The 56,590-nt window shown below is 70.8% G+C and carries 52 protein-coding genes and 1 riboswitch (1 of these 53 cut by a window edge); of the genes, 17 read left to right on the forward strand and 35 right to left on the reverse strand.

Going from position 1 to position 56,590, the window contains the following annotated elements; all coding sequences use genetic code 11:
- A partial coding sequence (locus ACWEOW_RS20290) for an MFS transporter (RefSeq protein WP_452271056.1) occupies positions 1-1,291 on the reverse strand: 1,291 nt, incomplete at its 3' end.
- A 100-nt stretch (positions 1,292-1,391) separates the two neighbouring features.
- Here ACWEOW_RS20290 and ACWEOW_RS20295 point away from each other — a divergent pair.
- On the forward strand, positions 1,392-1,922 hold the full coding sequence (locus tag ACWEOW_RS20295) for a type II toxin-antitoxin system PemK/MazF family toxin (protein ID WP_452271057.1): 531 nt from the start codon (positions 1,392-1,394) through the stop codon (positions 1,920-1,922).
- A 143-nt stretch (positions 1,923-2,065) separates the two neighbouring features.
- Here the strand turns inward: ACWEOW_RS20295 and rpsT are convergent, their stop codons facing one another.
- From rpsT to ACWEOW_RS20310, 3 genes are all read right to left on the reverse strand, one after another.
- Complete coding sequence (rpsT, locus tag ACWEOW_RS20300; protein WP_452271058.1) at positions 2,066-2,326, reverse strand: 30S ribosomal protein S20; 261 nt, start codon at positions 2,324-2,326, stop codon at positions 2,066-2,068.
- 174 nt (positions 2,327-2,500) lie between these two features.
- A complete protein-coding gene (gene holA / locus ACWEOW_RS20305) occupies positions 2,501-3,454 on the reverse strand; it encodes a DNA polymerase III subunit delta (protein WP_452271059.1) in 954 nt (317 codons plus the stop codon).
- Between the two features lie 380 nt (positions 3,455-3,834).
- A complete protein-coding gene (locus tag ACWEOW_RS20310; RefSeq protein ID WP_452271060.1) occupies positions 3,835-6,075 on the reverse strand; it encodes an ATP-dependent DNA helicase in 2,241 nt (746 codons plus the stop codon).
- A gap of 271 nt (positions 6,076-6,346) precedes the next feature.
- Here ACWEOW_RS20310 and ACWEOW_RS20315 point away from each other — a divergent pair, with 271 nt between their 5' ends.
- Complete coding sequence (locus ACWEOW_RS20315; RefSeq protein WP_452271061.1) at positions 6,347-8,050, forward strand: formate--tetrahydrofolate ligase; 1,704 nt, start codon at positions 6,347-6,349, stop codon at positions 8,048-8,050.
- 44 nt (positions 8,051-8,094) lie between these two features.
- On the opposite strand, the gene ACWEOW_RS20320 is transcribed toward ACWEOW_RS20315, so the two are convergent.
- The 3 genes from ACWEOW_RS20320 to hflX all read right to left on the reverse strand — a co-directional run bounded on the left by ACWEOW_RS20320 (position 8,095) and on the right by hflX (position 10,893).
- On the reverse strand, positions 8,095-9,171 hold the full coding sequence (locus ACWEOW_RS20320; RefSeq protein ID WP_452271062.1) for a GNAT family N-acetyltransferase: 1,077 nt from the start codon (positions 9,169-9,171) through the stop codon (positions 8,095-8,097).
- The gene (locus ACWEOW_RS20325) at positions 9,168-9,323 is read right to left on the reverse strand and encodes a hypothetical protein (RefSeq protein WP_452271063.1); all 156 of its coding nucleotides are present in this window, start codon (positions 9,321-9,323) and stop codon (positions 9,168-9,170) included. Before ACWEOW_RS20325 ends, ACWEOW_RS20320 begins: the two co-directional genes overlap by 4 nt.
- Positions 9,324-9,408: 85 nt before the next feature.
- A complete protein-coding gene (hflX, locus tag ACWEOW_RS20330) occupies positions 9,409-10,893 on the reverse strand; it encodes a GTPase HflX (RefSeq protein WP_452271064.1) in 1,485 nt (494 codons plus the stop codon).
- A gap of 332 nt (positions 10,894-11,225) precedes the next feature.
- On the opposite strand from hflX, the gene ACWEOW_RS20335 reads away from it, so the two are divergent.
- Positions 11,226-11,837 carry a class I SAM-dependent methyltransferase gene (locus tag ACWEOW_RS20335; protein WP_452271065.1) on the forward strand — a complete coding sequence of 204 codons (612 nt, stop codon included), beginning with the start codon at positions 11,226-11,228 and terminating at the stop codon, positions 11,835-11,837.
- A gap of 40 nt (positions 11,838-11,877) precedes the next feature.
- Here the strand turns inward: ACWEOW_RS20335 and dapF are convergent, their stop codons facing one another.
- From dapF to miaB, 4 genes are all read right to left on the reverse strand, one after another.
- The gene (gene dapF, locus ACWEOW_RS20340) at positions 11,878-12,729 is read right to left on the reverse strand and encodes a diaminopimelate epimerase (RefSeq protein WP_452271066.1); all 852 of its coding nucleotides are present in this window, start codon (positions 12,727-12,729) and stop codon (positions 11,878-11,880) included.
- Between the two features lies 1 nt (position 12,730).
- Positions 12,731-13,681: a tRNA (adenosine(37)-N6)-dimethylallyltransferase MiaA gene (miaA, locus tag ACWEOW_RS20345; protein ID WP_452271067.1), complete on the reverse strand. Its 951-nt coding sequence runs from the start codon at positions 13,679-13,681 to the stop codon at positions 12,731-12,733.
- Entirely contained in the window at positions 13,678-14,283 is a 606-nt protein-coding gene (def, locus tag ACWEOW_RS20350; protein WP_452271068.1) for a peptide deformylase, read from the reverse strand. Before def ends, miaA begins: the two co-directional genes overlap by 4 nt.
- Positions 14,284-14,346: 63 nt before the next feature.
- On the reverse strand, positions 14,347-15,900 hold the full coding sequence (gene miaB, locus ACWEOW_RS20355; protein ID WP_452271069.1) for a tRNA (N6-isopentenyl adenosine(37)-C2)-methylthiotransferase MiaB: 1,554 nt from the start codon (positions 15,898-15,900) through the stop codon (positions 14,347-14,349).
- A 289-nt stretch (positions 15,901-16,189) separates the two neighbouring features.
- On the opposite strand from miaB, the gene ACWEOW_RS20360 reads away from it, so the two are divergent.
- Positions 16,190-16,789, forward strand: coding sequence for a YceI family protein (locus tag ACWEOW_RS20360; protein ID WP_452271070.1), 600 nt, complete (start codon positions 16,190-16,192; stop codon positions 16,787-16,789).
- A 176-nt stretch (positions 16,790-16,965) separates the two neighbouring features.
- Here the strand turns inward: ACWEOW_RS20360 and ACWEOW_RS20365 are convergent, their stop codons facing one another.
- From ACWEOW_RS20365 to ACWEOW_RS20380, 4 genes are all read right to left on the reverse strand, one after another.
- Positions 16,966-17,649 carry a regulatory protein RecX gene (locus ACWEOW_RS20365; protein ID WP_452271071.1) on the reverse strand — a complete coding sequence of 228 codons (684 nt, stop codon included), beginning with the start codon at positions 17,647-17,649 and terminating at the stop codon, positions 16,966-16,968.
- A 2-nt stretch (positions 17,650-17,651) separates the two neighbouring features.
- Positions 17,652-18,695 (reverse strand): recombinase RecA, encoded by a 1,044-nt coding sequence (recA, locus tag ACWEOW_RS20370; protein ID WP_452271072.1) that lies wholly within the window; start codon positions 18,693-18,695, stop codon positions 17,652-17,654.
- Between the two features lie 215 nt (positions 18,696-18,910).
- A complete protein-coding gene (locus tag ACWEOW_RS20375; RefSeq protein ID WP_452271073.1) occupies positions 18,911-19,162 on the reverse strand; it encodes a DUF3046 domain-containing protein in 252 nt (83 codons plus the stop codon).
- Between the two features lie 419 nt (positions 19,163-19,581).
- Positions 19,582-19,980: a VanZ family protein gene (locus ACWEOW_RS20380; protein ID WP_452271074.1), complete on the reverse strand. Its 399-nt coding sequence runs from the start codon at positions 19,978-19,980 to the stop codon at positions 19,582-19,584.
- 466 nt (positions 19,981-20,446) lie between these two features.
- On the opposite strand from ACWEOW_RS20380, the gene ACWEOW_RS20385 reads away from it, so the two are divergent.
- Together ACWEOW_RS20385 and ACWEOW_RS20390 are read left to right on the forward strand one after the other, a co-directional pair.
- Entirely contained in the window at positions 20,447-20,719 is a 273-nt protein-coding gene (locus ACWEOW_RS20385) for a hypothetical protein (RefSeq protein WP_452271075.1), read from the forward strand.
- 343 nt (positions 20,720-21,062) lie between these two features.
- Positions 21,063-22,844 (forward strand): DUF3352 domain-containing protein, encoded by a 1,782-nt coding sequence (locus ACWEOW_RS20390; protein WP_452271076.1) that lies wholly within the window; start codon positions 21,063-21,065, stop codon positions 22,842-22,844.
- A 109-nt stretch (positions 22,845-22,953) separates the two neighbouring features.
- On the opposite strand, the gene ACWEOW_RS20395 is transcribed toward ACWEOW_RS20390, so the two are convergent.
- Genes ACWEOW_RS20395 through rimO form a run of 6 tightly spaced genes read right to left on the reverse strand, consistent with a single transcriptional unit; the run spans position 22,954 to position 28,154 of the window.
- Positions 22,954-24,060 carry a mandelate racemase/muconate lactonizing enzyme family protein gene (locus tag ACWEOW_RS20395; protein WP_452271077.1) on the reverse strand — a complete coding sequence of 369 codons (1,107 nt, stop codon included), beginning with the start codon at positions 24,058-24,060 and terminating at the stop codon, positions 22,954-22,956.
- Positions 24,057-24,947: a serine hydrolase gene (locus ACWEOW_RS20400; protein WP_452271078.1), complete on the reverse strand. Its 891-nt coding sequence runs from the start codon at positions 24,945-24,947 to the stop codon at positions 24,057-24,059. The genes ACWEOW_RS20395 and ACWEOW_RS20400 overlap by 4 nt, the downstream gene beginning before the upstream one ends.
- Before the next feature lie 17 nt (positions 24,948-24,964).
- Positions 24,965-25,267: a helix-turn-helix domain-containing protein gene (locus ACWEOW_RS20405; RefSeq protein ID WP_452271079.1), complete on the reverse strand. Its 303-nt coding sequence runs from the start codon at positions 25,265-25,267 to the stop codon at positions 24,965-24,967.
- Between the two features lie 12 nt (positions 25,268-25,279).
- Complete coding sequence (locus tag ACWEOW_RS20410) at positions 25,280-25,858, reverse strand: CinA family protein (RefSeq protein ID WP_452271080.1); 579 nt, start codon at positions 25,856-25,858, stop codon at positions 25,280-25,282.
- Between the two features lie 2 nt (positions 25,859-25,860).
- On the reverse strand, positions 25,861-26,685 hold the full coding sequence (pgsA, locus tag ACWEOW_RS20415) for a CDP-diacylglycerol--glycerol-3-phosphate 3-phosphatidyltransferase (RefSeq protein WP_452271081.1): 825 nt from the start codon (positions 26,683-26,685) through the stop codon (positions 25,861-25,863).
- Positions 26,682-28,154, reverse strand: coding sequence for a 30S ribosomal protein S12 methylthiotransferase RimO (rimO, locus tag ACWEOW_RS20420; protein ID WP_452271082.1), 1,473 nt, complete (start codon positions 28,152-28,154; stop codon positions 26,682-26,684). Before rimO ends, pgsA begins: the two co-directional genes overlap by 4 nt.
- 37 nt (positions 28,155-28,191) lie before the next feature.
- Between rimO and ACWEOW_RS20425 the strand changes: the two genes are divergently transcribed.
- On the forward strand, positions 28,192-29,397 hold the full coding sequence (locus ACWEOW_RS20425) for a dipeptidase (RefSeq protein ID WP_452271083.1): 1,206 nt from the start codon (positions 28,192-28,194) through the stop codon (positions 29,395-29,397).
- Between the two features lie 79 nt (positions 29,398-29,476).
- On the opposite strand, the gene ACWEOW_RS20430 is transcribed toward ACWEOW_RS20425, so the two are convergent.
- Positions 29,477-30,223, reverse strand: a complete 747-nt coding sequence (locus ACWEOW_RS20430; RefSeq protein ID WP_452271084.1) for an ion channel — start codon at positions 30,221-30,223, stop codon at positions 29,477-29,479.
- A gap of 90 nt (positions 30,224-30,313) precedes the next feature.
- Between ACWEOW_RS20430 and ACWEOW_RS20435 the strand changes: the two genes are divergently transcribed.
- Genes ACWEOW_RS20435 through ACWEOW_RS20445 form a run of 3 tightly spaced genes read left to right on the forward strand, consistent with a single transcriptional unit; the run spans position 30,314 to position 34,159 of the window.
- A complete protein-coding gene (locus tag ACWEOW_RS20435) occupies positions 30,314-32,956 on the forward strand; it encodes a DUF4118 domain-containing protein (RefSeq protein ID WP_452271085.1) in 2,643 nt (880 codons plus the stop codon).
- Entirely contained in the window at positions 32,953-33,630 is a 678-nt protein-coding gene (locus ACWEOW_RS20440; RefSeq protein WP_452271086.1) for a response regulator, read from the forward strand. The genes ACWEOW_RS20435 and ACWEOW_RS20440 overlap by 4 nt, the downstream gene beginning before the upstream one ends.
- 52 nt (positions 33,631-33,682) lie before the next feature.
- A complete protein-coding gene (locus ACWEOW_RS20445; protein ID WP_452271087.1) occupies positions 33,683-34,159 on the forward strand; it encodes a PPOX class F420-dependent oxidoreductase in 477 nt (158 codons plus the stop codon).
- Positions 34,160-34,162: 3 nt separating this feature from the next.
- On the opposite strand, the gene ACWEOW_RS20450 is transcribed toward ACWEOW_RS20445, so the two are convergent.
- Positions 34,163-37,138, reverse strand: a complete 2,976-nt coding sequence (locus ACWEOW_RS20450; RefSeq protein ID WP_452271088.1) for a DNA translocase FtsK 4TM domain-containing protein — start codon at positions 37,136-37,138, stop codon at positions 34,163-34,165.
- Between the two features lie 272 nt (positions 37,139-37,410).
- Here ACWEOW_RS20450 and ACWEOW_RS20455 point away from each other — a divergent pair, with 272 nt between their 5' ends.
- Complete coding sequence (locus ACWEOW_RS20455; RefSeq protein WP_452271089.1) at positions 37,411-39,879, forward strand: ATP-binding cassette domain-containing protein; 2,469 nt, start codon at positions 37,411-37,413, stop codon at positions 39,877-39,879.
- Positions 39,880-40,048: 169 nt separating this feature from the next.
- Positions 40,049-40,177: riboswitch (SAM riboswitch) on the forward strand.
- Between the two features lie 37 nt (positions 40,178-40,214).
- Positions 40,215-41,600: an aminotransferase class V-fold PLP-dependent enzyme gene (locus ACWEOW_RS20460; protein WP_452271090.1), complete on the forward strand. Its 1,386-nt coding sequence runs from the start codon at positions 40,215-40,217 to the stop codon at positions 41,598-41,600.
- 75 nt (positions 41,601-41,675) lie between these two features.
- Here ACWEOW_RS20460 and ACWEOW_RS20465 read toward each other — a convergent pair whose 3' ends face one another.
- From ACWEOW_RS20465 to ACWEOW_RS20485, 5 genes are all read right to left on the reverse strand, one after another.
- Complete coding sequence (locus ACWEOW_RS20465; protein WP_452271091.1) at positions 41,676-42,722, reverse strand: endonuclease/exonuclease/phosphatase family protein; 1,047 nt, start codon at positions 42,720-42,722, stop codon at positions 41,676-41,678.
- 1 nt (position 42,723) lies between these two features.
- Entirely contained in the window at positions 42,724-44,409 is a 1,686-nt protein-coding gene (locus tag ACWEOW_RS20470; RefSeq protein WP_452271092.1) for a ribonuclease J, read from the reverse strand.
- 46 nt (positions 44,410-44,455) lie between these two features.
- The gene (gene dapA, locus ACWEOW_RS20475; RefSeq protein WP_452271093.1) at positions 44,456-45,343 is read right to left on the reverse strand and encodes a 4-hydroxy-tetrahydrodipicolinate synthase; all 888 of its coding nucleotides are present in this window, start codon (positions 45,341-45,343) and stop codon (positions 44,456-44,458) included.
- Positions 45,344-45,522: 179 nt separating this feature from the next.
- Positions 45,523-45,987: a dihydrofolate reductase gene (locus tag ACWEOW_RS20480; RefSeq protein WP_452271094.1), complete on the reverse strand. Its 465-nt coding sequence runs from the start codon at positions 45,985-45,987 to the stop codon at positions 45,523-45,525.
- A 60-nt stretch (positions 45,988-46,047) separates the two neighbouring features.
- Positions 46,048-46,860, reverse strand: coding sequence for a thymidylate synthase (locus tag ACWEOW_RS20485; RefSeq protein WP_452271095.1), 813 nt, complete (start codon positions 46,858-46,860; stop codon positions 46,048-46,050).
- Between the two features lie 206 nt (positions 46,861-47,066).
- Between ACWEOW_RS20485 and ACWEOW_RS20490 the strand changes: the two genes are divergently transcribed.
- The gene (locus ACWEOW_RS20490) at positions 47,067-47,915 is read left to right on the forward strand and encodes a type IV toxin-antitoxin system AbiEi family antitoxin domain-containing protein (RefSeq protein WP_452271145.1); all 849 of its coding nucleotides are present in this window, start codon (positions 47,067-47,069) and stop codon (positions 47,913-47,915) included.
- A 157-nt stretch (positions 47,916-48,072) separates the two neighbouring features.
- Here the strand turns inward: ACWEOW_RS20490 and ACWEOW_RS20495 are convergent, their stop codons facing one another.
- The 6 genes from ACWEOW_RS20495 to paaA are packed head-to-tail and all read right to left on the reverse strand — an operon-like array spanning position 48,073 to position 52,995.
- Complete coding sequence (locus tag ACWEOW_RS20495; RefSeq protein ID WP_452271096.1) at positions 48,073-49,158, reverse strand: FAD-dependent oxidoreductase; 1,086 nt, start codon at positions 49,156-49,158, stop codon at positions 48,073-48,075.
- 51 nt (positions 49,159-49,209) lie between these two features.
- Positions 49,210-50,331, reverse strand: a complete 1,122-nt coding sequence (paaE, locus tag ACWEOW_RS20500) for a 1,2-phenylacetyl-CoA epoxidase subunit PaaE (RefSeq protein WP_452271097.1) — start codon at positions 50,329-50,331, stop codon at positions 49,210-49,212.
- Positions 50,332-50,856 carry a 1,2-phenylacetyl-CoA epoxidase subunit PaaD gene (gene paaD / locus ACWEOW_RS20505; protein ID WP_452271098.1) on the reverse strand — a complete coding sequence of 175 codons (525 nt, stop codon included), beginning with the start codon at positions 50,854-50,856 and terminating at the stop codon, positions 50,332-50,334.
- A gap of 5 nt (positions 50,857-50,861) precedes the next feature.
- Positions 50,862-51,632, reverse strand: coding sequence for a 1,2-phenylacetyl-CoA epoxidase subunit PaaC (gene paaC / locus ACWEOW_RS20510; RefSeq protein WP_452271099.1), 771 nt, complete (start codon positions 51,630-51,632; stop codon positions 50,862-50,864).
- Positions 51,629-51,955 (reverse strand): 1,2-phenylacetyl-CoA epoxidase subunit PaaB, encoded by a 327-nt coding sequence (paaB, locus tag ACWEOW_RS20515; protein ID WP_452271100.1) that lies wholly within the window; start codon positions 51,953-51,955, stop codon positions 51,629-51,631. Before paaB ends, paaC begins: the two co-directional genes overlap by 4 nt.
- Positions 51,952-52,995, reverse strand: coding sequence for a 1,2-phenylacetyl-CoA epoxidase subunit PaaA (gene paaA / locus ACWEOW_RS20520; protein WP_452271101.1), 1,044 nt, complete (start codon positions 52,993-52,995; stop codon positions 51,952-51,954). Before paaA ends, paaB begins: the two co-directional genes overlap by 4 nt.
- Positions 52,996-53,075: 80 nt before the next feature.
- Between paaA and ACWEOW_RS20525 the strand changes: the two genes are divergently transcribed.
- Genes ACWEOW_RS20525 through ACWEOW_RS20535 form a run of 3 tightly spaced genes read left to right on the forward strand, consistent with a single transcriptional unit; the run spans position 53,076 to position 54,768 of the window.
- Entirely contained in the window at positions 53,076-53,738 is a 663-nt protein-coding gene (locus ACWEOW_RS20525) for an N-acetyltransferase family protein (protein ID WP_452271102.1), read from the forward strand.
- Positions 53,735-54,457, forward strand: coding sequence for an AzlC family ABC transporter permease (locus ACWEOW_RS20530; RefSeq protein ID WP_452271103.1), 723 nt, complete (start codon positions 53,735-53,737; stop codon positions 54,455-54,457). Before ACWEOW_RS20525 ends, ACWEOW_RS20530 begins: the two co-directional genes overlap by 4 nt.
- The gene (locus ACWEOW_RS20535; RefSeq protein WP_452271104.1) at positions 54,454-54,768 is read left to right on the forward strand and encodes an AzlD domain-containing protein; all 315 of its coding nucleotides are present in this window, start codon (positions 54,454-54,456) and stop codon (positions 54,766-54,768) included. Before ACWEOW_RS20530 ends, ACWEOW_RS20535 begins: the two co-directional genes overlap by 4 nt.
- Positions 54,769-54,853: 85 nt before the next feature.
- Here the strand turns inward: ACWEOW_RS20535 and dapB are convergent, their stop codons facing one another.
- Complete coding sequence (dapB, locus tag ACWEOW_RS20540) at positions 54,854-55,642, reverse strand: 4-hydroxy-tetrahydrodipicolinate reductase (protein WP_452271105.1); 789 nt, start codon at positions 55,640-55,642, stop codon at positions 54,854-54,856.
- A 131-nt stretch (positions 55,643-55,773) separates the two neighbouring features.
- On the opposite strand from dapB, the gene ACWEOW_RS20545 reads away from it, so the two are divergent.
- Positions 55,774-56,590, forward strand: the 5' portion of a protein-coding gene (locus tag ACWEOW_RS20545) for an FG-GAP-like repeat-containing protein (protein ID WP_452271106.1). It continues 797 nt past the right edge of the window; the window shows 817 of its 1,614 coding nt (coding positions 1-817); its start codon is at positions 55,774-55,776; the stop codon falls past the right edge of the window.

Below are 56,590 nucleotides of genomic sequence, written 5' to 3' on the forward strand. Positions count from 1 at the left end.
GGGGGGGGGGGGGGGGGGGGGGGGGGGGGGGGGGGGGGGGGGGGGGGGGGGGGGGCGGGGGGGGGGGGGGGGGGGGGGGGGGGGGGGGGCGGCGCGCCCCGGCGCGCGCCCCCCCCCCCCCCCGGGCCCGCCGCTCGAGTAAGGCGGAGGTGAGCGCGACCCCCACGCCGAGCACGGCCAGCACCGCGCCGACCATGCTCGGCGCGCCGTAGCCCCATCCGGCGGCCAGCACGATCGAGCCGAGCCAGGCCCCGAGGGCGTTGGCGGTGTTCAGCGTCGAGTGGTTCAGCGCCGCGGCGAGGGACTGCCCCTCGTGGGCGACATCCATCAGCCGGGTCTGCAGGAGCGGCACGACGATCGAGGGAAGCAGGCCCAGCAGGAAGACGAGGAGCACGGCGAGCCACAGCACGTGCGCGGCGACGCCGAAGACCCCGAGGAGCACGGCGATGGCGGACAGCGACACGATGATCCCCCGCAGCACGCCGAAGCGCGCCCCGACCCGGCCGCTCAGCACCATGCCGGTCACCATGCCGACGCCGTATGCCGCCAGCACCCATGGGATGTAGCTCTCGTCCAGACCGGCGAGCTCGGTCATCGTCGGCGTGATGAAGGAGTACATCGCGAACATCCCACCGAACCCGACGACACCGATGAGAAGGGCCAGCCAGACCTGGGGCCGGCGCAGCGCGGTCATCTCCGAGCCCATCGACTCCTCCCCGCTCGGGGGCTGATGAGGCAGGAAGAGACCGATGGCGAGGACCGTGAACGCCGCCACCAGCCCCACCGCGAAGTACGGGGCGTGCCACGAAAGCCGTTGCCCGGCAAGGGTGGCCAGCGGCACTCCGACGATGTTCGCCACCCCGAGTCCACCCAGGATCATCGCGACCGCTGCTGTCCGGCGCTCGTGCGGCACGAGCGAGGCAGCGACAACGGACCCGATGCCGAAGAACGCGCCGTGCGGCAGCCCCGCGAGGAAGCGCGCCGCGAGCACCGTCGGGTAGCTGTCGGCCAGCACGATCGCGAGGTGAGCGAGGGCGAAGAACGCCATCAGGCTCATGAGCAGGCCCTTGCGGGGCACCCTGGCCGCGAAGACCGCGATCAGTGGTGCGCCGACGACGACCCCCAGGGCGTAGGCGGACACATAGTGGCCCGATGTCGGGATGTCGACGCCGGTGCCCGCGGCGATCTGTGGCAGGAGCCCCATCGTCACGAACTCGGTCGTGCCGATGGCGAACCCGCCGACGGCGAGCGCGAGGATCGCAAGGGTGGTGCGGCGCGCGGGTGTGCTCAAGATCGGGACTCCGTGGTCAGGCGTTCGGCTGGTGGCGGATCGCCGTCGACCCGGGGTTGATGCCCGTCATGCTAACGAGAGGCTCGCTACGGTGATTCCCATGTCCACTGCCTTCGACCGCCTCATCGGCGGACTGCGCAGGCTGTGGCGCGGCTCCCCTACCGCGCCGCGTCGCGCCCCAGCCCCCTCGCCCGGAACCGTCACCGCGCCGGCCGGCCAGCCGGCATACCCGGGCGACGCCACGCGCGTACCGGACACGACGTACTCGCCTCGGCCCGACGGTCGGCCCGACCCCGGTGAGATCGTGTGGACGTGGGTGCCCTACGAGGAGGACCACACCCAGGGCAAGGACCGGCCGGTCCTCATCATCGGCCGCGAGGGCAGCTGGCTCATCGCTTTGCCGCTGACGAGCAAGGATCATGACCGCGACCAGCGACAGGAGCACCGGGCCGGACGTGACTGGGTCGACATCGGCTCTGGACCCTGGGACCGGCGAGGACGCCCGAGCGAGGTGCGGGTCAACCGGCTGGTCCGCGTCGACCCGCAGTCGGTGCGGCGCGAAGGCGCGGTGCTGCCCCGCAACCGGTACGACGACGTCATCGCCGGCGTGCGGTCGCACCCGCGCCGCTGAGCCGAGCTGAGGCCAGCTGAGCCAGCCCCGCACGGGCGAGCGAGTATGCCGCGCCGCGGGTCTCGCACCCGCCGTTGCGCCACCGGACGCAGAACGGGCCCGTCACCACGAGGTGACGGGCCCGAACGAGCGGACGGCGAGCGTCAGAGCGCTGCGGCCTTCTTCGCCATCGCCGACTTGCGGTTGGCGGCCTGGTTCTTGTGGATGACGCCCTTGCTGACAGCCTTGTCGAGCTTCCTCGAGGCGACCTTCAGCGCGTCGCTGGCGGCGTCCTTGTCACCGGAGGCGGCAGCCTCACGGAACTTGCGGACCCAGGTGCGAAGCTCGCTCTTGACGGCCTTGTTGCGCTCGGTGCGCTTCTCGTTCGTCTTGATGCGCTTGAGCTGCGACTTGATGTTTGCCACGTTTGATGATTCTTTCGTTTGGTCGGATGGTTGCCGTTAGAGGGCGGCAAAGCAGCTCGGGACCGGGCGTGGGGCACCCTTGCGTGAGCCGCTTCGGTGGTGCATGCATGCGCGCACGACCTGAGCGCGCACGCAAGGCACAAAGTTACCAGCGCGCGGGCATGCCGACCAAACTCAGTGCGTGCCCCGAGCCCTCGTCACGATGAGGATGGCCCGCTCCACTGCATAGACGGGGTCACGGCCGCCGCCTTTGACCTCGAAGTCGGCCGCGGCGACCGCCTGCACCGCCACGGCCAGGCCCTCGGCGCTCCAGTGGTTGACCGCGCGCCGGGCCTTGTCGACCTGCCAGGGTGCCATGCCGAGGTTCTTCGCGACCTGGGCCGAGCTCCCCCGGCCGGCCGCGCCGACGCGCACCAGCTGGCGCAGCTGCGAGGCGAGGACGGCGACGATCGGGACCGGATCGACCCCGCTGGCGATCGCGTGGCGCAGGAGCCGCAGCGCCTCGCCCGACTGTCCGGCGATGGTCGCGTCGGCGACCCGGAAGCCGGTCGCCTCGACCTTGCCGCCGTAGTAGGTGTCGACGACGGCATCGTCGACAGCGCCCTCGGTGTCCGAGATGAGCTGGGCACACGCGGCGGCCAGCTCGCGCACGTCCTTGCCCACTGCCTCGACGAGCGCACGGACCCCGTCGCCGGTGATCTTGCGGCGCGCCGCCGAGAACTCCTTCATGACGAAGTCGCTCTTGTCGCGGTCGGACTTGACGGCGGGACAGTCCAGGACCCTTGCACCCGACTGCTTCATCGTGTCGAGCACCTTCTTGCCGCGCGCTCCGCCGCCATGCGTCACGACGAGACGGACATCCGGGTCGGGCGCGCCGAGCAGGCGGAGCAGGTCGAGCTGCAGATCGTCGGGTGCCTCGTGCAGGTCTCGCACGACAAGGCACTTCGTGCCGCCGAAGAGCGACGGGCTCGCGTGCACCTGGATGGTGCCCGCCTCGTAGGTCACGGGGTCGATGCGGATCACCTCGCCTCCCCCGGCCCGAGTCGGCTCGACAGCCGCGGCAACGGCCCGCTCGACGAGGACCTCCTCGGGACCGGTCACGAGCACGAGGGTCGCTGCTTCGGGCATGGCCCTAGCCTGCCACGGCACCCCGACACCGCGCCGCGTCGCCGGCGTTGCCTGGACGCAGCGCAGCGAGCTGGGTCCCACGCTCTGCGTGGGAGGGACGAGCGAGCGCAGCGGAGGAAGGCAACGCCCATCAGGCGCCGCGGCACGCGCCGCAGCGAAGCGAGGCGCCAAAAGCACGCCGCGTCGCCGGCGTTGCCTGGACGCAGCGCAGCGAGCTGGGTCCCACGCTCTGCGTGGGAGGGACGAGCGAGCGGAGCGGAGGAAGGCAATGCCCATCAGGCGACGTGGCACGCGCCGCAGCGAAGCGAGGCGCCAAGCGCACGCCCCGACCAGCACCGCGGCGAAGAGAGGCGCCAAGAACTCAGCGAGGCGCCAGAAGCTCAGTCGAACAGCTGGCCGGAGGCCAGGGTGAGCCCGAGCTGCCCCACCCGCGCCGAGATCGTCTCCGGGGGGAGCTCGAAGTGCTCGACGAGCTCGTCGAGCTGCATACCGGCGTCCGCCGCGTCGCGCAGCTCCTCGTCCTGCTCCTGGGTCCAGGCGTGGCCCGAGGTCACGGCGCTGCGCGACGAGGCCGCGACCGGGGGTGGGCCGGCAACGGGGCGAGGGTGTTCCGTGCCGTCTGCGTCGGTGCGAGCGCCCGACAGGGTCCGGAGCGCCGGCTCCTGCACCGGCAGCGGGTCGGGGGCCGTCGCGTCCAGCCGTGCGAGCGCGGCGAGGACGAGCTGCTTGTCGGTCGTGGGGTAGAACGGCGGGAGGGACCGCTGGAGGAACCCGGCATAGCGTGCCGTCATCATCCGCGAGTCGAGGAAGGCCACGACGCCACGGTCGTCGGAGCGCCGCACGAGGCGGCCCGCACCCTGGGCGAGGCGGAGGGCGGCGTGCGTCGCCGACACCGCCATGAAGCCGTTGCCGCCCATCCTCGCGATCGCCTGCGACCGCGCCGACGCGAGCGGGTCGTCGGGTCGCGGGAAGGGAATCCGGTCGATGATGACGAGCTGGCAGGCCGAGCCGGGCACGTCGACGCCCTGCCACAGTGTCAACGTTCCGAAGAGGCAGGTCCGCGGGTCGCGGGCGAACTCACGGACGAGGGTCGTGATCTGGTCCTCACCCTGGCAGAGCACCGGGATGTCAGGGCCGAACCGCGCCCTCATGATCTCGGCGGCGGTCTGGGCCGCGCGCGTCGACGAGAAGAGGCCGAGGGTCCGGCCGCCGGCCGCTCGGACCAGCTCCTCGATCTCGTCGAGGCTGTCGTCGCTGGCGCCGTCGCGGCCGGGTGCGGGCAGGTGCGCGGCGACGTAGGCGATGGCCTGCTTCGGGTAGTCGAACGGGCTGCCGACGTCGAGACCGCGCCAGCCGGGCGCCCCCTCACCCCGAAGGCCGATGGTGCCGGCGACGGAGTCGAACGTGCCACCGAGCTCGAGGGTCGCCGACGTCATCACGACGGTGCGGTCGGCGAAGATGCGGTCGCGGACCAGCATCGCGACGCTCATCGGCGCGACGTGCAGCACCGGGCCGCGCCGCTGGTCGCGCGACACCCAGACCACATCGAGCTCGCGATCCTCGAGGATCCGTTCGGCGTTCTCCTGGACCTCGTCGACGGCCGCACGCGCGACCTGCCGTGCGCCGTCGGTGTCCTCGCCGGGCGCCGGTTTGAGGTCGCTCTGGACGGCGCGTGCGGTGTCGCGCACTCGGGCGAGCGCGAGCCCGAGCGAGTCAGGGACGCCGAGCAGGCGCCCCTCCTCGGCGGGCTCGAGGGCGGCTGCGAGCAGCTCGCCGGCCTCCTCGAGGGCCGCGGTGTTCTCCGACAGCCGGCCTGCCCGTTTGGCGGCGGTCGCCACCATCGAGCCGGTCAGCTCGTCGGTGATCGTCGCGGTCACGCGGTCGACGAGCTCGTGGGCCTCGTCGACGACGAGGAGGTCGTGCTCGGGGAGCATCTGGCGCCCCTCGAAGGAGTCGATCGCCATGAACGAGTGGTTCGTCACGACGACGTCGACGTCGCGAGCGGCCTCCCGGGCCCGCTCGACGAAGCACTCGCTGACCAGCGGGCACTTGCCGCCGAGACACTCGTGGGCGGACACCGAGACCTGCCGCCAGGCGCGCTCGGACACCCCCGGCACCAGCTCGTCGCGGTCTCCGGACTCGGTCGTCGACGCCCACTCGCGCAGGCGCACGACCTCCTGGCCGAGCCGCCCGACCGAGGTGTCGACCTGCCCGACCGACATGAGCGCGTCCTCCTCGTCGGGGAAGCCTCCGTCGAGCTTGTTGACACAGACGTAGTTGCGCCGCCCCTTGACGAGGGCGTAGGTCGGCCGGCGGCCGAGCAGGGACCCGAGCGCGTCGGCGACCCTCGGCATGTCGCGGTCGACGATCTGGGCCTGCAGCGCGAGCGTCGCCGTGGACACAACGGCCGGGTGGCCCTTGTCGAACGCGTGCGCGACGGCAGGCACGAGGTAGGCCAGCGACTTGCCCGTGCCGGTGCCGGCCTGCACGAGGAGGTGCTCGTCGGTCTCGATGGCCCCAGCCACCGCGCGCGCCATCTCGACCTGGCCCGGCCGCTCCACACCGCCCACCCCGGACACCGCGGCGTGCAGGAGGACGTCGAGTGGTGGTCGCTGGGCCATTGGCTCAGGGTATGCCGCAAGGCCGACCTCGCGTCGCCGCCATCCCCCGGCGTCGGCGGAGTCCGTCGAGCCGCCTCCCGTCGCTGGACGGCCAGGTGCTGAGCGGCCCGCGCCTGGACCCCAGCGGGCCCTCCCGCCTCACGAGTCGAAGCCCGCCCCGCGGGTCACTCGCGTTCGACACGCCCCGGTTTGTCCGGCATACCGCCGCCGACGCCGACAATCCTTCGGCGTCCGAGTTGATCCGCCGGATTCCGAGGCGTTGTATCGGAGTATGAGCACACCCCTGCCCTCGGACCTCGCGATCGCGAGCGCGGCGACCCTGCGCCCCATCGCCGAGGTCGGCGCCCAGCTCGGCATCGCGTCCGAGCATCTCGAGCCCTACGGCCGCGACGTCGCGAAGATCGACCTTGCCGTCCTCGACGGGCCTGCCCCGCAGACCCGGGCCAGGTACATCGTGGTGACCGCGGTGACCCCCACGCCCTTCGGTGAAGGCAAGACGACCACCTCGGTCGGCCTCGCCCAAGCGCTCGAACAGCTCGGGTCGCGCGCGGTGGTCACGTTGAGGCAGCCGTCGATGGGGCCGACCTTCGGGGTCAAGGGTGGTGCGGCTGGCGGAGGCTACAGCCAGGTGGTGCCGATGGAGCGTCTCAACCTGCACCTGACCGGTGACTTCCACGCCGTGACAGCCGCTCACAACCTGCTCGCAGCGATGATCGACAACCACCTGCACCACGGCAACGAGCTCGGTATCGACAGCCGCAACATCACGTGGAGACGGGTGCTCGACGTCAACGACCGCTCGTTGCGATCGATCGTCGTCGGGCTCGGCGCCCGGCAGGACGGCCTGACGCGGCAGACCGGCTTCGACATCACTGCCGCGAGCGAGGTCATGGTGATCCTGTCGCTGGCCACCTCGCTCGTCGACCTGCGTGAGCGGCTCGGGCGGATCGTCATCGGCTACACGCACGAGGGCAAGGGAGTGACCGCGGACGACCTCAGGGCCGCGGGCGCGATGGCCGCCCTCCTGCGCGACGCGCTCAAGCCGAACCTCCTGCAGACGCTCGAAGGCGGTCCGGCCATCGTCCACTGCGGGCCTTTCGGCAACATCGCCACCGGCGCGTCGTCCGTCACCGCGGACCTCATCGGGATGCGCGGCGGCGACGTGGTCATCACCGAGGCGGGTTTCGGCGCGGACATGGGCGCGGAGCGCTTCTTCGACGTCAAGTGCCGCGTGGGCGGGCTCCATCCCGACGCCGCCGTCATCGTCGCTACCGTTCGGGCGCTCAAGGCCCACTCGGGGCGCTGGAAGATCCGGGCGGGCCGGGACCTCCCGGACGGCATACTCGACGAGAGCCCGGGTGACGTCGAGGCCGGGCTGGCGAACCTGCGAGCCCACATCGGCATCGTCGAACGCTTCGGCGTCACCCCCGTGGTCGCGATCAACGCCTTCCCCGGCGACCACGACTCCGAGCACGACGTGATCCGGCAGCTGTGCAACGAGCTCGGCGTGCGCTGCGCGGTGACTCGGCATGTCGCCGAGGGAGGTCGGGGTGCGACCGAGCTGGCCAGGCTGGTGCTCGAGGCCGCCGAGGCGCCGAGCACGTTCGAGTTCCTCTACCCGCTCGACCTGCCGCTGGTGGACAAGATCGACCGGGTCGCCCGTGAGATCTATGGTGCCGACGGGATCGACCTGTCCTCCGCCGCCGCGCGCGGCTTGCGGGACTACGAGCGGCTCGGCTTCGGCGAGCTGCCGGTCGTGATCGCCAAGACCCACCTGTCGATCTCGTCCGACCCGACCCTGCTCGGGGCCCCGACGGGGTGGCGCATGCCGGTGCGCGAGGTGCGCGCCGCCGTGGGCGCCGGCTACGTCTACGCGATCTGCGGTGACATGCGGACCATGCCGGGGCTGCCGACCTCACCCAACGCCGAGCGCATCGACATCGCCGAGGACGGCTCTGTCACGGGCCTGTCCTGACCGACGAGCAAGGCCCAACAGACAAGAGTCGGGAAGGAGTCGGGTCAGCGGAGCGGGCCGCCGTCGACGCGGCGGGCCATCGCCACGTCGTCGCGATAGTCGGTCTCGCTGAGCTTCAGGCCGCGCGGGACGCGACCGACCTCGGTCCAGCCTGCAGCGCCGTAGAAGTCACCGAGCCCGAGCCCGTCGCGGTACTCCAGACGGAGCAGCTCCACCCAGGGCAGCTCACGCCGAGCGATGCCGACCATGCCGACGAGCAGGATGCGCCCGAGGTTGCGCCCCTGCTGCTGCGGGTCGACCATCAGTCGCTTGAGGCCGGCGAGATGGGCATACGGGAAGCCCCGCGAGTGCTCCCAGAACCCGAGACCGTGCAGCGACCCGTCCGGGTCGCGCAGGGCACAGAGCATCGCTGTCCGCGCGCGAAGGTCACGCGCGTGCACCTCGAGCGCCGCGCGGACGGCCTCCCGCGGCGCCCCTGGAAGGAAGCCGACGGAGCCGCCGGAGTCGTTGACCCGGACCCACAGGTCGACCACCTCGTCCACCAGTGCCTCGTCCAGCCGGTCCGCAGCAACGACGCTCACGGTCGGTGCCTCGAACAGGATCATGGGCTTGGCGTTCGGCGGGTCGTCGCGGCTCACCCGCGTGCCGACCTCGACCAGCCCAGCGGACCGGGCCGTGGCCAACGATGCAGCGTTGACGTCGTCGACCATCGCGGTGACCGCGACGTCCGGCCGGTTCTCGACCGCCCAGGCGACCAGAGCCCGTGAGATCTCCCGACCGAGGCCGGCGCCCAGCTGCTCGTGGGCCAGCCGGTAGTACAGGTTGAAGAACTCCTCGTCGGAGTCCTTGTGGCGCAAGCCAGCCCACCCGACAAGGGCACCGGACTCGCGGTCGACCACAGCGGCATACCCGACCCCTCGGGCCTCCCAGTCGTCGACATCGGCGGCAAGCCGCTCACGGCACCGGTCGGGTGAGGGCATCGTGTCCGGCGCGTGGGCGTAGGTCCGCGGGTCGCTGTGGATGCGGACGTACTCGTCGAGGTCGTCGGCGCGCGGTCGGCGCAGCACCAGCCTTCGAGTCGTGATCCAGGACGCGCCAGGGACGGACGGGACCTGCGTCACTGGGCCTGGCGCTCGGGAGCGCGGGTCTCACACGCCGCCTGCGGGGCGCCGTCACAGCAGGGCTCGATGTAGCGACACTGCGGGCAGCGGTTGTGCGCCTGCTCGGCATACATCTGCGTGCCGCAGTAGGGACACGGGATCTCGAGGGCCATACCAGCCATCCTCGCCGACGCCACCGACAGCCGTGCAGGCGGGACGCCTTTCTTGTTGTGGACGCCGGGGCCCGGCGCCGCGCGATCAGCTCGCGACGACCGCGTATGCCGCGAGGTCGGCTTCGATCCCAGGGGTGACCTTGGCGCGGACGCGAGTGCCCTCCGCCACGTGCTCGCTCTCGAGGAGCTCGCCCTCCTCGTGAATGCGTGAGATGAGGTCGCCCCGGTGGTACGGCACGAGTGCCTCGACCTCGATGTCGGGCTTCGGCAGCTCGCGCGCGATCACCTCGAGCAGCTGGTCGATGCCCTCTCCGGTGCGGGCGGAGACGGTCACGCAGTGCTTCTCATGACGGCGGAGCCGGTCGATGACATCGGGGTCGGCGATGTCTGCCTTGTTGACGACGATCAGCTCCTTGATGCGGTCGCCGCCCACCTCGGCCAGCACCTCGCGGACCGCACTGATCTGGCCCTCGGGGTCGGGATGTGACCCGTCGACGACGTGCAGCAGCAGGTCGGCGTCGGCCACCTCCTCCAGGGTCGAGCGGAACGCCTCGACGAGCTGGTGCGGCAGGCTTCGCACGAAGCCGACCGTGTCGGCCAGCGTGTAGACCCGGCCGTCCTCGGTCTCGGTCCTCCGGACGGTCGGGTCCAGGGTGGCGAAGAGCTGGTTCTGGACCAGGACGCCGGCACCGGTCAGCCGGTTGAGCAGCGAGCTCTTGCCGGCGTTGGTGTAGCCGGCGATCGCGACCGACGGGATGCCGCCCTCGCGCCGCGAGTGGCGGCGGGTGTCCCGGCTCGTCTTCATGTGCTTGATGTCGCGGCGCAGCTTGGCGATGCGGGTGTTGATCCGTCGCCGGTCGAGCTCGATCTTGGTCTCGCCGGGGCCACGCGAGCCGATGCCCTCACCGCCGGCCACCCGGCCACCGGCCTGTCGGGACATCGAGTCACCCCAGCCACGAAGTCGCGGCAGGAGGTACTGCAGCTGCGCGAGCTCCACCTGGGCTCGGCCTTCCCGGCTCTTCGCGTGCTGGGCGAAGATGTCGAGGATCAGCGCGGTGCGGTCGATGACCTTGACCTTGACGACGTCCTCGAGGGCGCGACGCTGGCTGGGGGCGAGCTCGCCGTCGCAGATGACGGTGTCGGCGCCTTCGGCGACGACGATGTCGCGCAGCTCGAGCGCCTTGCCCTTGCCGAGGTACGTGGCAGGGTCGGGGCGTTGCCGTCGCTGGATGACGCCCTCGAGGACCGTCGAGCCGGCCGTCTCGGCGAGCGCGGCGAGCTCACGGATGGAGTTCTCGGCGTCGTCGGCAGTGCCATCGGTCCAGACACCGGCCAGCACCACACGCTCGAGGCGCAGCTGCCGGTACTCGACCTCGGTGATGTCCTCGAGCTCGGTCGACAGCCCGCCGACGCGCCGGAGCGCCGCGCGCTCCTCGCGGTCCAGCTGCTCGCCGTCGTAGAGGGGGTATGCCGTCTCATCGAGCTCGGTGAGCTCGTCTGCCAGGGCGTCGGCCCGGGTCGCGAACAGGTCGTTCGCGCGGCTGTGGTTGTTCGTGTGGTTCGAAGTCATGTTCTCCCTATGGTCCCATCTCAGCAACGCCGCGAGCCACTCGTTTGTGCCCCGCAGCCTGTGACAGGCGTGGCGAAGCGGCCACTCGACCAGTAAGGGGCCCCGGGCGCGCTTCCCCTTTCGAGTGGCCGCTGCGTCTCTTGCGTCACACGCGGCACCCGGCACCCGCAGCTCCCGGATCCCGGATCCACCTTCCCCATCGAGTGGCCGCTTCGTCTCTTGCGTCACACGCGGCACCCGGCACCCGCAGCTCCCGGATCCACCTTCCCCCATCGAGTGGCCGCCTCGTCTCTCGCGTCGCAGACCGAGGCGGGTCGATACGGTTGCGGGTGATGAGTGAGCACCCCGACCACTACTTCAGCGCGGAGCCGGCGACTCCGCAGGAGCGCCGCACGATCACCGTGTCTCTCGACGGCGTCCCGCTCAGCCTGACAACAGCTCGGGGCGTCTACTCGCCCGACCGGCTCGACCCCGGCACGGCGATCCTGCTCGCCGGCGTCCCGGACCCCAGCCCGACCGGCCAGCTGCTCGACATCGGCTGTGGTTGGGGACCGATCTCGATCGTCCTTGCGCGCCGCTCGCCCCTCGCCCGCGTGTGGGGTGTCGACGTGAACCGACGGTCCCTGGACCTGGCACGAGCCAACGCCGCGGCGGCGGGCGTGACCAACGCGACGTTCAGCGAGCCGGACGAGGTCCCGGACGACATCCGGTTCGACACGATCTGGTCGAACCCACCCATCCATGTGGGCAAGCCAGCACTGCACGCGATTCTCGAGCGGTGGCTCCCCAGACTGACCGACGACGGTGTGGCCTATCTCGTCGTGCAGAAGCATCTCGGGTCGGACTCGCTGCAGAGGTGGCTCAACGCCCAGCACTGGGGGCTGGCGTGCACTCGGCTGTCGTCCGCCAAGGCCTTCCGGATCCTCGAGGTGCGTCGCGCCTGACCCATCGTGGGACAGCGGCACCGAGGACCCAGATGTACACCTAGAGCGGGAAGTCGCCATCTGCCACGAGGGCCGCGGGCCCGGCCAGCTCGACCCGCTGGCCCGGCAGAGGGGTCACGGTGAGACGGCCACCCGGGACGTCGACCGTCCACGGTGAGCTGTCCTCGAGTCCGGACCAGAAGCGCGTGGCGAGGGCCGCGGCGGCGGCACCGGTGCCGCACGACCGGGTCTCCCCCACGCCGCGCTCGTGCACCCGCATCATGATGTGACCCGGCCCGACCGCGCGGACGAACTCGACATTGGCCCCATCGGGCGGGCTCGGGTGGAGCTCAGGCGCCTCGGTCAGGTCGAGCGCGTCGAGGGCGATGCCCTCCGGGAGCATGACCACGGCGTGCGGGTTGCCCAGATCGAGCGACAGCGCCGGCACCGGCTTGCCGTGCCGCGGGCGCACCATGACGTCGAATCCGTCGCGCTTGGCACCTGCCTCGTCGACGAGGCGCCACGGGCCGAGGTCCACGGCATACCCGTGCTCCGTGACCCGAACGGTCTTGACCCCTCCCCGGGTGGCGATGGTGAACTGCCTGCCGAAGGCGAGCCCTTCCCGCCGGAGGTACTCGGCGAAGACGCGGGTGCCGTTGCCGCACATCTCGGCGAGCGACCCGTCGGCGTTGCGGTAGTCCATGAACCACTCAGCCTCCGGAGCAAGCGAACGCACCGACTCGTCGGCGGCCAGCCGCGTGCGCACGACCCGGATCACCCCGTCGGCGCCGAGGCCCGCGTGGCGGTCCGTGATGCGCTGCACCTGGGCCGGCGTGAGCTCGAGTGTGCCCTCGAGGTCGGGGACGAGGACGAAGTCGTTCTCCGTGCCGTGTCCCTTGGTGAAGCGCGTCATGTCACCCATTCTCCGGTATGCCGTCTGGTTGGTTCGTGGTGCCCGCCTGCCGGACCACAGCCAGGGCCTCGTCGACCAGGTCTGCCGAATCCGCTTGCAGCCACACGACTCTCGGGTCTGCGCGGAACCACGACTCCTGCCGGCGAGCGTAGCGGCGGGTTGCCTGTGCGGTGTCCAGGCGCGCCTGGTCCTCCGTCAACGCACCGTCGATGACCGCGATCGCCTGGCTGTAGCCGATCGCACGGCTCGCGGTGAACCCGTCGCGCAGCCCTCGTTGTAGCAGCAGCTGCGTCTCGTCACGCAGTCCGGCCTCCCACATGTGATCGACCCGCCGTGCGATCCGCTCGTCCAGCGTGGTGCGGTCGAGCCGCAAGCCGAGCAGGACAGCCGCCGAGACCAGCTCCCGGCTGGGCATCGACGCGCTGAAAGGCCGGCCGGTCAGCTCCACGACCTCGAGCGCTCGGACGACCCGTCGCACATTGCTCGCCGGGATCTGTTCTGCCGCAACGGGATCGAGCCGGCTGAGGCTCGCATGAAGCGCATCGGCACCGGAGGTCGCCGCGCGTGCCTCCAGCCGACGCCTGACCTCTGGGTCGGTCGGCGGGATCTGCAGCCGGTCCAGGGCCGCCCGCACATAGAGGCCTGAGCCACCGACGAGGACCGGCCGCCTGCCGCGGGCCCGGATCGCGTCGATGTCGGCACGCGAGGCGGACTGGTACGCCGCGACGCTCGCCTCGTCCGCGACGTCGAGCACGTCGAGCTGATGGTGCGGGATGCCACGCCGTGCCGCGAGGGAAAGCTTCGCGGTGCCGATGTCCATGCCGCGGTAGAGCTGCATGGCGTCCGCATTGACGACCTCACCGTCGAGATGCCTCGCCAGCTCCAGGGCGAGGTCCGACTTGCCCGTCGCTGTCGCACCGACGACAGCGACGATCGGTGCCGGATCGGTCACCCGACGAGCTCGTGCTCGTCGGTGTCCTCGTCGTGCCCGAACGGATCTTGGTCGACACCCGGGTGCCAGGAGTTGCCCGCCTTGCCCCATCCGTTGCGCCGGATCGCCTTGCGCGCCTTCTTGCCGTGACGCTCGTCCAGGCGGTCGACGTAGAGGGTGCCGTTGAGATGGTCGTACTCGTGCTGCATGCACCGGGCGAACCAGCCGGTGGCGTCGAACTCGACCCGGTTGCCGTCCACATCGACGCCCACGACGTGCGCACGCTCGGCGCGCTTGAGCGGGTACGACTCTCCCGGCACCGACAGGCACCCCTCGGTGTCCTCGTGGGGATCCGGACGATCCTGTGGGACCTTGGAGGTCGAAACGGTCGGGTTGATGATGTGCCCGGACTCGGGCACGCCGTCCTCGTTGGGCATCCTCCAGACGAAGACACGAAGGCCGACCCCGATCTGCGGAGCAGCGAGGCCCACGCCGTTGGCGGCGATGTTGGTCTCGTGCATGTCGTTCACGAGAGTCCGCAGGTCGTCGTCGAAGGTCGCCACGAGCGCCGCGGAACGGTGCAGGACCGGCTCACCGGTGATCACGATAGGGCGGACAGTCATGCGCCAAGTCAAGCACGCCCGTCGAGTGGCCGCTCCGTCCCACCCGTGCCGAGGTACGGCTCCCTACGCTGTGGCCCATGGGACGGAGCGGCCACTCGACGGAACTGCGGCGCAGGCGGGCGCTGGGGCCGCGGCGTGCGCCGGCGCGCCGATCGTCGGCATCCCGAGGCTCACGGCCGGCTTGCCGGTCCCGTTCGGAACGGACTGCAACGCAGCCCAGGCATCGCCACCGGGAGTGCGCCGGACGGCATACGTGCCGCCGCTCAGCGCGGCGTCGGCGACGAGGTGGTGCGGCGCTCCATAGGTGACACCGACCGTGACCGTGTCTCCCGGGCGCGGCGTGTCGGCGCCCTCCGGGACCGCGAAGTGCACGAGCCGGTTGTCGCGGGCACGGCCCGACATGCGGCGGGTCTCGGCGTCCTTGCGACCCTCGGACGGCGCCACGAGCACCTCGACCTCGCGGCCCTCGATCCGTCGGTTCTCGGCCCAGCTGACCGCCTCCTGCACAGCGATCAGGCGCTCGAAACGCTCCTGGACGACCTCCTTGGGCACCTGGCCATCCATGGTGGCCGCCGGCGTGCCGGGGCGAACGGAGTACTGGAAGGTGAAGGCGCTGGAGAAGCGGGCCTGCCGCACCACGTCGAGGGTGCCCTGGAAGTCTGCCTCGGTCTCACCAGGGAACCCGACGATGATGTCGGTCGTGATGGCCGCTTCGGGGATGTGCTCCCGGACGGTGTCGAGGATGCGCAGGAACTTGGTGCTGCGGTAGGAGCGACGCATGTCGCGCAGCACCTTGTCCGAGCCGGACTGAAGCGGCATGTGCAGGCTCGGCATGACGTTGGGAGTCTCGGCCATGGCCAGGATGACGTCGTCGGTGAACGCCGCCGGATGTGGGCTGGTGAACCGGACCCGCTCCAGGCCGTCGATCTCGCCACAGGCGCGCAGCAGCTTGCCGAAGGCGAGACGGTCACCGAACTCGACGCCGTAGGTGTTGACGTTCTGCCCCAGCAGCGTGACCTCGACGACGCCCTGCGCGACGAGCGCCTCGATCTCGGCGAGGACCTCACCGGGACGTCGGTCCTGCTCCTTGCCGCGCAGGCTCGGCACGATGCAGAAGGTGCACGTGTTGTTGCAGCCGACCGAGATCGACACCCAGCCGCTGTAGGCCGAGTCGCGCCGCGTCGGCAGCGTCGACGGGAAGACCTCGAGGCTCTCCTTGATCTCGACCTCGGCGCGCTTGTTGTGGCGGGCCCGGTCGAGCAGCGCCGGAAGCGAGCCGATGTTGTGCGTGCCGAAGACGACATCGACCCAGGGCGCGCGCTCGACGATGGCCCCGCGGTCCTTCTGTGCCATGCACCCGCCGACCGCGATCTGCAGATCGGGGTTGCGCAGCTTGGCTGGACGGAGCTGGCCGAGGTTGCCGTAGAGCTTGTTGTCGGCGTTCTCGCGGACCGCGCAGGTGTTGAACACGACGACGTCCGCGACCTCGGGCCGCTGGCCCGCGGGCAGGCTCGCGAGGTCGACGTAGCCCGCGGTCTCGAGCAGGCCAGCGAGGCGCTCGCTGTCGTGGACGTTCATCTGGCACCCGTGGGTGCGCACGTCATAGGTCTTCGGCATCGTCCTTCTCCGTCGTGTGGCCCGTCTAGGGTACGGCGTCCCGCCCACCGACCCTCGCCGCGCGCGATGGCGTGCGCCGTTGCAGAGTGGGTACGACACCCGGAGCGGTCTGGGCCAGCGCTGACCCGCAACGTTGCCGGCCGTCTGCCGGTGCCCCGACTGAGGGCCGGATTGGCCCGGGAATAAGCGGACCGCGGTCCGGGTTGGCATGGTTGCTTGACAGTTCAACGAGTCTAGTGCAGAATATCGTTGAAGTTTCAATCATCTACTCCTAAGGAAACTCATCATCATGGGACTGTTCAACCGCACCGCCGAGGCCGCCGAGGCCACCTCCGTCGCCGTCGACGACATCTCCGGCGACTACACGATCGACCAGAGCCACTCGCGCATCGGCTTCTCGGCCCGCCACGCGATGGTCACGAAGGTCCGCGGCCACTTCGACGAGTTCGAGGGCACGGCCCACGTCGACACGGCTAACCCGGCCAACTCCTCGGTCTCGGTCAGCATCAACGCCGCGAGCGTCACGACCGGCAACGAGCAGCGCGACGGGCACCTCAAGACCCCCGACTTCTTCGACATCGCGAACTACCCGAAGATCACCTTCGTCTCGACGAACGTCGAGCGTGACGGCTCCGAGTGGGCGATCACGGGCGACCTCACCATCAACGGCGTGACCAAGTCCGTCACGGTGCCGTTCGAGGAGACCGGCTCGGCCAAGGACCCGTTCGGCAACACCCGTGTGGGCTTCGAGGGTGGCATCACGATCGACCGCACCGAGTGGAACCTCAAGTTCAACGCCTCTCTCGAGACCGGCGGCGTGCTGGTCAGCGAGAAGGTCAAGCTGGAGCTCGACGTCTCGGCGATCGCCGTGGTTCCGTCCCAGGCCTGAGCGAGAGCCGCAGGCGCACCAGCTGAACCCCGAGGGGGCGAGGACCGAATGGTCCTCGCCCCTCGTCGTCGCATCGTCTCGAACGAGACGCTCCACCGGTCCCCTCCCGACCCGTGCGGGCACGCCGCGATCGCGGTTGCCTCGCCGGTCGCCGCGGTCACCTCGGGCGCAGCCGGTCAGTCCCGCTGGTGCTCGGGCAGCCCGTCGATGGCCTCACGGATGACCGGCCAGGCGATCTCCCCCGAATACCCTTTGCGCGCAAGCATTCCCGCCAGGCGTCTCGCCTGCACGTCGGAAGCGAGGCCGGACATCGTGCGCAGTCGCTTGGCAACGAGTTCCTCGGCTCGCACCCGCTCGTCCTGCGGACCGACCGCAGCCAGCGCATCGTCGGCGATGTCGCCGTCGATCCCCTGCTTACGCAGCTCGTGGGCCAGCGCCGTTCGGGCCAGGCCCTTGCCGGCCTGCTTCGAGCGGACGAGGAGCTCCGCGTAGGCCTCGTCGTCGACGAGCCCCACCTCGGTCATCCGGTCGAGGACGCGATGGGCGACCTCGTCATCGCAGCCGCGCTGTCGCAGCTTCTTCTCGAGCTGCGCCCGGCTGCGCGGAGCCAGGCTCAGCTGGCGCAGCACGATCGCCCGGGCAACGGACTCGGGGTCCGCCTCCGGCGCCTCGGACTTCGGGTCGTCCGGAGCCGGGGTCCACGCCGGTCTGGGGGACGCCGGCCTGGGGGCCGCCGGCAGGGCCGTGTCGTTGCTGGACGACGCCGGGCCACCGCCGGCCCGCACCCCGACGACGCCCTCCGCCTTCGCGAGGGCCTGCGCGGCGCGGGCCAGCCGGTCACTCTTTTCCGAGCCGGCCATCGTCAGAAGTCGACGGGCACGTCCGCGACCTCAGCGGGCTGGTCGACGCGCGGCCCGACGCCGAGCTTCTCCTTCACCTTCTTCTCGATCTCGTCGGCGAGGTCAGGGTTGTCCTTGAGGAAGTTGCGGGCGTTCTCCTTGCCCTGGCCCAGCTGGTCGCCGTCGTAGGTGTACCAGGCGCCGGCCTTGCGCACGAAGCCGTGCTCGACGCCCATGTCGATGAGGCCGCCTTCGCGCGAGATGCCCTGGCCGTAGAGGATGTCGAACTCCGCCTGCTTGAACGGCGGGGACACCTTGTTCTTGACGACCTTGACCCGCGTGCGGTTGCCGACGGGCTCGGTGCCGTCCTTGAGCGTCTCGATGCGCCGCACGTCGAGGCGGACCGAGGCGTAGAACTTCAGCGCCTTGCCACCTGTGGTCGTCTCCGGCGACCCGAACATGACGCCGATCTTCTCGCGGAGCTGGTTGATGAAGATCGCGGTCGTGCCGGTGTTGTTGAGTGCACCGGTGAGCTTGCGCAGGGCCTGGCTCATGAGGCGGGCCTGGAGTCCCACATGGCTGTCGCCCATCTCGCCCTCGATCTCGGCGCGGGGCACCAGCGCCGCCACGGAGTCGATGACGATGATGTCGAGCGCGCCCGAACGGATCAGCATGTCGGCGATCTCGAGGGCCTGCTCACCGGTGTCCGGCTGGGACACCAGCAGCGCGTCGGTGTCCACGCCGAGCTTCTTCGCATACTCCGGGTCGAGCGCGTGCTCGGCGTCGATGAACGCCGCGATCCCGCCACCCTTCTGTGCGTTCGCCACGGCGTGCAGCGCGACCGTCGTCTTACCGGATGACTCCGGCCCGTAGATCTCGACGATGCGACCTCGGGGAAGCCCGCCGATGCCGAGCGCCACATCGAGTGAGATCGACCCCGTCGGGATCACCTCGATCGGCGGCCTGATGTCGTCACCGAGACGCATCACGGCACCTTTGCCGTAGCTCTTCTCGATCTGCCCCATCACCGAGGAGAGCGCCTTGTCCTTGTCCTGCACCGATGCCATGAGTGGCCACCTATCTGCCGTCTGCTCTGCGGTCGTCTACCTGCGACCCGGACGGCTCGTCGATATCGCGATCCGTTGTCGGGTCAGACGTTAGGTGCCGGCGCCGACATCGGGTTGGAGCCACGAGACGGCCTGTGGATGATGCGTTCTCGGCGCAGGACCTGTGGAGAACACTACCGAACACGTGTTCGAAGTCGACCGCGACACGCCGTCGCTCAGACCGGTCCCTGCTGTCCGCCTTGAGCCCCGGGCGCGACGCGGTCGTCGCGGCCGAGCCGACGCTCCGGCGGGACGTCCATGTCGTCGCAGAGGGCCTCCCACACCTGACGCGGTGGTACCCCGTCCGCGAGTGCCTGCACCACGGTCCGGTTGTCGAGCGCGCCGATCACATGATCGCGCGCGAGCGACCCGGCATACGCCGGCCCGAACTCGTCGTCCATCAGCGTCCAGAAGTGGCTCATGCGCACTATGAATGCTCCTGACCTGCGCAGACACGAGGGCTCGTCAGTCTCGGTCCGTCTCGCGCAAGCGAGCGGCCCATCGACCCGATCACCATACGCGCCATCGATCTCGGCCACGATGCGAGCCGGCCCGTGGGCCGCAGAGGCACCCGCCTCCGGAGCCACTCACGTCAGCCCGGGCATCACCCGATGCCCCGGGCCGGAGGTTCGCCTCTCCCCAGCCTTTCCTCCACGAAGGCGTGAGGAGAGACGAACCCCCAAGCGGGAAGGACAGACCTGACGTACCTTCCAGTGACAAAGACGGCCGAGGCCGCCGTTCGTGACGCCGGTGTGCCGATCGGCCGCGACCCCCAAGGCGACGCACGTCCGCTCTGCCGCGCTGGGCAGCTGTCCGGCGGCGCAGCGAACCCCGCCTCGAATCGGCGTCACGACCACCCGCGCCCGCGCCGGGTGGAGCCGACGAGAGACCCGACGAGCGCGCCGGTCCCGTTGGCGAGCACGTCGCCGACCGAAGCGACGCGCAGGCCCGGGAGGGCGAGTGCCTGGACAACCTCGGCTCCGCCGCTGATGAGCAGGCCGACGAGTGTGATGGTCCACCACGGGCGCCGGGTGAGCAGTGCAGCCAGGCAAGCCGGCACGAAGAATGCTGCAACGTTGACGAGGACGCTCCACAGGTCGGGGGTGAACCACGGTTGGCGGCCGGTGTGCGCCCACAGCCAGACCCACGTCTCGATCTGGAGTCGCCTCAGGTCGCTTCCGCGCGGCCAGAGCAGGACCCCGAGAACGAGGAGGACGACGGCGCCGAGCGGGACGACGATGATCACGCGACGGCGGGAACGACGGGATCCCGGTGCCGAACGCCCGCTGGACAAGCGCACCCCTCCTGTCACGACCCCGCCCTCCGGGGCCCATGAACTGGGACGCGGGAATGGCGCGATCGTGACGCGGGCCCTGCACCGACGTCACAGGCACTGGTACGCGGCGGGAGGTGCACCCGTCCCAGGGTTCGGGGACCCGGACGGGCCCTCCTGGCGCTGAGCGTGCAGCGGACGGGCCGTCCGGATCCCCTCGACGGCCGGCGGGTGATGGTTGGGGGTCTCCGACCGTCTGTCTCATGAGACGAACCAGACCGACGTCCGTGACCCGGCCCCCCGATCAGGGTGCCGCCGCGGCCCGTCGCCCGTCGATGCTCAGCCCGATCGACGAGGGGTGTGACACGACGACCTCGATGGTGCGTCTCGTGGACGAGGGCACAACGAGCCCCACGGCCCGCACGGAAGGAACCTGCGCGTGACGATCGGAAGAATTGCCGCGACCGCGACGACTGTGGTCTTCGCCGCCGTCACCCTGGTCCTCGGGTACGGCGCGATGCGCGCGCACGGCGAGCGGGTCGCCGTCATGTCCAAGGCCGACCGCGCCCTGAGTGTCGGTGACGCGCACGGGCACAAGGGGGCGACCACCCACGCACTGCTGCTGCGCCGGCAGGTCCGCGCCGCCTGGCTCGCCACAGCCGGGTCGATGGTCGTCATGATCACCGCAGCGATCATGGCCACACAGGGCTAGCCTCGCCCCGCCCGATGCCTCGTGTCGCGTCCCGCGGGGCCGGGCGAGGCACTCACTCTGCAGATCAGACCGGATTGGCAAATGGCTCATCCGGTCGGCATGAGTCTGTCACCGTGGAGGGAACCGCCCGTCGCGCCTTTGTCGTCGGATTGTCACCGTGCCGGTCGCCGTTCGCGCCGGCCACATCGGTACAGTCCTGCAGGCCTCGCCATGGCCGAACCAGGGCGCAACGGGACGCATCCGGCACGACAGTATGCCGGTGTGCCCAGCCCATAGAGCCACCTACAGCGCGGCCACACGCACGACAGCCATCGCACCACCCACGAAAGCAGGGGAGCAGCTCATGACCGAACCCACAGACGGGCAACCAGCGGGCACCTCGCCCGACAGCAGCCCGGACAGCAGCCCGGACAGCACCGCCGACAACACCGATCCGGGCGCGAGCGACGCGACCCAGGCGATCGCGAGCGCCGAGACCCAGGCGATCCCGAACGCCGAGACCACGGCGATGCCGCAGTACTCCTACCCGCAGAACGTCACCGGGCCGAGTGCCGAAGACGCGGACACTGCGGCTGGTGCCTCGGCTGCCGGGGGCCCCACCCCGTTTGCCGCAGGCACCTCCTTGGCCTACGCGTCCGGCGTCGAGCTGACCGACGAGCCTCAGGGCGGCGGAGGCGCCGGAGGCGGTGGGCGCAAGCGAACCGGTCTGCTCGTGGGCGGTCTCGCTGCTGCGCTCCTGCTCGGCGGGGCGGGCGTCTTCGCTGCCCAGCAGCTCAGCGGCGGCGGCTCGCAGCCGGCTGACGTCCTGCCGGGTGACGCATTCGGCTACGTCCGCCTGGACATCGACCCGTCCGCGGGCCAGAAGATCGCCGCGGTCCGGTTCCTCAGCAAGCTCCCACAGGTCAAGGACACGCTCGGCGCCGACGACCCGCGCAAGAAGCTGTGGGAGCTCGCGGCCAAGGACTCGGGCGACGACTGCATCTCCAAGCTCAGGTATGACTCCGACATCGCCCCATGGCTCGGCGACCGCGTCGGCGCTGCCATCCGCCCGGGCGGCTCTGAGGACAAGCCGAACGTCGCGGTGGCCATCCAGGTCACGGACGAGGACCGCGCCAAGGACGCGCTGACCCGGATCTTGGCCTGCGACAAGAACGGCGACTCCGAGCTGCGGATGAAGGACGGCTACGCGATCGTCACCCCTGCTGGTGCCGGCGACGCCACCCTGGCGGCCGTCGCCAAGGGCACGCTCGCGCAGAACACCACGTTCAAGAGCGACATGGCCGCCCTTGGCGAGCAGGGTGTCCTGTCGGCATGGTTCGACCTGGGCTCAGGGCTGAAGGAGATCAAGAACCTGTCCGCTCTTGGTGCGCCCGTGGCCGCGGACGCCCAGGGACGTCTCGCCGCCGCGCTGAGGTTCGACCCCGACTATGTCGAGCTCGCGGGCATCGTCCGGGGCGCGACGGGTGCGACGTCCGTGCCCGGCAATGGCGCTGAGCTGGCCAACCTCCCCGACGACACAGCCGCTGCGCTGCACGTGTCCGGAGCCGACAAGACCGTCGACACCGTGTGGCCGCAGATCGAGCAGCAGCTTCAGACCCTGGGCCAGGCCGAGGGCGAGGATGACATCCTCGGCCAGATCGAGCAGGGACTCGGCGTCACGCTTCCGGACGACCTCAAGGTCCTGCTCGGCAGCTCGTTCACCCTCGCCGTCCCGCAGCAGGACTTCGGGACGGACGCTCCGGTCGTCGGCGGCAAGATCGTCACGAGCAACCCGAAGCGGGCCGGGGACCTCCTCGACAAGCTCGACCAGCTCGCGGGCGGCGGTGTCGTGACCCATTCGGCCGACGGCAACAAGATCTACGTCGCCACCCAGCCCGACTACGCCGCCAAGCTGAAGGCAGGCGGCAAGCTGGGCGAGTCCGACGCGTTCAAGGCAGCACTCGGCGATGTCAGCACCTCCAACGTCGCCATGTTCGTCGACCTCGACAAGCTCGAGAAGCTCTACCTCGGCGACGTCGACGCCGACGAGAAGGCCTTCGTCGAGTCCCTGCGCGCCGTCGGGCTGAACGCCACGACGACCGGCAGTGGCGACGCGTCCTTCTCGCTGCGAGTCGTCGGCAACTGACCGCAGCGCCGTTCGCAAGCAACACACCGAGCAGTCGGCAACCCTGGACGGTTATTTCCGTCAAGGTTCGCCGCTGCTCGGTGTGTTGCCGGATCGGGAGGCGGGAGCCTCAGGCGTGCGAGACCCAGCCGTCGATGCCCAGTCCCGCCCCCTGCGGCATACGGATCTCGTTGCCGGAGTAGGCGATTCCGCCGCCCACCGGGGATGACACCGACCACCAGGCGGCGTCGAGGTCGCTGATCTGCGTCGTCGGCTCGGCCGCGACGAGGGCGGCAGCCGCACCCAGCCCGACGTGCGTCTCCATCATCGAGCCCACGATCGTCCCCAGCCCGGCGTCGTGGGCTCGGCGCAGCAGGTCCCGGCCGGTGGTCAAGGACCCGCACTTGGCCAGCTTGACGTTGACGAGGTCGGCAGCACCGAGGCGGATGATCCGCTCCAGGTCGAACCTGCCGTAGCACGACTCGTCGGCCATGATCGGCAGCCCCACCCGCTCGCGCACCCACGCCAGTCCCTCGACGTCATCGGCGACGACGGGCTGCTCGACGAGCTCGACACCGAGGTCGGCCACCTCCAGCGCCCGGATGACCCGGACGGCCTCCTCGCGCGTCCACCCCTGGTTCGCATCCAGCCGGATCGCGACGTCCGGCCCCACCGCGTCCCGCACGGATGCGACGCGCTGCACGTCGGTCGCGGCGTCCGTCCCGACCTTCATCTTGAGGGTCTGGAAACCACCGGCAACGCGGTCGCGCGCCGTGTCGGCAAGTGCCGACGCCTCCCCTGCCGAGAGCGTCACGTCCGTCGTCAGCACCCCGGGTATGCCGTCCGGTGAGCCGCGCAGCAGCGCGGCCACGGAGATCCCCTCGGCCTGGGCGACGAGGTCGTGCAGGGCAGCGTCGACGGCGGCCTTGGCGCCGAAGTTGCGGGCGACCGCCTTCTCGACGGCTCCGGCGACGCGGGCGAGGTCCTCGCGGTCCTCGAGTGGGTGGCCGACGACGAGGGGGGCCAGCATCGTCTCGATGCACGCCGTCGCCCCCGCGAGCGACTCCCCGGTCACCTGCCACACCTGTGGGGCCTCGCCCCAGCCGGTCCGGCCATCGCTGTCGGTCACCGTGACGACGACGGTGTCGGTGGTCTCGGTGCGCCGCAGGGCAGTGACGAACGGCGTGTGCAGCCGCACCGACGACGCGGTCGCGACGACCCGCTCGACGTGCGTCATGCCCGTGTCGCCGACGACGAGGCGTCCTCGGCGTGGTCGGCCGCCCAGACGTCATGGGCGATCGACGCGACGAATGCCGCGCCCTCGGTCTCGGAAAGGTCGACGGTCGTGCAGACAGCCAGGACGAACGGCGCCTCACCCACGGGGCGCACCAGAGCGACGTCGTGCGACACGCCGGGGATCCAGCCGGACTTGCTCGCCGTCGGCGTGCCCTGGGGAAGCCCGGCCGGGATCTGGTCGACATGCAGCTGCCGGGAGAGGATCTGCTCGACCGGATCGAGGACCTCGGCGCCCCCGAGGGCCTGGTCCCGCCGCCCGACGGCGGCCATCACCAGGCCGAGGTCGGCTGCGGTGACACTGTTCGTGATGCCGGCCTCGCGCGCGGTGGCATCCTCGATCCCCCGTGCCACGACCATGGTCGGCGAGCACCCGACGATCCGCAGCACCTCGGCCACCTCGTCGAGGCCGACGATCTCGATGAGCAGGTTGGTGGCGAGGTTGCTGGAGTGGGTGATGGCGTGCTCGGCGAGCTCGAGCAGCGTGCGGCTCGACCCGATCGCCGCCCACGTCTCCGGATCCTGGTCGTCGGAGTCGTCGATGTGGAACCTGGACCCGTCCAGGACCGAGGTGAAGTCGTTGTGGACGGGATAGGTGGTGTCGAGGTCCAGCTCCCCACGCACCACCCTCCGGTAGACGGCGATGACGAGCGGCAGCTTCATCGTCGACGCCGCGTAGTGCGGAGCCAGCTCGGCGTGGACGAACCGAGCCGCCCCGTCGAGGTCACCGAGCCAGACCGAGACCGAGGCGCCGGTCGGCGTGAGCGAGCGGAGCCGGGCCTCGAGCGAGGCGAAGGCAGGGGGGACGGGCACGGCGAGGGGCGATGGCACCCTCGAACGGTAGACGATCAGGCAGCGGAGGCCGACACCACGTCACCCGAGGGCACGGGCAGCGAGACGGTCTTCGCCAAGCCCTCGCTCTCGGCCATCCGGCTCGAGACGTCGATGAGCACCTGTGACAGCGGGAGCTCGAGCGCCCCACAGATCGAGGCGAGCAGCTCGGAGGACGCCTCCTTCTCGCCCCGCTCGACCTCACTGAGATAGCCGAGGGAGACGGAGGCGGTGGCCGAGACCTCGCGAAGGGTGCGGCCCTGCGCGCGCCGACGCTCGCGGAGGACGTCACCGAGCTCGCGTCGCAACAGTGTCGTCATGCCGCCCCTCCTTCAGTCGCTGGTGTCTCGTCTGCCGTCAGGCCCGCCGCGCTGGGAACCCGATAGGCCTACCGTACCCCGAGGGTCCGCCAGCAGCGCAGCGGTTCTACCCAGGGTGTCGGTCTGCTCGAGTGCGAGACCCAGCACGGCAGCCACGGTGGCCGCGCGGATCTGGGCTCTGGTTCCGTTCAACTCCAGCGCACGCGTCACTGTTCCCGAGGGTCCGGCGACGGCGATGTGGACGGTGCCTGCGGGCTTGCCCTCGGAGGGACCCGGACCCGCGACGCCTGTGGTGGCGACGCCCCACGTGGCCCCCAGCCGGGCCCGGCATCCCTCGGCCATGGAGATGGCGACGGCGGGGTCGACCGTCCCGACCTGCGCGAGGAGCTCGGCAGGCACGCCGAGCAGGTCGGTCTTGACCTCGGCGGCGTAGGCCACCACGCCTCCTCGCAGGACCAGCGAGGCCCCGGGCGTGTCGGCGATCGTCGCCGCAACGAGGCCGGCGGTCAGGGACTCGGCGCAGGCGATGGTCTGGCCGACGGCGGTGAGCCGCGAGACCAGCAGGTCACCGTCGGTGCCGCGCGCCGACACCGTCAGTCCCGCCGGGCGCTGGGCTCGGTGCCCTGAGAGTCCGTGTTCTGCGACTCGTCCTGGGCGGCCTCGGCCACACCGACGGACTGCTCGGACACCGTGGCGGGGTGCTCGGACGCCGCCGCCGGGTGCTCGGTGGTGCCGGTGCGGGCTTCTCGGCGCGCCTCGCGGTGCGCGGCCCGCTCTGCCGCCCGCGCCGCGCGACGCTCGCGGGTGCGGTCGCTCGTCTCGCGCAGGCGCGCGGCCTTGAAGACGTAGTCGACGCCGCTGACCACCGTCATGACGAGCGCCGCGCCGAGGATGACGTATGCCGCATACGTCCACGCCTGACCGAAGGGCAGCACCCAGAGCGGGAACGTCAGCGCACCGAGCGAGAGCGTCTGGAGCATCGTCTTGAGCTTGCCGCCGCGTCCCGCAGGCATCACGCCGTGACGGATGATGACGAACCGCAGCACCGTGATCCCCACCTCGCGCACGAGGATGACGACGGTGACCCACCACCAGACCACGCCCAGCACCGACAGACCGATGAACGCCGTGCCGGTGAGCGCCTTGTCCGCGATCGGGTCGGCCACCTTGCCGAAGTTCGTGATCTCGCCACGCCGGCGCGCCAGCTTGCCGTCGACCCCGTCCGTGACCGCAGCGAGGGCGAAGACCACCCAGGCCCAGAACCGCCACCATGGGTCCGTGCCGCCGTCGAGGAAGAGCAGGACGCCGTAGACCGGGACGAGCAGGAAGCGCAGCACCGTCAGAGCGTTGGGCAGGTTCCAGTCGGTGGGTCGAGGTGCCGGTCCCTCCCCACGGTGGAACGTGGTCGGAGGGGTCATCGCGCCTCCGCCACCAGGTCGATCCCTTCGGTGGCGACCACGACGGCCGCCACCAGGTCCCCGACCCGGGGCGCACCGGCGCTGTCGCCCGCCAGCACGGTCGTCACGCCGTCCACGTCCGGCCCCTGGAAGGCGGCACGCCCCACGGCTCGGCCGTCCTCGTCGATCTCCTCGACAAGCACCTCGACGAGCTCGCCGACACGGTCCTCGGCGCGCTGAGCGGTGAGCTCCTCGACGAGCCGGGTGAACCGGTCGACTCGGTCGGCGATGACCTCGGGTGCGAGCTTGCCGGCATACCTCTCGGCCTCGGTGCCGTCCTCGTCGGAGTAACCGAACACGCCGACGACGTCGAGCCGCGCCTCGGACAGGAACGCCTCGAGCTCGTCGAGGTCGGCCTCGGTCTCACCCGGGAAGCCGACGATGACGTTGCACCGGATGCCCGCCTGCGGCGCGTCCGTGCGGACGCGGTCGAGCAGGTCGAGGAAGGCCTCACGCGAGCCGAACCGGCGCATTGACCGGAGCAGTGGCTCCGAGGCGTGCTGGAAGGAGATGTCGTAGTAGGGCACGACCCCGGGCGTGTCGGCCATGGCGCGCAGCAGCCCGGGCCGGATCTCGGCCGGCTGGAGGTACGACACGCGGACCCGCTCGATGCCCTCGACAGCGGTGAGCTCGGGAAGGAGCTTCTCGAGAAGGCCGAGGTCACCGAGGTCCTTGCCGTAGGACGTGGAGTTCTCGGAGACGAGGAAGAGCTCCTTGACACCGTCGGCGGCAAGCCACCTCGCCTCCGCGACGATGTCGGCCGGGCGTCGCGAGACGAAGGCGCCGCGGAACATCGGGATGGCGCAGAACGCGCACCGACGGTCGCAGCCCGAGGCGATCTTCAGCGGCGCCCACGGACGGCCGTCCAGCCGAGCGCGCACGACCCGCGGCCCGCTCGCGGGCACGGGCACCTCGGCGCCGTCGAGATCGGCGGCGACGCCGGCCCCGTGACCCGGCAGCGCCACCGAGGCCGCACCCGCCTGCCGGTCCACCGGCGACAGCGGCAGCAGAGTCCTGCGGTCGGACGGCGTGTGGCTTGCGACCTGCCCACCGGCCAGCAGGGTCTGGAGGTGCCGGCTCAGGTCGCGGTACGAGTCGAACCCGAGAACCGCGTCGGCCTCCGGGAGCTGCTCGGCGAGCTGCTCGCCATAGCGCTCGGCGAGGCACCCCACGGCCACGACTTTCTGGGTCCGCCCGTCGGCCTTGAGGTCCGAAGCCTCCAGCAGCGCGTCGATCGAGTCCTTCTTGGCCTGCTCGACGAACCCGCAGGTGTTGACGACCGCGACATCCGCGTCCCCGGCGTCGTCGACGAGGCGCCAGCCTTCGGCGAGCAGCCGCCCGGCGAGCTCCTCCGAGTCGACCTCGTTGCGCGTGCACCCGAGGGTGACGAGGGCAACGCTCCTCTCGGTGGTCGCGGGGGGCGGGGTCATGCGTCCACTCTAGATGGCGGGGTGTTCAATGGCCGACATGCTCGGAACCGACCCCCGCAGCCACCCCGACCCGGTCGCCGAGGCGCGCGAGCTGCTCGCCGCGAGCCCGCTCATCGACGGGCACAACGACCTCCCCTGGGCCGCCCGTGAGCAGGTTCGCTACGACTTCGAGGCTCTGGACCTGACGCGGAAGGTCGCCACGACGCAGACCGACCTGCCGCGCCTGGCCGAGGGCGGCGTCGGCGGACAGTTCTGGTCGGTCTTCGTGCCGAGCACCCTGCAGGGTGACTCCGCCGTCATCGCCACGCTCGAGCAGATCGACGGCGTACACCGGATGATCGGGACGTATGCCGACCGGCTCGCGCTCGCACGCACGGCCGACGAGGTCGAGCGCGCCAATGCGTCCGGCCGGATCGCCTCGCTGCTCGGCGCTGAGGGCGGCCACTCCATCGGCAGCTCGCTCGCGACACTGCGCCTGCTGCATGTGCTCGGCGTGCGGTACATGACCCTGACCCACAACGACAACACCCCGTGGGCCGACTCGGCGACCGACGCTCCGCTGGTCGGCGGGCTGACGGAGTTCGGCCGCGAGGTCGTCCGCGAGATGAACCGCCTCGGCATGATGGTCGACCTCAGCCACGTGGCCGCGACGACGATGCGGCATGCCCTCGAGGCCACGGATGCGCCGGTCGTGTTCAGCCACTCGTCCGCGCTGGCCCTGTGTGACACCCCGCGGAACGTGCCTGACGACGTGCTCGAAGCGCTGCCTGCGAACGGCGGGATCTGCATGGTCACCTTCGTGCCCGAGTTCGTCTCCCCGGCCACGGCCGAGTGGCGAGTGGAGGCGGCGGCCGCCGCGGCTCAGGTCGGCGTCGACGCCAAGGACTGGGAGGCGTTCGGGGTCTTCACCGCATCGTGGAGCGCCGACCACCCGAAGCCGGACGCGTCGATCGACCAGGTCGTCGCGCACCTCGAGCACGTCCGCGACGCGGCGGGCATCGACCATGTCGGCATCGGCGGCGACTACGACGGCACCGACACCTTTCCGGTCGGGCTCGAGGACGTCAGCGGCTACCCGCGCCTCGTGGCAGCGCTGCTCGACCGAGGCTGGGCGACCGGCGACGTGCACAAGCTCGTCCGCGGGAACACGCTTCGAGTCATGCGCGACGTCGAGTCGGTCGCCCGCGACCTGCAGACCACCCGCGCGCCGAGCCTCAAGACCATGAGCGAGCTCGACGGCTGACGCGAGCGGCGGGCCGGGCAGCGGCATACGGCGACGTCTCGGAACGACGGCGCGGAGCTGACATCTCGCCCGGCCCGGCCTACTGGCGGAAGCGGGCGATGGTGAGCCCGACCAGGCGGGCCACCACGAGCGCGACGTAGAGCATGCCGGAGATCATCTCGAGCATGACGAACGACCGCGCGTGAGGGGTGACAGCGCTGATGTCCGACAGGCCGGTCGAGGTCATCGTCGTGATCGACAGGTAGAGCAGCTCGTACCAGGTCCGAGTGCCTGGCAGCGCCTCGCCGTAGATCGTGAAGGAGTTCGGCCAGATGAACTGGATGGCGAAGTAGAGATAGGCGAAAGCCCAGGCCACGACAGTGAACGTGGCGCCGGTCGCGAAGAGCTCGTCCTTGGTCACCCAGTTGTCCGCGAACATGTACCGGAGCAGCGCGTAGCCGGTGTAGAAGTAGAAGACGGCGTGCAGCATGGACGACCAGAACGCCACCGCGTCGTTGTCGGGCCAGACCGCCTCCGCGACCGTGAGCAGGACGACCGGGATGCCGATGCCCGCGGCGATCCAGGTCAACGCCGGGGTCGCCCGGACGGCGCGGACAGCGAGGAACAGCACGACGAGACCGACCAGGCCGAACAGGCTCTTGCCGAAGTACCGCCACTCCCCCAGCGTCGCGTTCTCCATCGACGGGTAGACCACGATCGCCACGAGCTGGACGACGAGCAGGACCGCACAGGGCAGCTCCCTGAAGCTGCGACGGAAGCGGTACCACCGCGTCGGCGGGCCGCCTCGGCGGGACGTTGACGGCCACAGCTCCAACGACGCGCTCACCTGGTCGAGCCTAGTGGCCAGTCCGTCAAGAACGCGTCAACGACCGCCCGACTCGGGCGAGACCGAGGGCTGACCTGCGAGGATCGACCTATGGGTCGTGGTTCGCTGCGCATCTACCTGGGCGCCGCACCCGGAGTCGGCAAGACCGTCGCGATGCTCGACGAGGCCCACCGGCGTCGCGAGCGCGGCACGGACGTCGTCGTCGGCATCGTCGAGACGCACGGACGGGTTCACACGGCGCAGCTGCTCGAGGGCCTGGAGATCCTGCCGCGCCTGGCCCTGGAGTACCGCGGGTCGCACCTGACCGAGCTCGACCCTGCGGCCGTCATCGCCCGACGGCCGCAGGTGGTGCTCGTCGACGAGCTGGCGCACACCAACGTGCCGGGCTCGGTCCACGAGAAGAGGTGGCAGGACGTCGAGGACATCCTGGACGCCGGCATCGACGTGCTCTCGACCGTCAACATCCAGCACCTGGAGTCGCTCAACGACGTCGTCGAGTCGATCACCGGGATCCGCCAGCAGGAGACCGTGCCGGACGAGGTGGTGCGCCGGGCGGAGCAGGTCGAGCTCGTCGACATGACACCCGAGGCGCTGCGGCGCCGGCTGGCCCATGGCAACGTCTACGGGCCCGAGAAGGTCAACGCCGCCCTGGCCAACTACTTCCGGGTCGGCAACCTCGCGGCCCTGCGCGAGATCGCCCTGCTGTGGCTGGCGGACCGGGTCGACGAGGCCCTGGAGCGGTACCGGGAGGCTCAGGGCATCCGCGAGCCGTGGCCGGCCCGCGAGCGGGTCGTCGTCGCGGTGACCGGTGGCCCGGAGAGCGAGACGCTGCTGCGACGCGGTGCCCGGATCGCGAGCCGAGCCGCGGGCGGTGACCTGATCGCCTGCCACGTGCGGTCGGCAGAGGGCCTGGTCAGCGCCGACCCGGCTACCCTGGCCCGGCTGCGCCGGGTCGCTCGCGATGTCGGCGCGGAGTTCCACGACGTGTCCGGCCACGACACGGCTGCCGCGATCCTGGACTACGCCCGCGGCGTGAACGCCACCCAGATCGTGGTCGGGGTGAGCCGCCGCAGCCGATGGCAGCAGCTGCTCCGGCCGAGCATCGCCTCCGAGGTCGCCGACGGCTCCGGCGCCGAGATCGACGTGCACCTCGTGTCGCACGAGGACTCCAAGGTGGGCCACCGGGCCCGACGGGCGCGCGGGCTGCCCTGGCAGCGGGTGCTGGCCGGCTTCCTGCTCGCTGTGGTCGCGATGGTGCCGCTGACCGTCGTGCTCGTCAGCACCCAGGACGGACACACCCTGTCCCTCGACCTGCTCCTCTACCTCGCGCTGACGGTCGCGTGTGCGCTGGTCGGAGGCATCTGGCCGGCACTGTTCTGCGCGGTCGCAGGGTCACTCGTCGTCAACTGGTTCTTCACCGAGCCGACCGGCACGCTGACCATCAGCCAGGCGCCGAACGCCGTAGCCCTTGCCGTGTTCGTCCTCGTGGCCATGGCGGTGTCCTGGATCGTCAACCTCGCAGCTCGCCGGACCGAGCAGGCCGTGGCTGCCCAGCGAGAGTCCCAGGCGCTGGCAGCCCTGAGCCGCGACCTCCTGGCTGAGCCACGCCCCCTGCCGGCGCTGCTCGACCGAGCCCGCAGCGCGCTGGGCATGCGTCGCGCGGTGCTCACCGAGACCACCGGTGACGGCGGCTCGGTCGTGGTCGCCTCCACCGACCCGGAGCTCGTCGTCGGCGCGCCGCTGCCGACCGGGCAGTCGTGGACGCTCGACTCCACGGTGGACGAGGGCGTGCACCTGCTCCTGGACGGTCCTCCCGTCGCTGCCGGCGACCAGCGGGTGGTCAATGCATATGCCGCCCACGCCGCCATCCTGCACGGGCGAGAGCAGCTGGTCCGCGCCGCCCAGCAGGCCGCGGGGCTCGCCCGCGACAACGCAGCGCGAACCACCCTGCTGGCCGCCGTGTCGCACGACCTGCGCACCCCGCTCGCGGCCATCAAGGCAGGAGTGTCGACCCTGCGGCAGGCCGGAGTGGAGCTCGCGCCGGGCGACGAGGCCGAGCTGCTGGAGTCGATCGAGGAGTCGGCGGACCGGCTCGACGCCCTGATCGGCAACCTGCTCGACCTGTCCCGTCTCGAGACCGGGACGGTCCGCGCCCACGCCCACTCGATCGACCTGCTCGACGCTGTCGTGGGCACCGTCCGCACCACCTCGGACCCGGCACGCGTCGACGTCGACATCGAGGACGACCTGCCACTGGTGACTGCGGACCTGGGCCTGCTGGACCGTGTCCTCGCGAACGTCGTCGAGAACGCGCTGCACCACAGCGGCGACGAGATCCGGGTCACGGCCGGCCCGATCGGGCACACGGTCCAGCTGCGGGTCATCGACCGGGGGCCGGGGGTCGGCGACGAGGACAAGGACCGCATCTTCGCGGCGTTTCAGCGCGTCGGCGACGCACCGCGCGGAGACGGCCTCGGTCTCGGGCTCGCGGTGGCGCGGGGCCTGACCACGGTGATGGGGGGCACGCTCGTCGCCGAGGACACGCCGGGCGGCGGGCTGACCATGGTCATCGAGCTCCCGATCGCGCACGAGCCGCCCGCCGAGGGCCCGGAGCCTCCGCGGCCCGTGGAAGCTCCGTCACGGCGGGCACCCGCGGCCGACGTCTCGACGACCGAGGATGCCGGCCCCACTCGACCAGTACCCGAGGCTGCCCGTCTCCAGGAGGACGCATGACGCGAGTGCTCGTCGTCGACGACGACCCCCGGCTCCAGCGGACGCTGACCATCGCGCTGCGCGCCCACGGCAACGAGGTGGTGACCGCGAGCGACGGCCGCACCGCGATGCAGTCGGTCAGCGAGGACGCCCCCGACGTGGTGATCCTCGACCTCGGACTCCCGGACCTCGACGGCACGGACGTGCTGCGGCGTGTGCGGGCGGTGTCGGCCGTTCCGGTCATCGTCCTTTCCGCGCGTCACGAGTCCGACGACAAGATCGAGGCTCTCGACCTGGGCGCCGACGACTACGTGACCAAGCCGTTCGGCGTCGAAGAGCTGCTCGCACGCGTGCGGGCCGCGGTGCGCCGCGGCGGTGACGTCGGCCGCCAGCTCGGCTCGGTGTCGACCGACCACTTCACCCTCGACTTCGCCGAGCGCCGCGCGACCGTGGAGGGCGTCGAGGTGCGGCTCACGCCGACCGAGTGGCGGATGCTCGAGACGCTCTGCCGCGAGCCGGGACACCTCGTGTCGCAGCAGGAGCTGCTCCAATCAGTGTGGGGGCCGTCCTACGGTCGGGAGTCCAACTACCTTCGCGTCTACGCCAACCAGCTGCGCCGCAAGCTCGAGCCCGACCCCGCGCACCCGCAGCACCTCGTCACCGAGCCCGGCCTCGGCTACCGGTTCAACCTCTGAGACTCGTGGGTGGCCCTGGATGACACCGGAGCCGGCCCGTGTTGTCGCCTCCATGAGTGAAGACACGACCCAGAACACCACGAACCCGACGACCAGCCCCGTGGGCACCGAGCTCGCCCTCCCCGAGAGCCACCTCGACCTGCTGGAGCGTCCGCTCTTCGCGCATCTGGCCACCGTGCGCCCCGACGGCGCCCCGCAGAGCAGCGTCATGTGGTTCGTGTGGGACGGCGCGCGCCTGCGCATCACCCACACCAAGAGCCGGCAGAAGTTCGCCAACCTCGCCCAGGACCCGCGCCTGTCGCTCTCGATCGCCGACCCCGACGACGGGTACCGGACGATCGAGGTGCGTGGAGTCGTGGAGAGCATCGAGGACGACGACGAGACCGCGTCGTTCTACAAGGGCCTCCAGCACCGCTACGGCATGGACTACGAGATCCACGACGCACCCGTGCGGGTCGTCATGACCATCCGGCCCACCAAGGTGATCGCCACCGAGGGCGGCGGGATCGTCGCCACGGCCGGCCGGTAGGCCCTACCAGCGCTCGCGGCCGCCTCGGTCGGTGAGGTTCCAGGCGTCCTCCGACTCCTCGTCGTCCTCATCGACCCGCGGTGTCATGTCCGCCGGGGTCCAGGTCGAGGCCCCCGGCGACGTGGCCGAGGTGGGCACCGCCTCGGTCGCCTCCTGGTCCCGACGCTCGCCGCGTTCGGCCACCAGCGACGCCGTGCGCCGCGGCGCGGCGTCCTCGCCCGGGTCGTCGCGCACGTCCGGCTCGTCCGCTTCGTCTGGGCTGCCGTATGCCGCTGCGCCACCCGGTGCCACCGCATCGCCCACGTCGTGTGCGGCATACCCGGTGGCTCCGTCGTCCGTCGAGCCGTCCGCAAGGTCGTCGGTGTCGTCGGTGTCGTCGGCTGCGTCGTTGGGATGCGGCACGTCCTCGCCGCGCAGCAGGGCCAGCGTCTGCGACAGGTCGTCCGGGCGGACGAGCACATCGCGGGCCTTGCTCCCCTCGCTCGGGCCGACGATGCCCCGCGACTCCAGCAGGTCCATGAGTCGCCCGGCCTTGGCGAAGCCGACGCGCAGCTTGCGCTGCAGCATCGACGTCGACCCGAACTGCGTCGTGACGACGAGCTCGGTCGCCTGCAGGAGCACGTCGAGGTCGTCGCCGATGTCGTCGTCGATCTGCTTCTTGGGCGTGGCGACGGTGACGTTCTCGACGTAGCTGGGCTTGAGCTGGGTCGTGACGAACTTGACGACCTCGTGGATCTCGGACTCGTTGACCCACGCTCCCTGCACACGCATCGGCTTGCTCGCCCCCATCGGGAGGAAGAGCGCGTCACCCTGGCCGATGAGCTTCTCCGCGCCGGGCTGGTCGAGCACCACGCGCGAGTCGGCGAGCGACGATGTGGCGAACGCCATCCGCGACGGGACGTTGGCCTTGATGAGGCCCGTCACGACGTCGACCGACGGACGCTGCGTCGCGAGCACGAGATGGATGCCCGCCGCCCGGGCGAGCTGGGTGATCCGGACGACCGACTCCTCGACGTCGCGCGGGGCGACCATCATGAGGTCGGCAAGCTCGTCGACCACGACGAGCAGGTATGGGTACGTCGTGATCTGTCGCTCGGACCCCGGAAGCGGCTTGACCTTGCCCGCCCGCACCGCCTTGTTGAAGTCGTCGACGTGCTTGAAGCCGAAGGCCGCCAGGTCGTCGTAGCGCTGGTCCATCTCCCGCACGACCCACTGAAGGGCCTCGGCGGCCTTCTTCGGGCTGGTGATGATCGGGGTGATCAGGTGCGGGATGCCCTCGTAGGCCGTGAGCTCCACGCGCTTCGGGTCGACGAGGACCAGCCTCACCTCCTCCGGCGTCGAGCGCATGAGGACCGAGGTGATCATCGAGTTGACGAAGCTCGACTTGCCCGAACCCGTCGCGCCGGCGACGAGCAGGTGCGGCATCTTGGCGAGGTTCGCGATGACGTAGGCGCCCTCGACGTCCTTGCCGACGCCCATGACCATGGGGTGCGAGTTCGACCTCGCGGTGTGGCTCCGCAGCACATCGCCGAGGGCGACGTTCTCGCGGTCGGCGTTCGGGATCTCGATGCCGATGGCCGACTTGCCCGGGATCGGGCTGAGGATGCGCACGTCGGCCGACGCGACGGCATACGCGATGTTCTTGGACAGCGCGGTGACGCGCTCGACCTTCGTGCCCGCGCCGAGCTCGACCTCGTAGCGGGTGACCGTCGGCCCGCGGGTGAACCCCGTGACGGCCGCGTCGATGTCGAACTGCTCGAAGACGTTGGTCAGGGACTCGAGCACGCGGTCGTTGGCCTCGCTGCGGGTCTTGTGCGGCGCCCCGTGGCTGAGCATCTCGCTGTCCGGCAGGCGGTAGGTGATGTCGCCTCCGAGGGAGAGCTGCTCGGCCCGGGCCGGCAGCTCCGAGGTCGGAGGTGGCACCAGCTCCGCCTTCGGGCCGACCTTTCCGGTCTCGGGCGCGCCGTGTGTGCGGGGGTCGCTCGCGTCGACGCCCACCCCGCTCGGGCGCGGGGCCAGGACGCCGGGGGCGGTCGGACGCTTCTCGCCCGGGCGCAGTCGCATCGTTGCCTCGGCGTCGGCGTCGAGCTGGGCCGCCTGGCGGAACGCCTCGTCACCCTCGCGCCGCTCGAGGTCGGTCCCCTTGCGCCGGGCGCGCTTGAGCGACTCGGCGGGCGCGTCGGCGGCTTCCGACTCACCCTTCGCGTCGCCGCGGTGGATGACCAGGTCCCTGAGCTGGCGAAGCCGGGTCGGGATCAGGTTGACGGGAGTCGCGGTGATGACGAGCAGCCCGAAGAGGCCGAGGAGGCACAGCAGGGTGACCGCGCCGTACACGGACACAGCCGCGGCAAGCGGGCTCGAGGCCAGGAAGCCGATGATGCCGCCCGCGGCGCGCATCCCGTCGGCGCCGTCGGGCGGGTTGGGGATGTCGTCGGCGATGTGTGAGAGGCCGCACGCGGCGAACGTCAGGGCGATGGTCCCGACGACGATGCGGTTGGTCGTCGCCTCGTCCTGCGGCGCGCGCAGCATGCGAAGCCCGAGTGCGAGCAGGACCAGGGGCACGGCATACGCGACCCGGCCGAAGGTGCCGGCGAAGACTGCATGCACGGCCTGCCCGACGACACCCGAGACGTTCCACCACTCGCGCGCGGCGACGACGATGGCGAGCGCGATGAGCGCGAAGCCGAGGCCGTCGCGACGGTGCTCCGGCTCGAGCTCGGCGGCGCTGTGCCCGACCCGCCGCACGGCCCCACCGGCGAGGTGCGAGACACCCATCCACGTGTTGCGGACCGCGTTGAACGGGAACGGCAGGCCGCCGTCCTTCGCCTTGCCAGCCGGCTTGCGGGCGGCCGGCTTGCGCTGGGCGGGGCGCGCCGACCGAGCAGCGGGCGGGCGCGAGGACGCGCCGCCGCCCGACCCCTTCGCGCGGGTCGCGGCGCCCGAGCTCTGTCGCTGGCTGCTGGACGGACGTGTCGCCATGGTTGCACGGTACGCCAGCGCCCCTCTGAACTCACGCGTCACACGCGCAACACGGGCGGAACGGACCATCTGGCGCGAGCAACCGGTCAGGAATCGAGAAGCCGTGCTCGGGGCGTGCGGCTAGCGTGATCCAGTCAGGACATCCGCCCGCGCGCCGGCACGGACGTAGCGTGGGGTCCGCAGCACCACGGACCTTCGCCGACCCCGCCTGGGGCCGGTGGACGGAGGACGGTTCGCGCCCGACGGGGGCCCGCCGACGAGAGGGAGACACGATGAGCACCGCCACGAGGACCGGCGCCTCGGCGACACGGAAGAAGGCGAGCGCGGCCGCGAACGACGCGAAGGCGGCCGACGGTTCTCCGGCTGACGGCGCAGCGCGGTCTGGGACGGCACACGTCGCCGACAGCCATGACCTGATCCGCGTCCACGGCGCCCGCGAGAACAACCTCAAGGACATCAGCATCGAGATCCCCAAGCGGCGGCTGACGGTGTTCACGGGCGTCTCCGGCTCCGGCAAGAGCTCGCTCGTCTTCGACACGATCGCCGCTGAGTCCCAGCGGATGATCAACGAGACCTACAGCGCCTTCGTCCAGGGGTTCATGCCGACCCTGTCCCGGCCCGACGTCGACGTGCTCGACGGGCTGACGACGGCGATCCTCGTGGACCAGGAACGGATGGGCTCCAACCCTCGCTCCACCGTTGGAACTGTCACCGACGCGAATGCCATGCTCCGAATCCTGTTCAGCCGTCTCGGAAAGCCCCACATCGGGTCGCCGCAGGCCTACTCCTTCAACGTCGCCTCGATCTCCGGGGCCGGAGCGGTCACCATCGAGCGAGGCGGCTCGACGACGAAGGAGCGGCGCAGCTTCAGCATCACCGGCGGCATGTGTCCCCGCTGCGAGGGCATGGGCAACGTGACGGACTTCGACCTGACCGCTCTCTACGACGACTCGAGGTCGCTCAACGAGGGCGCCCTGACGATCCCGGGCTACAGCATGGACGGCTGGTACGGCCGCATCTTCCGCGGCAGCGGCTTCTTCGACCCGGACAAGCCGATCCGCAAGTACACCAAGAGGGAGCTGCACGACCTGCTCTACAAGGAGCCGACCAAGATCAAGGTCGACGGGATCAACCTCACCTACGAGGGGCTCGTCCCGAAGATCCAGAAGTCGATGCTGTCCAAGGACGTCGACTCGCTCCAGCCGCACATCCGCGCCTTCGTCGAACGGGCGGTGACCTTCACGACCTGTCCCGAGTGCGAAGGAACCCGTCTGAGCAAGGCGGCCCGGTCCTCGAAGATCGCGGGCATCAGCATCGCCGACGCGTGCGCCATGCAGATCAGCGACCTCGCCGACTGGGTGCGCGCACTGCACGAGCCGTCAGTGACCCCGCTGCTGACCGCGCTTCGTGACGCCCTCGACTCGTTCGTCGAGATGGGCCTGGGCTACCTCAGCCTCGATCGTTCGTCGGGCACGCTGTCCGGCGGAGAAGCCCAGCGCACCAAGATGATCCGGCATCTGGGTTCCTCGCTCACCGACGTCACGTATGTCTTCGACGAGCCGACGATCGGCCTGCACCCCCACGACATCCAGCGCATGAACGGCCTGCTGCTGCAGCTGCGCGACAAGGGCAACACGGTGCTCGTCGTGGAGCACAAGCCCGAGGCCATCGCCATCGCCGACCACGTCGTCGACCTCGGGCCCGGTGCGGGCACGGCCGGCGGAGAGGTGGTCTTCGAAGGGACCGTCGACGGGCTTCGCGGAAGCGACACGATCACCGGGCGGCACCTCGACGACCGCGCCAGCCTCAAGCCGTCCGTCCGGACCTCGTCCGGAGCCCTCGAGGTGCGCGGCGCGAGCACGCACAACCTGCAGGACGTCGACGTCGACCTCCCGCTCGGCGTGCTTGTCGTCATCACCGGAGTGGCGGGCTCCGGCAAGAGCTCGTTGGTGCACGGCTCGGTTGCGGGCCGCGACGGCGTGGTGGTCGTCGACCAGGGAGCGATCCGCGGCTCTCGCCGCAGCAATCCCGCCACGTACACCGGGCTGCTCGAGCCGATCCGAAAGGCCTTCGCCAAGGCCAACGGGGTCAAGCCGGCGCTGTTCAGCGCCAACTCCGAGGGCGCGTGCCCGACGTGCAACGGCGCCGGGGTGATCTACACCGACCTGGCGATGATGGCCGGGGTCGCCGTCGTCTGCGAGGAGTGCGGAGGCAAGCGGTTCCAAGCCCAGGTGCTCGAGTACACCTTCGGCGGCAAGGACATCAGCGAGGTCCTCGCCATGCCCGTCGCCGAGGCCGTCGAGTTCTTCGCCGACCGCGAGGCCAAGATCCCTGCGGCGCACCAGATCCTGCGCCGGCTGGACGACGTCGGGCTAGGTTACCTCAGCCTCGGTCAGCCCCTCACCACGCTGTCCGGCGGCGAGCGTCAGCGGCTCAAGCTGGCGACCCAGATGGCCGAGAAAGGCGACGTCTACGTGCTCGACGAGCCGACGAGCGGTCTGCATCTGGCCGACGTCGAGCAGCTGCTCGGGCTCCTCGACCGGCTGGTCGACTCCGGCAAGTCCGTCATCGTCATCGAGCACCACCAGGCCGTCATGGCACACGCCGACTGGGTCATCGACCTCGGCCCGGGCGCCGGCCACGACGGCGGCCGGGTCGTCTTCGAGGGTCCTCCCGCCGAGCTCGTGGCGACGCAGGGCACGCTCACGGGCGAGCACCTCGCGGCATACGTCGGGGGGTGACCCAAAACCGGGCGGGAGACCACGCGACCGCAGAGCGCGCTGGCCCATCCGCCGCATCCCGGAGAGCGCGACGGTGGAGCGCGACGCGGAGCGGCACGGTGTCTCAGATGGCGACACCTCCCGACCGACGGGTGGACAGCCCTCAGGCGGGCCCCCTATCGTCGTGCCAGGTCAAGAGTGTCAGCGACAAGCCCCGGCTCGCTGGCCAGCAACCCTCCTCCGCGGTGGGGTGCTCCGGGTGACGACCTGGCCGTTCCTCGCGGTGTTCGTGACATGCGAGGGCCGGCAAGCGCGGGCCTGCATCCGGTGGGTCCCTCAGACCCAGGAGCAGTCTCATGTCCGTCCTCCCCACCACCGCACTCTGTGGCGGCGCGCCGGCGCCGGTCGTGCGCACGCGGGCCCTGCATGTCGTGCCGGAGGCGAGCACGCTGCCGACCGTCGTCGGCGCCGGCCTGCGCGTCCCCACCGTGAACGGCGAGGTCCGCTACGCCAACCTCGACCACGCGGCCTCGACCCCAGCCCTGACCGAGGTCAAGGCTGCGGTCGACCGGGCGCTGGAGACGTACTCCTCCGTCCACCGCGGCGCTGGGTTCGCGTCCCGCCTGACGAGCGCGTGGTACGAGCAGGCACGCTCCGAGGTGGCCGAGTTCGTCGGGGCCCGAGCGGACGACATCGTCGTCTTCACCCGCACGACCACGGACTCCTGGTCGGTGCTCTCCAAGGCCCTGCCGGGCCGCACGACCGTGTTCGTCTTCGGGACCGAGCACCACTCGACGCTGCTTCCATGGGGTCGCTTCCGCACGGTCCGGCTTCCGATCCCGGAGTCGGTCGAGGACGCCCACGCGCTGCTCGACGAGGCGCTGTCGGAGCACCCGTCGCGCCACCGGCTCGTCGTCATCGCGGCCGCGTCCAACGTGACCGGCGAGGTCTGGCCCGTCGAGCGGTTCGCGCGGCTCGCCCACGACCACGGGGCACGCATCGCCGTCGATGCCGCGCAGCTGTCCGCGCACCGCACCATCGACCTCGCCGCCTGGGACGCCGACTACGTCGCGTTCTCCGGCCACAAGACGTACGCCCCTTACGGCGCCGGCGTCCTCGCGGGCCGGTCCGACTGGCTCGACGCCGGCACGCCGTACCTCTTCGGCGGGGGCGCCACCCGCGCCGTCACCGACGAGGGCACGACGTGGGCGGTCGGGCCGGCCCGCCACGAGGGCGGCAGCCCGAACGTCATCGGTGCCATCGCCCTCGCCGCGGCGTGCGCGACGATCCGCCGACACCGACCCGCGATCGAGGCTCACGAGGAGCAGCTGCTCGCACGGCTTCGGGACGGCCTGGAGGACGTGCCTGGCGTCGAGGTGCTCCACATCTTCGACGAGGAGCACGACCGGGTCGGCGTCGTGGCCTTCACCGTCGACGGCTTCGAGTCCTCCCTCGTGTCGCAGGTGCTCTCCGTCGAGCACGGGATCGGTGTGCGCGACGGCAAGTTCTGCGCGCACCTGCTTGTCGATGAGCTCCTCGACGACCCCTGGGGGGAGCAGCCGGCTACCGCCGTCCGCGCCAGCATCGGGCTGGGCAGCACTGCGGAGGGCGTCGAGCGCCTCGTCACGGCGGTCCGACAGCTGGTCGAGCAGGGCCCGGCCTCGTCCTGGTCGCACACCGAGGCGGGCTGGGTGCTCGACGGCGACGACCCGCGCGACATCGAGGTCGACCGGCCCTGGTGATGCGCTGCCCAGCGCATCCTCGGCACCGTGGGACGCGTGGGACGTGTGGGACGCGTGCACACTCGACCAGTTCGGTCAGCCGGCTTTCTGGAGGGCGTAGCTCGCCCATACTGCCGCGTGGTCGGCCCGGTTGTACGCGATCTCACCCGCCTCGACGAGGGTGAGCCCCCGGCTCAGCACGTGGTCGATCTGGACGTAGGGCGGCATACGGCTGTCGGAGTAGGGCCAGGTGCGCACCCAGCCCTGCCCAGCCTCACGCTGGGCGTCGATCAGCCCGGTCGCGAGGTCACGGAAGACCGGATGGCCGAAGGCCGCGTTGAAGTCACCGGCGATGATCACCGGCTCGCTGCCGTGCTGCGCGTCCTTCCAAACGTCGAGGCGCTGCAAGCCGGCGTGCCACTGGTCCGTCGCGCCGCGCACCGGAGCCATCGGGTGCGCCACCTTGAGGCGCACCCGGCCTTCGGCGACGGTCACGTCGACCTCGGGCTGCGCGTTGGGGGTCGCCTCGGCGGCAGAGTCGGTCCCGGCGCTGCGCAGGCTCAGCGGGTAGCGCGACAGGATCATCGTGCCGGTGTACGTGTCCGCCCGGGGCGTTCCGACCCGCTGCGTGAAGTACGCGGTCGCGCCGTCGTCGTCGAGACCCTGGATGGCGTCCGGCGTGGCCTCCGTGAGCACGAGCACGTCGACGCCGTGGTAGCGCACGGCGTCCATCAGCTGCAGCGGGTTCGCCTGCCCGAAGCGCAGGTTCGCTGCCATGACCGTGAGGTCGCGGTCCGCCTTGGGCGACGCATGGGACCGGTACGTCGGCACGACCATCGCCATCGCGACCGTGAGCGCCGCGACGACCGGCACCACCATCCACCACCGCCGTAGCAGCAGGGTCGCCGCTGTCAGCAGGACGAGCCCGACGACCACGAACGGGGCGCCGGACTGGATGACCACCACGAGGTATGCCGTCGAGTCCAGCCAGCGCAGCGCGCCCATCCCGACGAGGATGACGAGCGCGACGCCGATGGCCACGTCCAGCCACCAGCGTGGCAGCCGAACGCGCTCGTCGGGCTCGTCGGACTCGTCGGGCTCCGCCTCGTCGACGGGTGCCGCAGCGACGTGCGTGGCGGTCATCTCAGGCCTGAAGCACGACCGGGATGATCATGGGGCGCCGGCGGATCTTGCCGCCGACCCAGGACCCGACGGCTCGACGGATGACCTGCTGGAGCTGGTGGTCGTCGCGGACGCCGTTGGCGACCGCCTCCTCCACGGCGCGCTCCACCTTGGGGATGACCTGCTGGAAGATCTCCTCGTCCTCGACAAAACCGCGCGCCGTGATCTCCGGGCCGGATGCGATCTTCCCGGTTGCGGCATCGAGCACGACGATGCAGGTGATGAAGCCCTCGTCGCGCAGGATCCGGCGGTCCTTGAGCAGGGCCTCGTCGGTGCCTCCGATGTTGGTGCCGTCGACGTAGATGTAGCCGCAGTCGACGACGCCGACGACCGCGGCGTGCCCGTCGACGAGGTCGACGACGACGCCGTCCTCGGCGAGCACCACGTGGTCGTCCGCGACACCGGTGCTCCTGGCCAGCTGCGCGTTGGCGAACATGTGGCGCCACTCGCCGTGGACGGGCATCACGTTGCGGGGCTTGACGATGTTGTAGGCGTAGAGGAGCTCACCGGCGCTCGCGTGGCCCGAGACGTGCACCTTGGCGTTGCCCTTGTGCACGACGTTGGCTCCAAGGCGCATCAGGCCGTTGATGACGCGGTAGACGGCGTTCTCGTTGCCGGGGATCAGGCTGCTGGCGAGCAGCACGGTGTCTCCGGGGCCGACGTTGATGCGGTGGTCGCGGTTGGCCATCCGGGACAGCGCCGCCATCGGCTCGCCCTGGGAGCCGGTGCAGATGAGCACCACCTGGTCGTCGTCCAGCGCGTCGATCCGCTTGAGGTCCACGAGGATGTCCTCGGGCACCTGGAGGTATCCGAGGTCGGCTGCGATGCCCATGTTGCGGACCATCGAGCGACCGACCATGGCGACCTTGCGCCCGGCCTTCTCCGCCGCGTCGAGAACCTGCTGGACGCGGTGGACGTGGCTGCTGAAGCAGGCCACGATGATGCGCCGCTCCGCGTGCCGGAACACCTTGTCGATGGCTGGTGCGATCTCGAGCTCAGGCGTGGTGAAACCCGGCACGTCGGCGTTGGTGGAGTCCGTGAGGAACAGGTCGACGCCCTCCTCGCCGAGCCGCGCGAAGGCGCGCAGGTCGGTGAGCCGCCCGTCCAGGGGCAGCTGGTCCATCTTGAAGTCACCGGTGTGCAGCAGCGAGCCGGCGTCGGTGCGGACGAAGACCGCGAGAGCGTCGGGGATCGAGTGGTTCACCGCGACGAACTCGAGGTCGAAGACCCCGAGCCGCTCCCGCTGCCCTTCTCGCACGGCCATGCTGAAGGGCCGGATCCGGTGCTCCTTGAGCTTGGCCTCGACGAGGGCGAGGGTCAGTGTCGACCCGATGAGCGGGATGTCCTGCTTGAGGCGGAGCAGGTACGGCACGGCGCCGATGTGGTCCTCGTGGCCGTGCGTGAGCACGATCGCCTCGATGTCGTCGAGGCGGTCCTCTATGTAGGAGAAGTCCGGGAGGATCAGGTCGACGCCGGGGTGGTGGTCCTCCGGGAAGAGGACGCCGCAGTCGATGATGAGCAGGCGGCCCTTGGTCTCGAGGACGGCCATGTTGCGGCCGACCTCGCCGAGCCCCCCGAGGGCCACGACCCGCAGGCCGTTCTCCGGAAGGGCGGGGGGCGAGTTCAGCTCGGGGTGAGGATGGCTCACAGGTGTCCTGTCGTTCGGTGGTGTCGTCGGCGCGAGCCGACCGAGGTCATTCGGCGACCGTCCCGAGGGCGTCGCGCAGGAGAGCGGTCTGCTCGTCGTCGGCCGGCACGAGTGGAAGGCGCACGGTGGGCGATGCGATGACGCCCTGCAGGGCCAGGCCCGCCTTGGCCATGATGGCCCCCTGCGTGACGTTCATGATGGCGTGGACGAGCGGCGCGAGGTGCCGGTGGACTGCGCGAGCGTCGTCCCAGCGCCCGTCGAGCACGGCGTCGGCCATCCGGCGGTATGCCGCTGGGGCCACCTGGGAGGTTACGCCGACGAAGCCGACCGCTCCGTTGCCGAAGTGCGCGAGGTTCATCGCGTCGTCGCCGGAGTACCAGTCCAGCCCGGTCGCCTGCATCAGCTCGCTCGCCAGCCACAGGTCCCCACGGGCGTCCTTGACCGCACGGATGCGGTCGTGCTCGGCGATCCGCAGATACGTCTCGCGCGCGATCGCGATGCCGGCCCGGCCGGGGATGTCGTAGATCATGACCGGCAGGTCGCTCGCGTCGGCGAGGGCCAGGAAGTGCGCGACAAGTCCCGCCTGCGGAGGCTTGTTGTAGTACGGCGTCACGGCGAGGACGGCGTCGGCCCCGGCCTTCTCGGCGGCCCGGACCGACTCGACGCTCTTGGCGGTGTCGTTGCTTCCGGCGCCGGCAATGACGACGGCTCGGTCCCCGACGGCGTCGATGACCACCCGCAGCAGCTCGTCCTTCTCAGCGGCGGTGGTCGTCGGCGACTCGCCGGTCGTGCCTGAGATGACGAGCCCGTCGTGGCCGGCGTCGACCAGGTGGGTGGCCACGTGCGCCGCAGCGTCCAGGTCGACGCTGCCGTCGGGGCGCATCGGCGTGACCATCGCGGAGAGAACACGTCCGAGCGCAGGTGCGGCAGCCATGGGGCCAAGGTTAGCGCCCAGGGCCGAGGGCACCGTGTGCACCCGCCGAGTGACGAGATGTCCGGTTCGGCCGGGATGCGACGGCAGAGACGAAGCAAGGCACTACTCGCTCGGGGGTCCGAGTAGTGCCTTGCCATCGGCTACATCGGCCCGCCTCCGGCGCCGTTACACGGCCGACCTCAGCGCCGCTCGTAGGTCACCCAGGCGAAGCCGTCGCGCTCCTGCCTGGACGTCTCCGTCCAGTCGTCGGCGTCGATCGCCGGGAAGGTGACCGAACCCTCCGGCGACTGTGCGACCTCGGTGATGAGCAGCCGGGCGGCATACGGCATGGCCTCCCGGTAGATCTCACCCCCGCCGACGACGTACACCTCGTCCGCGGGGCCGGCCAGTGCGAGCGCCTCAGCGAGCGAGTGCGCGGTCTCGACGTCCGGGTGCTGCCACTCGGGCTGGCGGGTGATGACGATGCTGCGGCGGCCGGGGAGGACTCCCATCGCATCGAACGTGCGCCGGCCCATGACCATCGGATGGCCCATGGTGGTGCGCTTGAAGTATTTGAGGTCCTCGGAGATGTGCCACGGCATGGTCAGCCCGTCTCCGATGACGCCGTTGCTGGCGACCGCGGCGATCATCGTCACATTGGTCATGTCCACAGGCTGGCACAGCCCGGGCCGGGGTGGCACGGCCCTCCCGGGCGCGGCGCCGGGTCAGACCGCGATCGGCGCCTTGATGCCCGGCTCGGCGACGTAGCCGACGAGCTCGAAGTCGTCGAGGTCGAACTCGTCGATGCTGCGACGCTCCGGGTTGATGTGCATGGTCGGCAGCGAGTGCGGCGTGCGGGTGAGCTGGAGCCGCGCCTGGTCGAGGTGGTTGAGGTAGAGGTGCGCGTCACCGAGGGTGTGCACGAACTCGCCCGGCTCGAGGTCGGTCAGGTGGGCGACCATCTGGGTGAGCAGGGCGTACGACGCGATGTTGAAGGGCACGCCGAGGAAGATGTCGGCGCTGCGCTGGTAGAGCTGGCAGGACAGTCGTCGCCGCCCGTCGCTGCCGGCCGGCGAGACGTAGAACTGGAACAGGGTGTGGCACGGCGGCAGGGCCATGTCGTCGACATCCGCGACGTTCCACGCCGAGACGATGAGCCGCCGGCTGTCGGGGTTGGTGCGGATCTGCTCGATGACCTTGGCGATCTGGTCGACCCGGCGCCCATCGGGCGTCGGCCAGGAGCGCCACTGGTAGCCGTAGATCGGGCCGAGCTCACCGTCCTGGTCGGCCCACTCGTCCCAGATGGTGATGCCTCGCTCCTGCAGCCACCGCACGTTGGTGTCGCCGCGGAGGAACCACAGCAGCTCGCCGATGATCGACCGCAGGTGGAGCTTCTTCGTGGTCAGTGCCGGGAAGCCGTCTGCGAGGTCGAAGCGCATCTGGTGGCCGAAGACGCTGAGCGTGCCCGTGCCGGTCCGGTCGGACTTCTCCTGGCCGTGGGTCAGGACGGTGTCGAGGAGGTCGAGGTACTGCCGCACCCAGGCAGCGTAACCCGGCGCGAGGACAGCTCGTCGAAGCCCTGCCGTGTGCACTCCTCGGTGCCCTGACCCCAGTTCCTGCACACTCCGCATGACGTCGCGAGCACTCCTGTGGACGACACCCTCGAGGCTGGGGCTCTCCTGGTGACGATGGGCTGGTGCGGGCCGACCGAGCGATCGAACAGTCGCCGATCCTCCGCGCCCGGGTGGCCGGACAGGCTGGACTTGTCACGAAGGCCCAGGCGGTCGCGGCCGGAATCGGTCCGGAGGCCATCCGCTGGGCCGTCTCATCACGTCGGTGGGTCGTCCCGCATCCGGGCGTGTACCTGACTGCTCCCGGTCGTGACGACTGGGAGGTTCGCGCCGTCGCCGCGTTGCTCTACATCGGCGGAGATGTCGCCCTCGCAGGCACCAGCGCTGCACTCGCGTGGGGCCTCGAACGACGAGAGCCCGAGGACGTCGAGGTGATCGTCCCCGCCGGACGACGCGCCAGCATACGGCCAGGCATCGCCGTCACCCGGTCCCGTGTGTTCGGCCGACGCGTCCACCCCACAGCCTGGCCACACCGGACGACCGTCGAGCACACCGTCCTGGACCTCGGCTTGCGCCGCCCCCTGGACCGCGTGCTGTCCCTCGCAGCACGCGCCTGCCAGCTGCGCCTCACCGACGAGGACAGGCGGTCGCTGCGCTTTCTCAGCGACCGCATCAGACACACCGGGCTGTCTTGCTCGAGTGCTTCGCAGACCTCGGATCGGGCGCCGAGAGCGCGGCCGAGGTCAGGTACGTTCGCGATGTCGAACGAGCCCATGGCCTGCCGGTCGCCCGAAGGCAGGAGCCCCTGGGCGGCTCTCGACGGTGTGACAACCTCTACGAGGCCCAGCACCTCCTGCTCGAGATCGATGGACGGCTGCGCCACGAGGGGTGGTCGGGCCGGGTTCGTGACGGCCTCCGAGACCGGGCCTCTGCCCAGCGGGGGCGCCTCACGGTGCGTGGCTACTGGCCTGACGTTGCGGTCACGCCGTGCGCGTTCGCGGTCGAGGTCGCGACGCTCCTGAGCCTGCGTGGCTGGACCGGAGCACCCAAGCCGTGCCGTCGCCGAGACTGCGCTGTGCGGATTCGACCTGCTGCGTGAGTCGCGCACGTCAAACCTGATGTGTGCAGTCCGTGGCGCTATGGCCCCGATCAGTGCACACGGGCGCGCCGTGTGACGCCTCAGGCGGCGGTGGTGTTGCCGGCGAGCTGCTGGGCCACCGCTCGGGCGGCGACGCGCCCGGCCCGGTTGGCGCCGATGGTCGAGGCCGACGGACCGTAGCCCACGAAGTGGACCCTTTGGTCCCGGACCGCGCTCGTGAAGGTGTGCTGGTCGAACGGAGCGCGCAGCTGTATGCCGCCCATCCGGTTACGCAGGCGCAGCGGAGCCAGGTGCCCCAGCGTCGCCCGGAACCCGGTCGCCCAGACGATGGCGTCCGCGGCCTCGAACGAGCCATCGGCCCAGCGCACGCCGTCAGGCTCGATGCGCGAGAACATCGGGCGCCGGTCGTAGGCGCCCAGCGTCGCGGCGCGCTGCTCCTGGGGTCGCAGCATCAGTCCGGTGACGCTGACGACGCTCCGCGGCGGAAGGCCACGGGCGACGCGGTCCTCGACCAGTGCAACGGCCTCCCGTCCGGCATTCTCGTTGAACTGCCCTGTGCGCCAGACGGGTTCGCGTCGAGTGACCCAAGTTGTATGCGCGACCGGTGCCAGCTCCCCGAGGATCTGCACGGCGGACGCACCCCCGCCGACGACGATGACGCGCTGGCCCGCGAGGCCCTCCGGCCCGGCGTAGTCGACCGTGTGCAGCTGCCTCCCGCGGAACGTCTCGGCCCCCGGGTAGTACGGCACGAACGGGGTCTCCCAGGTGCCCGAGGCGTTGACGAGCGACCGGGTGATCCACGTGCCGGCGGTCGTCTCGACACGCAGCAGTCCGTCCGGGTCGTCGTCGACCGCCCTGACTGACGTCACGCGCACGGGGCGGACGACGGGCAGGTCGAAGCGCTCCTCGTAGGCGGCGAAGTAGGCGGGCACCGCGACGCTGGCCCGCGCTGCGGGGTCGACGTCGGTGAACGGCATACCCGGGAGGTCGGCGACGCCGTGCACGTCGTGCATCGTCAGGCTGTCCCAGCGGTGCTGCCAGGCACCGCCCGGCCGCTCGTTCGCGTCGAGGACGACGAACGGCCCGACTCCGAGCCGGGCGAGGTGATACGCCACCGAGAGTCCGGCCTGGCCCGCTCCGACCACCACCACTTCGACGTTGTCCACGACGGTTGAACGCGCAACGACCGTGCGATCTTCCTCGCCGATGCGCGCCAGTCAGGCGTCGTAGTCGAGGCTCACTTCGTCGGTCACCGGGTGGCTCTGGCACGCGAGGACCACTCCCGCGGCGACCTCGTCGGGCTCCAAGGCGTAGTTGCGGTCCATCCGGACCTCCCCGGCGACGAGGCGCGCCCGGCAGGTGCCGCACACGCCGTTGGTGCACGAGAACGGCGCGTCGGGCCGCATCCGCAGGGTCGCGTCGAGGATCGACTCGTCCTTCGACGGCATCGGGATCACCGTGGTGCGTCCGTCGAGGTTGACCGTCACGGTCGCCGCCGCCGGCGCGCCCGCGTCGACGACGACCTTGCGCTTGGGCTCTGTCCCGTCGTCGACATGGAAGATCTCGTGGTGGATGTGGTGCGGGTCGACGCCGTGGTCCTTGAGCAGGCTCTCGGCGCCCGTGACCATGCCGAAGGGACCGCACAGATACCACTCGTCGACCGACTCGACCGGCACGAGCCTGCCGAAGAGCTCGGTGAGCCGCTCCGCATCGAGGCGTCCGTGGAAGAGCTCGACGTCCTGGGCCTCGCGGGAAAGGACGTTGATGAGGTGGAAGCGGCCCGGGAAGCGGTTCTTGAGGTCCTCGAGCTCCTCCAGGAACATGATCGTGCTCGTGCGTCGGTTGCCGAACAGGAGCGTCGCGCGTGAGCCGGGCTCCTCCTCCAGGACGGTCGTCAGGAGCGACAGGACGGGCGTGATCCCTGAGCCGGCGGCGACAGCCACGTGATGACGTATGCCGTCCGGTTGCGTCGGGCACGTGAACGACCCGAGCGGGGTCATCACCTCGACGACGTCGCCCGCCGCGACGATGTCGTTCATCCACGTCGACATGCGGCCCTCGGGCACGCGAGCCACCGCGACCCGCCGCAGCCCGTCCATGCCAACGGCGTTGCGGGACTGGCAGATCGAGTACGACTGGCGAACGTCCTCGCCCGCGATGGTCGCTCGCACCGTCAGGTGCTGGCCCGGCAGGAAGACGTACTCGTCACGCAGGTCTTCGGGCACCTCGAAGGTCACCGCTACCGCGTCGTCGGTGAGCCGCTCGACCGAGGCGACCCTGAGCGGGTGGAAGCGAGCTCGATGGCGCGCGGGGGCGGGTGAGGTGGTCACGTCGGTCATTCAGATGGCCTTGAACTCGTCGAACGGCTCAAGACACGCGTTACAGCGCCGCAGCGCCTTGCAGGCCGTCGAGCCGAAATGGGCGATCTCGGTGGTGTCGTCCGAGCCGCAGTGCGGGCAGGTCACGACGCGGGTGGAGAGGGTGACCGGCACCGGGCCGCGCGACGTCCCGGCCTCGACGGGGCCAGGCGGCGCGATGCCGAACCGGTGCAGAGCCTGCTTGCCCTCCTCGGTCATCCAGTCGGTCGTCCACGCGGGGGCGAGCTGCGTGACGACGCGGACGGCATACCCCTGCTGTTCGCCCTCGAAGACGACACGCGACGCGATCGCCTCCATGGCGGGGCACCCGCTGTACGTCGGGGTGATCGTCGCAACGACGGTGCGCGTGTCGTCGTCGACCTCGACCGACCGCAGGATGCCCAGGTCGGCGATCGAGACGACCGGGACCTCTGGGTCCGGAATGCGCGAGATCGCTTCCGCCACAGCCGTGCTCGACCGCGCACCCGACGCTGGGCTGGTGGCCACCGGGCTCACCAGGTGGCCCCGGGATGGGAGCGCGCGATGTGCTGCATCTCGGCGAGAAGGTACCCCATCGGCCGTGAGTGGACGCCGTCTCGACCGCCGCGTGAGCGCCACTTCGACTCGGTGGGCAGCGTCAGCGTCGCCTGCTCGACGACCTGCGCGACCCGCGCGACGGCAGCATCGTGCAGAGCCGAGGGCAGGACGCCGACGCCGGCCTCGGCGGCCGCGGCGGAGGCCGGGTCATCCTCGAACAGCTCGGCGAGGTAAGGCAGCACCCATTCGAGCGCCGCCTGCATGCGACGGTGCGACTCGTCCGTGCCGTCGCCGAGGCGAACCACCCAGAGCGAGGCGTGGTCGAGGTGGTAGCGCACCTCCTTGAGGGCCTTGCCCGCCACTCCGACGACCATCTCGTCCGCAGAGCCGGCCAGCGCCGAGTGCAGCTCGACCTGCCATGCGGAGAACCACAGCAGCCGAGCCATCTCCTGCGCGAAGTCACCACGCTCCTGCTCGACGAGGTGGACGTTGCGCCACTGGCGCTCGTCGCGCTGCATCGCGTAGTCGTCCTCGTGGCGGCCGGTGCCGTCGATGCTCCCGATGTACGGGTAGAGCGCGCGCGCCTGCCCCAGCAGGTCGAGGGAGATGTTGCCGAGGGCCATGTCCTCCTCGATCTGGGGAGCGTTGGTCAGCCACTCGGCGAGCCGTTGGGCGTAGACCATGGCGTCGTCGGCGAGCCCGAGCAGGTATGCCGCCGAGCCCCTTTGTGTCGCAAGCTCGCTCATAGGTACTCGACGTCCTCGGGCACGTCGTAGAAGGTCGGGTGGCGGTAGACCTTGTCGGCGGCCGGGTCGAAGAAGGAGTCCTTCTCGGTCGGGCTGCTCGCCGTGATGTCGTCGGCCTTGACGACCCAGATCGACACGCCCTCCTGCCGGCGGGTGTAGACGTCCCGCGCGTTGCGCAGAGCCAGCGCGGCGTCCGGGGCGTGCAGCGACCCCACATGGACGTGGGACAGGCCCCGCTTGCCTCGCACGAAGACCTCCCAGAGAGGCCAGCTGCGCTCGGTGCTCGACGGCGAGGTGGCCGCTCCGTTGACGTCTCCGCTCACGCGGCACTCTCCTTGACCTTGACAGCATGCTTCGCGGCATACGCGTTGGCGGCCTCGCGGACCCAGGCGCCGTCGTCGTGAGCCTTGCGGCGATGGGCGATCCGCTCGGCGTTGCACGGCCCGTCGCCTCGCAGCACCCGCCAGAACTCGTCCCAGTCGATCTCGCCGAAGTCGTAGTGGCCGCGCTCCTCGTTCCACCAGATGTCGGGGTCGGGCAGGGTCACGCCGAGCTTCTCCGCCTGGGGCACGGTCATGTCGACGAACTTCTGGCGCAGGTCGTCGTTGCTGAACCGCTTGATGCCCCAGGCCATCGACTGCTCGGTGTGGCCGCCCTTGGCCGCCTCACCGGTGTCGGGCGGGCCGAACATCGCCAGCGCCGGCCACCACCAGCGGTTCGCGGCGTCCTGGGCCATGGCCTGCTGCTCCGGCGTGCCTCGCATGAGCGTCCAGAGGATCTCGAAGCCCTGACGCTGGTGGAACGACTCCTCCTTGCAGACCCGGATCATCGCGCGGGCGTACGGGCCGTAGGAGCACCGGCAGAGCGGGACCTGGTTCATGATCGCCGCGCCGTCGACGAGCCAGCCGATGGCGCCGCAGTCGGCCCAGGTCAGCGTCGGGTAGTTGAAGATCGAGGAGTACTTCTGCTTGCCGCTGTGCAACCGGTCGAGCAGCTCCTGCCGGTCGATGCCGAGGGTCTCGGCCGCCGAGTAGAGGTAGAGCCCGTGGCCGGCCTCGTCCTGCACCTTCGCGATGAGGATGGCCTTGCGGCGCAGCGAGGGGGCGCGGCTGATCCAGTTGCCCTCGGGCTGCATGCCGATGATCTCGGAGTGAGCGTGCTGGGCGATCTGGCGGATCAGGGTCTCGCGGTACGTGTCGGGCATGACGTCGCGCGGCTCGATCCGCTGGTCAGCTGCGAGGAGAGCCTCGAAGTCTCCCTCGGCCTCGGCGCGCCGTTCGTCCTGCGTCAGGGCCTCGTCGTAGGCGTCCGTCTCGGCAGCGTTGAGCGGCTCGTTGGGGTCGATGACGTCGTTGCCATACATGTGTCCAGTATGCGAGAAGGACGCCACCACCCACAAAGTGGCCCCTCCGTGCCCCGAGATGCGGCTGAGAGGATGCCGGGGTGACCGGACCAGACGACACGGGACAGCCGCCCACCGACCCGCACGGGCACGACCACGGGCACGACCACGGGCACGACCACGGGCACGACCACGGGCACGACCACGGCGAGCGGGGTCCGGTGGCGGACGCGAGCGTCCGGGTCGCTCGCGTCTCGGACGCTCCCGCGGTGGGCCTCGTGCAGGCGGTCGTGTGGCGCGAGGCGTATGCCGGGCTGCTCCCCGAGGAGGTCGTGGCGCAGTTCGAGCCGCGCGCCTTCGCCACCGCCTGGCGCGACTCGCTCGCGAGCCCGCCCTCCCCCGACCACGTGCTGCTCGTCGCGTGCGCGGGCGAGCAGGTCGTGGGACTAGCTGCCGTCGGCCCGTCCTCCGACCCCGACGGGCAGGCGGTGGCCGAGCTGCTCGTCCTCGCGGTCCATCCCGAGGCCCGCCGGCAGGGACACGGCTCGCGCCTGCTCAACGCGGTGGTCGACACCGCTCGGGCGCGCGGTCACGAGACGCTGACGGTGTGGGTCGTCGCAGACTCACACGACACCCGGCGGTTCCTCACCGCGGCCGGGCTCCAGGCCGACGGAGCCCATCGCGAACGGGTCGTGTCCGAAGGCGGCGCAACCGCCCTCGAGGTGCGGCTCAGCGCCGCCGTCGGGCCTCCGGAGGCACGATGACCGCCGAGACCATCGACCCACCGCTCAACCCGGAGGCGCGTCGCTCGGTCGTGCGGCAGAGCCTCTCGGTCGGCGTCGCGACCGGGGCCTACGGCATCAGCTTCGGCGCCCTGGCCGTCACCGCGGGCCTGTCCGTGTGGCAGGCGATGGCCTTGTCCCTGCTGATGTTCACGGGCGGGTCGCAGTTCGCTTTCGTCGGCATCGTCGCGAACGGCCTGCACGCCGCGCCCGCCGCCATCGCCGCCTCCTCGATGCTCGGGATCCGCAACGGCCTCTATGCCCTCGAGCTCACGCAGCTGCTGCGCGCGCGTGGGCCCGGCAAGGTCGCTGCGGCGCACCTGACCATCGACGAGTCGACCGCTGTCGCCGTGTCCCAGGACGACACGCGCGCCTCGCGGCTCGGCTTCTGGCTCACCGGCCTGACGGTCTTCCTGCTGTGGAACCTCACCACGCTCTCGGGCGCCCTGATCGGCAACGCGATCGGCGACCCGCGCACGTACGGCCTCGATGCCGCCGCGTGCGCGGCATTCACGGCACTGCCCTGGCCACGGCTGAAGGACCGCGACGCGGTCGCGATCGCGGCGGTGGGCGCCGTCGTCGCGGTGCTGCTGGCGCCGTCGGTGCCGCCCGGCATACCCGTGGTGGCTGCGGCCGGGGCCGCGCTGCTCGCCCTGCGCACGCCCCGCGAGCCGCGCCCGGCGGCCGGTGGTGCGTCATGACCTTGTGGGTCGCGATCCTCGTCGCGGCCGCGATCGCCTTCGGCATCAAGCTGGCCGGCCATCTCGTGCCGGCGCATGTTCTCGCCGAGCCACGCATCAAGCGGGTGACAGCGGCGCTGCCGATCGCCCTGCTCGCCGCCCTCGTCGCGACCCAGGCCTTCACCTCGCCCGACGGGTCGTTCGTCCTCGACGCTCGGGCTGCGGCGGTGCTCGTGGCCGTCGTCGCGCTGCTGCTGCGTGCGCCGTTCATCGTGGTCGTCGTGCTCGGCGCGCTGACCGCGGCCGCGTTGCGGGCGCTCGGCTGGGCCTGACCTCACGTCGTCACAGACCCGGGTCGATGTATTTCCGCGCCGGACGCGTCGGACGCGCCGCGCAGATACATCGAACGCAGTGTGCTCAGGCGATGCCGAGGTAGTGCTCGAGCCCGACGGTGAGGCCGGGGTGGTCGGCCACGGCTCGGACAGCCGCAACGACTCCGGGCATGAAGGACGCCCGGTCGAACGAGTCGTGCCTGATCGTCAGCTGCTCCCCCGGGTTGCCGAGCAGCACCTCCTGGTGGGCGGTGAGCCCGCGCAGCCGCACCGAGTGCACGGGTATGCCGTCCACCTTCGCTCCGCGCGCCCCCGTCGGGTCGTGAGTGGTGGCGTCCGGGAGCGGTGCCGACCCGGCGGTGGACCGGGCGGCTGCCATCATGGCGGCTGTGCGTGCTGCCGTGCCGGACGGCGCGTCGACCTTGGCGGGGTGATGGAGCTCGATGACCTCGACCGACTCGAAGAACGGGGCAGCCTTGGCCGCGAACGACATCATGAGCAGGGCACCGATCGCGAAGTTCGGGGCGATGAGGACGCCGACTCCGGTGCCCGCGCTGGCAGGCGGCGCAGCGGCGAGCTGACCGCGCAGGGCTTCGAGCCTGGTCTCGTCCCATCCGGTCGTCCCGACCACGACATGCACCCCCCGCTCGACGCAGTGGGCGACGTTCCCCGGCGAGGCGGCGGGGACGGTGAGCTCGACAGCGACGTCGGCGCCACCGAGGTCGCCGAGGTCGTCACTCGACCCGAACGCCGCGACGAGCCGGAGCCCGTCGGCCGCCTCAACGGCCTTGACCGCCTCCGACCCCATCCGGCCGTTCGCGCCGATGACGGCCACCTTCGTCGCTCGCGTCGCGGCACCGCTCGTCTCAGTCACCCGCCACAGCGTAGCCAGCGCGTCTCCTCGGCGGCTGTCGTCAACGGCATACGGGCGTGGGGCGTCAATGTGACGGGAGGAACTGCGCCCCGGGCCCGCCGGACGCACACTGGAGCCAAGGGGTGATCGACATGTCCGCACTCGTTCGCGGTGTCGCCGACCGGAGCCGAGTCCGGCTGGTCGTGCTCGCAGTGGTGTCTGCGTTCCTGCTATCGCTCGGGGTGGTGACGGCGCCCACGGCGCGCGCGGCGGTGATGTTCGGTCACGACATCTCGTGGCCCCAGTGCGACGCGCTCGCCGGGCGTTCAGGCCCGCCGATGCCACCCGCCGACACGCAGTTCGTGGTCATCGGCCTGACCAACGGCCTCCCCTTCACCGAGAACCCGTGCGTCGCCGGTCAGGTGACGTGGGTCCGTGACCGGTCCAAGCCGGCACAGGCCTACACGATGGCCGGCTTCCCGACGAGCGCCCAGCTCAACACCTACGGGAGCAAGGGGCCCTGGTCGTCGTCGACGCGCGCTGGCCGCCTGTCGAACGTCGGCTACGCCGAGGCCACGTATGCCGCCTCGACCCTGAGCCGGATCGGCTGGAAGCCTCCGGTCGTGTGGGTCGACGTGGAGCCCCGTCCCGCGCAGCCGTGGCCGTCGTCCACGTGGGCGCAGCAGGTCGAGAACCGCTATGTCATCGAGGGGCTCATGCGCGGTCTGCGCGACTCGGGATACTCCTATGGCCTCTACTCGAATGCGTCCGGATGGCAGGCGATCACGGGAAGCTGGCGGCTGCCCGGCGTGCCCGTGTGGGCAACGGCGGGGACGCTCGACTACCCGAACGAGGCGCTGGACAAGTGCACCCAGGCCAGCTTCTCCGGCGGCCGCGTCTACCTCTCGCAGTGGTGGGACAGCAGCCGGGACTACGACCGTACGTGCGGGACGTACGCCTTCACCTCGC

The sequence above is a fragment of the Monashia sp. NPDC004114 genome (genome assembly GCF_053603855.1).

Bases quoted from the DNA above. Each gene is read 5' to 3' on its own strand.
- ACWEOW_RS20295 (WP_452271057.1), top strand. From the start codon at position 1,392: ATGTCCACTGCCTTCGACCGCCTCATCGGCGGACTGCGCAGGCTGTGG.
- holA (WP_452271059.1), bottom strand. From the start codon at position 3,454: ATGCCCGAAGCAGCGACCCTCGTGCTCGTGACCGGTCCCGAGGAGGTC.
- ACWEOW_RS20310 (WP_452271060.1), bottom strand. From the start codon at position 6,075: ATGGCCCAGCGACCACCACTCGACGTCCTCCTGCACGCCGCGGTGTCC.
- ACWEOW_RS20315 (WP_452271061.1), top strand. From the start codon at position 6,347: ATGAGCACACCCCTGCCCTCGGACCTCGCGATCGCGAGCGCGGCGACC.
- ACWEOW_RS20325 (WP_452271063.1), bottom strand. From the start codon at position 9,323: ATGGCCCTCGAGATCCCGTGTCCCTACTGCGGCACGCAGATGTATGCC.
- hflX (WP_452271064.1), bottom strand. From the start codon at position 10,893: ATGACTTCGAACCACACGAACAACCACAGCCGCGCGAACGACCTGTTC.
- ACWEOW_RS20335 (WP_452271065.1), top strand. From the start codon at position 11,226: ATGAGTGAGCACCCCGACCACTACTTCAGCGCGGAGCCGGCGACTCCG.
- dapF (WP_452271066.1), bottom strand. From the start codon at position 12,729: ATGACGCGCTTCACCAAGGGACACGGCACGGAGAACGACTTCGTCCTC.
- def (WP_452271068.1), bottom strand. From the start codon at position 14,283: ATGACTGTCCGCCCTATCGTGATCACCGGTGAGCCGGTCCTGCACCGT.
- miaB (WP_452271069.1), bottom strand. From the start codon at position 15,900: ATGCCGAAGACCTATGACGTGCGCACCCACGGGTGCCAGATGAACGTC.
- ACWEOW_RS20360 (WP_452271070.1), top strand. From the start codon at position 16,190: ATGGGACTGTTCAACCGCACCGCCGAGGCCGCCGAGGCCACCTCCGTC.
- ACWEOW_RS20365 (WP_452271071.1), bottom strand. From the start codon at position 17,649: ATGGCCGGCTCGGAAAAGAGTGACCGGCTGGCCCGCGCCGCGCAGGCC.
- recA (WP_452271072.1), bottom strand. From the start codon at position 18,695: ATGGCATCGGTGCAGGACAAGGACAAGGCGCTCTCCTCGGTGATGGGG.
- ACWEOW_RS20390 (WP_452271076.1), top strand. From the start codon at position 21,063: ATGACCGAACCCACAGACGGGCAACCAGCGGGCACCTCGCCCGACAGC.
- ACWEOW_RS20395 (WP_452271077.1), bottom strand. From the start codon at position 24,060: ATGACGCACGTCGAGCGGGTCGTCGCGACCGCGTCGTCGGTGCGGCTG.
- ACWEOW_RS20405 (WP_452271079.1), bottom strand. From the start codon at position 25,267: ATGACGACACTGTTGCGACGCGAGCTCGGTGACGTCCTCCGCGAGCGT.
- pgsA (WP_452271081.1), bottom strand. From the start codon at position 26,685: ATGACCCCTCCGACCACGTTCCACCGTGGGGAGGGACCGGCACCTCGA.
- rimO (WP_452271082.1), bottom strand. From the start codon at position 28,154: ATGACCCCGCCCCCCGCGACCACCGAGAGGAGCGTTGCCCTCGTCACC.
- ACWEOW_RS20425 (WP_452271083.1), top strand. From the start codon at position 28,192: ATGCTCGGAACCGACCCCCGCAGCCACCCCGACCCGGTCGCCGAGGCG.
- ACWEOW_RS20435 (WP_452271085.1), top strand. From the start codon at position 30,314: ATGGGTCGTGGTTCGCTGCGCATCTACCTGGGCGCCGCACCCGGAGTC.
- ACWEOW_RS20440 (WP_452271086.1), top strand. From the start codon at position 32,953: ATGACGCGAGTGCTCGTCGTCGACGACGACCCCCGGCTCCAGCGGACG.
- ACWEOW_RS20445 (WP_452271087.1), top strand. From the start codon at position 33,683: ATGAGTGAAGACACGACCCAGAACACCACGAACCCGACGACCAGCCCC.
- ACWEOW_RS20450 (WP_452271088.1), bottom strand. From the start codon at position 37,138: ATGGCGACACGTCCGTCCAGCAGCCAGCGACAGAGCTCGGGCGCCGCG.
- ACWEOW_RS20455 (WP_452271089.1), top strand. From the start codon at position 37,411: ATGAGCACCGCCACGAGGACCGGCGCCTCGGCGACACGGAAGAAGGCG.
- ACWEOW_RS20460 (WP_452271090.1), top strand. From the start codon at position 40,215: ATGTCCGTCCTCCCCACCACCGCACTCTGTGGCGGCGCGCCGGCGCCG.
- ACWEOW_RS20465 (WP_452271091.1), bottom strand. From the start codon at position 42,722: ATGACCGCCACGCACGTCGCTGCGGCACCCGTCGACGAGGCGGAGCCC.
- dapA (WP_452271093.1), bottom strand. From the start codon at position 45,343: ATGGCTGCCGCACCTGCGCTCGGACGTGTTCTCTCCGCGATGGTCACG.
- ACWEOW_RS20480 (WP_452271094.1), bottom strand. From the start codon at position 45,987: ATGACCAATGTGACGATGATCGCCGCGGTCGCCAGCAACGGCGTCATC.
- paaE (WP_452271097.1), bottom strand. From the start codon at position 50,331: ATGACCGACGTGACCACCTCACCCGCCCCCGCGCGCCATCGAGCTCGC.
- paaC (WP_452271099.1), bottom strand. From the start codon at position 51,632: ATGAGCGAGCTTGCGACACAAAGGGGCTCGGCGGCATACCTGCTCGGG.
- paaA (WP_452271101.1), bottom strand. From the start codon at position 52,995: ATGTATGGCAACGACGTCATCGACCCCAACGAGCCGCTCAACGCTGCC.
- ACWEOW_RS20530 (WP_452271103.1), top strand. From the start codon at position 53,735: ATGACCGCCGAGACCATCGACCCACCGCTCAACCCGGAGGCGCGTCGC.
- ACWEOW_RS20535 (WP_452271104.1), top strand. From the start codon at position 54,454: ATGACCTTGTGGGTCGCGATCCTCGTCGCGGCCGCGATCGCCTTCGGC.